50 protein-coding genes and 2 pseudogenes (2 of these 52 running past the window's edge) are annotated in these 55804 nt (G+C 72.8%); 23 read left to right on the forward strand and 29 right to left on the reverse strand.

Annotated elements, in window-relative coordinates; genetic code table 11:
- The 6 genes from Cba03nite_RS05885 to Cba03nite_RS05910 all read right to left on the reverse strand — a co-directional run.
- A protein-coding gene (locus Cba03nite_RS05885; RefSeq protein WP_203742813.1) for a hypothetical protein crosses the window boundary here: on the reverse strand, positions 1–24 show its 5' end (the start). The gene continues 627 nt to the left of window position 1, outside the view; only the first 24 of its 651 coding nucleotides appear in the window; the start codon lies at positions 22–24; its stop codon lies off the left edge, out of view.
- Between the two features lie 213 nt (positions 25–237).
- On the reverse strand, positions 238–1800 hold the full coding sequence (locus Cba03nite_RS05890; protein ID WP_203742815.1) for a S1C family serine protease: 1563 nt from the start codon (positions 1798–1800) through the stop codon (positions 238–240).
- A gap of 92 nt (positions 1801–1892) precedes the next feature.
- Complete coding sequence (locus tag Cba03nite_RS05895) at positions 1893–3428, reverse strand: sensor histidine kinase (RefSeq protein WP_203743277.1); 1536 nt, start codon at positions 3426–3428, stop codon at positions 1893–1895.
- Between the two features lie 56 nt (positions 3429–3484).
- Positions 3485–4171 (reverse strand): response regulator transcription factor, encoded by a 687-nt coding sequence (locus Cba03nite_RS05900; RefSeq protein ID WP_346112187.1) that lies wholly within the window; start codon positions 4169–4171, stop codon positions 3485–3487.
- Positions 4172–4496: 325 nt separating this feature from the next.
- Complete coding sequence (locus Cba03nite_RS05905) at positions 4497–5381, reverse strand: lysophospholipid acyltransferase family protein (protein WP_203742819.1); 885 nt, start codon at positions 5379–5381, stop codon at positions 4497–4499.
- 19 nt (positions 5382–5400) lie between these two features.
- Positions 5401–6141, reverse strand: a complete 741-nt coding sequence (locus Cba03nite_RS05910; RefSeq protein ID WP_203742821.1) for a GNAT family N-acetyltransferase — start codon at positions 6139–6141, stop codon at positions 5401–5403.
- Positions 6142–6196: 55 nt separating this feature from the next.
- On the opposite strand from Cba03nite_RS05910, the gene Cba03nite_RS05915 reads away from it, so the two are divergent.
- The 5 genes from Cba03nite_RS05915 to Cba03nite_RS05935 all read left to right on the forward strand — a co-directional run bounded on the left by Cba03nite_RS05915 (position 6197) and on the right by Cba03nite_RS05935 (position 14263).
- Entirely contained in the window at positions 6197–6898 is a 702-nt protein-coding gene (locus Cba03nite_RS05915; RefSeq protein WP_308442744.1) for a hotdog fold domain-containing protein, read from the forward strand.
- A gap of 176 nt (positions 6899–7074) precedes the next feature.
- Positions 7075–10782: a multifunctional oxoglutarate decarboxylase/oxoglutarate dehydrogenase thiamine pyrophosphate-binding subunit/dihydrolipoyllysine-residue succinyltransferase subunit gene (locus Cba03nite_RS05920; protein WP_203742823.1), complete on the forward strand. Its 3708-nt coding sequence runs from the start codon at positions 7075–7077 to the stop codon at positions 10780–10782.
- A 71-nt stretch (positions 10783–10853) separates the two neighbouring features.
- Positions 10854–11030, forward strand: a complete 177-nt coding sequence (locus Cba03nite_RS05925; protein ID WP_203742825.1) for a DUF6104 family protein — start codon at positions 10854–10856, stop codon at positions 11028–11030.
- A gap of 66 nt (positions 11031–11096) precedes the next feature.
- On the forward strand, positions 11097–13172 hold the full coding sequence (gene pta / locus Cba03nite_RS05930) for a phosphate acetyltransferase (protein ID WP_203742827.1): 2076 nt from the start codon (positions 11097–11099) through the stop codon (positions 13170–13172).
- Positions 13169–14263: an acetate kinase gene (locus Cba03nite_RS05935; RefSeq protein WP_203742829.1), complete on the forward strand. Its 1095-nt coding sequence runs from the start codon at positions 13169–13171 to the stop codon at positions 14261–14263. The genes pta and Cba03nite_RS05935 overlap by 4 nt, the downstream gene beginning before the upstream one ends.
- Before the next feature lie 79 nt (positions 14264–14342).
- On the opposite strand, the gene Cba03nite_RS05940 is transcribed toward Cba03nite_RS05935, so the two are convergent.
- A complete protein-coding gene (locus Cba03nite_RS05940) occupies positions 14343–14858 on the reverse strand; it encodes a LysM peptidoglycan-binding domain-containing protein (RefSeq protein WP_203742831.1) in 516 nt (171 codons plus the stop codon).
- A gap of 142 nt (positions 14859–15000) precedes the next feature.
- Between Cba03nite_RS05940 and Cba03nite_RS05945 the strand changes: the two genes are divergently transcribed.
- Positions 15001–15546 carry a GNAT family N-acetyltransferase gene (locus Cba03nite_RS05945; protein ID WP_203742833.1) on the forward strand — a complete coding sequence of 182 codons (546 nt, stop codon included), beginning with the start codon at positions 15001–15003 and terminating at the stop codon, positions 15544–15546.
- A 100-nt stretch (positions 15547–15646) separates the two neighbouring features.
- Here Cba03nite_RS05945 and Cba03nite_RS05950 read toward each other — a convergent pair whose 3' ends face one another.
- The 3 genes from Cba03nite_RS05950 to Cba03nite_RS05960 all read right to left on the reverse strand — a co-directional run bounded on the left by Cba03nite_RS05950 (position 15647) and on the right by Cba03nite_RS05960 (position 18642).
- Positions 15647–16618, reverse strand: coding sequence for a zinc-binding dehydrogenase (locus tag Cba03nite_RS05950; RefSeq protein ID WP_203742835.1), 972 nt, complete (start codon positions 16616–16618; stop codon positions 15647–15649).
- 350 nt (positions 16619–16968) lie between these two features.
- Positions 16969–18093 (reverse strand): NAD(P)-dependent malic enzyme, encoded by a 1125-nt coding sequence (locus Cba03nite_RS05955; RefSeq protein ID WP_203742837.1) that lies wholly within the window; start codon positions 18091–18093, stop codon positions 16969–16971.
- 222 nt (positions 18094–18315) lie between these two features.
- Positions 18316–18642 (reverse strand): S26 family signal peptidase, encoded by a 327-nt coding sequence (locus Cba03nite_RS05960; RefSeq protein ID WP_308442745.1) that lies wholly within the window; start codon positions 18640–18642, stop codon positions 18316–18318.
- Positions 18643–18721: 79 nt separating this feature from the next.
- Here Cba03nite_RS05960 and sodN point away from each other — a divergent pair, with 79 nt between their 5' ends.
- Positions 18722–19132 carry a superoxide dismutase, Ni gene (gene sodN / locus Cba03nite_RS05965; RefSeq protein ID WP_203742839.1) on the forward strand — a complete coding sequence of 137 codons (411 nt, stop codon included), beginning with the start codon at positions 18722–18724 and terminating at the stop codon, positions 19130–19132.
- Positions 19133–19249: 117 nt separating this feature from the next.
- Positions 19250–19663 carry an ATP-binding protein gene (locus tag Cba03nite_RS05970; RefSeq protein WP_373315732.1) on the forward strand — a complete coding sequence of 138 codons (414 nt, stop codon included), beginning with the start codon at positions 19250–19252 and terminating at the stop codon, positions 19661–19663.
- A 33-nt stretch (positions 19664–19696) separates the two neighbouring features.
- On the opposite strand, the gene Cba03nite_RS05975 is transcribed toward Cba03nite_RS05970, so the two are convergent.
- Positions 19697–20101 (reverse strand): hypothetical protein, encoded by a 405-nt coding sequence (locus tag Cba03nite_RS05975; protein ID WP_203742841.1) that lies wholly within the window; start codon positions 20099–20101, stop codon positions 19697–19699.
- Between the two features lie 163 nt (positions 20102–20264).
- On the opposite strand from Cba03nite_RS05975, the gene Cba03nite_RS05980 reads away from it, so the two are divergent.
- A complete protein-coding gene (locus Cba03nite_RS05980; RefSeq protein WP_203742843.1) occupies positions 20265–21206 on the forward strand; it encodes a diacylglycerol/lipid kinase family protein in 942 nt (313 codons plus the stop codon).
- Positions 21207–21614: 408 nt separating this feature from the next.
- The gene (locus Cba03nite_RS05985) at positions 21615–21869 is read left to right on the forward strand and encodes a WhiB family transcriptional regulator (protein WP_203742849.1); all 255 of its coding nucleotides are present in this window, start codon (positions 21615–21617) and stop codon (positions 21867–21869) included.
- A 413-nt stretch (positions 21870–22282) separates the two neighbouring features.
- Here Cba03nite_RS05985 and Cba03nite_RS05990 read toward each other — a convergent pair whose 3' ends face one another.
- The 6 genes from Cba03nite_RS05990 to Cba03nite_RS06015 form a co-directional block, all read right to left on the reverse strand.
- Complete coding sequence (locus Cba03nite_RS05990) at positions 22283–23062, reverse strand: sirohydrochlorin chelatase (RefSeq protein WP_203743285.1); 780 nt, start codon at positions 23060–23062, stop codon at positions 22283–22285.
- 10 nt (positions 23063–23072) lie between these two features.
- Positions 23073–23783: a phosphoadenylyl-sulfate reductase gene (locus Cba03nite_RS05995; protein WP_203742851.1), complete on the reverse strand. Its 711-nt coding sequence runs from the start codon at positions 23781–23783 to the stop codon at positions 23073–23075.
- The gene (locus Cba03nite_RS06000; protein WP_203742853.1) at positions 23780–23977 is read right to left on the reverse strand and encodes an eL43 family ribosomal protein; all 198 of its coding nucleotides are present in this window, start codon (positions 23975–23977) and stop codon (positions 23780–23782) included. Before Cba03nite_RS06000 ends, Cba03nite_RS05995 begins: the two co-directional genes overlap by 4 nt.
- Positions 23978–24038: 61 nt before the next feature.
- A complete protein-coding gene (locus Cba03nite_RS06005; protein ID WP_203742855.1) occupies positions 24039–25745 on the reverse strand; it encodes a nitrite/sulfite reductase in 1707 nt (568 codons plus the stop codon).
- A 338-nt stretch (positions 25746–26083) separates the two neighbouring features.
- Entirely contained in the window at positions 26084–27613 is a 1530-nt protein-coding gene (locus Cba03nite_RS06010; RefSeq protein ID WP_203742857.1) for a sensor histidine kinase, read from the reverse strand.
- 143 nt (positions 27614–27756) lie between these two features.
- Positions 27757–28791: an SIS domain-containing protein gene (locus Cba03nite_RS06015; protein ID WP_203743287.1), complete on the reverse strand. Its 1035-nt coding sequence runs from the start codon at positions 28789–28791 to the stop codon at positions 27757–27759.
- A 183-nt stretch (positions 28792–28974) separates the two neighbouring features.
- Here Cba03nite_RS06015 and Cba03nite_RS06020 point away from each other — a divergent pair, with 183 nt between their 5' ends.
- A complete protein-coding gene (locus Cba03nite_RS06020) occupies positions 28975–30585 on the forward strand; it encodes a tetratricopeptide repeat protein (RefSeq protein WP_203742859.1) in 1611 nt (536 codons plus the stop codon).
- Positions 30586–31127: 542 nt separating this feature from the next.
- Here Cba03nite_RS06020 and Cba03nite_RS06025 read toward each other — a convergent pair.
- The gene (locus Cba03nite_RS06025) at positions 31128–32717 is read right to left on the reverse strand and encodes an MDR family MFS transporter (protein ID WP_239125495.1); all 1590 of its coding nucleotides are present in this window, start codon (positions 32715–32717) and stop codon (positions 31128–31130) included.
- Between the two features lie 143 nt (positions 32718–32860).
- Here Cba03nite_RS06025 and Cba03nite_RS06030 point away from each other — a divergent pair, with 143 nt between their 5' ends.
- Positions 32861–33445: a TetR/AcrR family transcriptional regulator gene (locus Cba03nite_RS06030; RefSeq protein ID WP_203742861.1), complete on the forward strand. Its 585-nt coding sequence runs from the start codon at positions 32861–32863 to the stop codon at positions 33443–33445.
- 16 nt (positions 33446–33461) lie between these two features.
- On the opposite strand, the gene Cba03nite_RS06035 is transcribed toward Cba03nite_RS06030, so the two are convergent.
- On the reverse strand, positions 33462–33962 hold the full coding sequence (locus Cba03nite_RS06035; protein WP_203742863.1) for a GNAT family N-acetyltransferase: 501 nt from the start codon (positions 33960–33962) through the stop codon (positions 33462–33464).
- A 14-nt stretch (positions 33963–33976) separates the two neighbouring features.
- Positions 33977–34192, reverse strand: a complete 216-nt coding sequence (locus tag Cba03nite_RS06040; protein WP_203742865.1) for a biotin/lipoyl-binding carrier protein — start codon at positions 34190–34192, stop codon at positions 33977–33979.
- Between the two features lie 129 nt (positions 34193–34321).
- On the opposite strand from Cba03nite_RS06040, the gene Cba03nite_RS40595 reads away from it, so the two are divergent.
- The 3 genes from Cba03nite_RS40595 (at position 34322) to Cba03nite_RS06050 (ending at position 37559) form a co-directional block, all read left to right on the forward strand.
- On the forward strand, positions 34322–34396 hold the full coding sequence (locus Cba03nite_RS40595; protein WP_371821566.1) for a 50S ribosomal protein bL37: 75 nt from the start codon (positions 34322–34324) through the stop codon (positions 34394–34396).
- A gap of 42 nt (positions 34397–34438) precedes the next feature.
- Entirely contained in the window at positions 34439–35500 is a 1062-nt protein-coding gene (locus Cba03nite_RS06045) for an ATP-binding protein (protein WP_203742867.1), read from the forward strand.
- A 217-nt stretch (positions 35501–35717) separates the two neighbouring features.
- On the forward strand, positions 35718–37559 hold the full coding sequence (locus Cba03nite_RS06050) for a vWA domain-containing protein (RefSeq protein WP_239125496.1): 1842 nt from the start codon (positions 35718–35720) through the stop codon (positions 37557–37559).
- Between the two features lie 128 nt (positions 37560–37687).
- Here the strand turns inward: Cba03nite_RS06050 and rsrA are convergent, their stop codons facing one another.
- From rsrA to Cba03nite_RS06075, 5 genes and pseudogenes are all read right to left on the reverse strand, one after another.
- The gene (rsrA, locus tag Cba03nite_RS06055; protein ID WP_203742869.1) at positions 37688–37963 is read right to left on the reverse strand and encodes a mycothiol system anti-sigma-R factor; all 276 of its coding nucleotides are present in this window, start codon (positions 37961–37963) and stop codon (positions 37688–37690) included.
- Positions 37963–38790 carry a sigma-70 family RNA polymerase sigma factor gene (locus Cba03nite_RS06060; protein WP_239125497.1) on the reverse strand — a complete coding sequence of 276 codons (828 nt, stop codon included), beginning with the start codon at positions 38788–38790 and terminating at the stop codon, positions 37963–37965. Before Cba03nite_RS06060 ends, rsrA begins: the two co-directional genes overlap by 1 nt.
- Before the next feature lie 105 nt (positions 38791–38895).
- Positions 38896–39576 carry an alpha/beta hydrolase family protein gene (locus Cba03nite_RS06065; protein ID WP_203742873.1) on the reverse strand — a complete coding sequence of 227 codons (681 nt, stop codon included), beginning with the start codon at positions 39574–39576 and terminating at the stop codon, positions 38896–38898.
- A gap of 199 nt (positions 39577–39775) precedes the next feature.
- Positions 39776–40123 (reverse strand): annotated as a pseudogene (locus Cba03nite_RS06070) (WhiB family transcriptional regulator); the annotation flags it as partial.
- 178 nt (positions 40124–40301) lie between these two features.
- Positions 40302–40988, reverse strand: a complete 687-nt coding sequence (locus Cba03nite_RS06075; protein WP_203742875.1) for an SOS response-associated peptidase — start codon at positions 40986–40988, stop codon at positions 40302–40304.
- Positions 40989–41095: 107 nt separating this feature from the next.
- Here Cba03nite_RS06075 and aroA point away from each other — a divergent pair, with 107 nt between their 5' ends.
- Both aroA and rsgA read left to right on the forward strand, forming a co-directional pair.
- Positions 41096–42382, forward strand: coding sequence for a 3-phosphoshikimate 1-carboxyvinyltransferase (gene aroA / locus Cba03nite_RS06080; protein WP_239125498.1), 1287 nt, complete (start codon positions 41096–41098; stop codon positions 42380–42382).
- Between the two features lie 49 nt (positions 42383–42431).
- Complete coding sequence (gene rsgA / locus Cba03nite_RS06085) at positions 42432–43451, forward strand: ribosome small subunit-dependent GTPase A (protein ID WP_203743293.1); 1020 nt, start codon at positions 42432–42434, stop codon at positions 43449–43451.
- Positions 43452–43464: 13 nt separating this feature from the next.
- Here the strand turns inward: rsgA and Cba03nite_RS06090 are convergent, their stop codons facing one another.
- Positions 43465–43743, reverse strand: coding sequence for a DUF2087 domain-containing protein (locus tag Cba03nite_RS06090; protein WP_203742877.1), 279 nt, complete (start codon positions 43741–43743; stop codon positions 43465–43467).
- A 102-nt stretch (positions 43744–43845) separates the two neighbouring features.
- Between Cba03nite_RS06090 and hisN the strand changes: the two genes are divergently transcribed.
- The 3 genes and pseudogenes from hisN to Cba03nite_RS06105 all read left to right on the forward strand — a co-directional run bounded on the left by hisN (position 43846) and on the right by Cba03nite_RS06105 (position 47475).
- Complete coding sequence (gene hisN / locus Cba03nite_RS06095; protein ID WP_203742879.1) at positions 43846–44649, forward strand: histidinol-phosphatase; 804 nt, start codon at positions 43846–43848, stop codon at positions 44647–44649.
- A gap of 72 nt (positions 44650–44721) precedes the next feature.
- A pseudogene (locus Cba03nite_RS06100) lies at positions 44722–45549 on the forward strand (hypothetical protein); the annotation flags it as partial.
- A gap of 516 nt (positions 45550–46065) precedes the next feature.
- Positions 46066–47475 carry a DUF1254 domain-containing protein gene (locus tag Cba03nite_RS06105; RefSeq protein ID WP_203742883.1) on the forward strand — a complete coding sequence of 470 codons (1410 nt, stop codon included), beginning with the start codon at positions 46066–46068 and terminating at the stop codon, positions 47473–47475.
- Positions 47476–47581: 106 nt separating this feature from the next.
- Here Cba03nite_RS06105 and Cba03nite_RS06110 read toward each other — a convergent pair whose 3' ends face one another.
- On the reverse strand, positions 47582–49540 hold the full coding sequence (locus tag Cba03nite_RS06110) for a beta-galactosidase (RefSeq protein WP_239125499.1): 1959 nt from the start codon (positions 49538–49540) through the stop codon (positions 47582–47584).
- A 112-nt stretch (positions 49541–49652) separates the two neighbouring features.
- Between Cba03nite_RS06110 and Cba03nite_RS06115 the strand changes: the two genes are divergently transcribed.
- The 3 genes from Cba03nite_RS06115 to Cba03nite_RS06125 all read left to right on the forward strand — a co-directional run bounded on the left by Cba03nite_RS06115 (position 49653) and on the right by Cba03nite_RS06125 (position 54367).
- Entirely contained in the window at positions 49653–52013 is a 2361-nt protein-coding gene (locus Cba03nite_RS06115; protein ID WP_203742885.1) for a TIM-barrel domain-containing protein, read from the forward strand.
- A gap of 4 nt (positions 52014–52017) precedes the next feature.
- Positions 52018–53412, forward strand: a complete 1395-nt coding sequence (gene xylB / locus Cba03nite_RS06120) for a xylulokinase (protein ID WP_203742887.1) — start codon at positions 52018–52020, stop codon at positions 53410–53412.
- A gap of 190 nt (positions 53413–53602) precedes the next feature.
- A complete protein-coding gene (locus Cba03nite_RS06125) occupies positions 53603–54367 on the forward strand; it encodes an alpha/beta fold hydrolase (RefSeq protein WP_203742889.1) in 765 nt (254 codons plus the stop codon).
- Positions 54368–54730: 363 nt separating this feature from the next.
- Here Cba03nite_RS06125 and Cba03nite_RS06130 read toward each other — a convergent pair whose 3' ends face one another.
- On the reverse strand, positions 54731–55663 hold the full coding sequence (locus Cba03nite_RS06130; protein WP_203742891.1) for a carbohydrate ABC transporter permease: 933 nt from the start codon (positions 55661–55663) through the stop codon (positions 54731–54733).
- Positions 55660–55804, reverse strand: the end of a protein-coding gene (locus tag Cba03nite_RS06135) for an ABC transporter permease (protein WP_203742893.1). It continues 884 nt past the right edge of the window; the window shows 145 of its 1029 coding nt (coding positions 885–1029); the start codon falls outside the window, past its right edge — the gene reads right to left on this strand; it ends in the stop codon at positions 55660–55662. The genes Cba03nite_RS06130 and Cba03nite_RS06135 overlap by 4 nt, the downstream gene beginning before the upstream one ends.

Consider the following 55804-nt stretch of genomic DNA (forward strand, 5'->3'; position numbering starts at 1 on the left):
CATGGGCACCTCGGAAACGCGCATCCGCGCTTTCTACGGGCTCCGCGCGTGCCTAGTCAAGGCAGCCGCAGTGGATCTAGATGAGCTGTGGTTGCCGGGACGACAACAACTCATCTTGATCCGCGCCGCAGCGGGGTGGGCGGAGACGAAGATGGCGGCGGGTGACGGTGACCAACCCCGATGGTCACCGTCACCCGCCGCCGGGTGGGGAGGAGGCACAGATCCTGTGCGCTGCTATTAGGACGCTTCGCCGAGCGTCACCGTTGCCGTCTTGGCCTCGCCGTTTCGGGTGAACTCCACCGTCACCTGCTGGCCGACGGTGCCCGATTGGACGGCAGACACCAGGTCGTCCGAGTCGTTGATGATCTTCCCGTTGAACTTGCTGATGATGTCGCCCTTCTGCAGGCCCGCCTTGTTAGCCGGGCTGCCCTCGGTGACCGCGCTGATGGAGGCGCCGCCCTCGTTCGCCGCGGTGACCGAGACGCCCAGGTACGGGTGGCTCACCGGCTTGCCGTTCATGATCTGCTCGGCGATGCCCTTGGCCTTGTTGCTCGGGATGGCGAACCCGACGCCGATGTTGCCCTCGCTGCTGCCGTTGGTCGCGATCGCGGTGTTGATGCCGATGACCTCGCCCTTGGTGTTGACCAGCGCGCCGCCGGAGTTGCCCGGGTTGATCGGGGCGTCGGTCTGCAGCAGGCCGGACAGCGAGGTGGAGCGGCCCTCGCCCACCGAGATGGTGCGGTCGCGGGCGCTGATGATGCCCGCGGTGACCGAGCCGCGCAGGCCCAGCGGGCTGCCCACGGCGAGCACGGTGTCGCCGACGGCGACCTTGTCGCTGTCGCCGAACGCGGCCAGCTTCAGGCCGTTGGTGTTCGCCTTGACCACGGCGAGGTCGGTCCGCGGGTCGGTGCCGACCACGGTGGCCGGGACCTTCTTGCCGGTGGACAGGGTGACCGTCACGTCCTTGCCGGCGTTGGCGACCACGTGGTTGTTGGTGACGATGTAGCCGTCCTCGGTGAGCACGATGCCGGAGCCCTCGCCGGAGCCGGTGGCGATGTTCACCACGCTGGGCTGGATCGCGGCCGCGACGCCGGACAGCGACGCGCGGTCGATCACCGGCGCGGCCGCGGTGGTGCCGGACGACACCGTGATCTTGCCGTCCTCAGCGAACCGGGTCGCGATCACCGCGCCCGCCACGCCGGAGCCCAGCGCCAGCAGCACCGCGGCGGTGGTGCCGAGCACCACCTTGGCGATGGTGCCGCCGACGCTCTTGCGGGGCGTGCCCGGCGGCGTCCAGGCGGGCTGGCCGTACGCGGGCTGCCCGGTGACCGGGTAGCCACTGGTCGGGTAGCCGCTGCCGGGGTAACCGCTCGCCGGGTAACCGCTGGTCGGGTAACCGGACACGGGCTGGCTGCTGACCGGCTGGCCGTGCGTGGGCTGGTAGCCCCCGGCCGGCTGGTAACCGCCGGCCTGCGGGTAGCCCGCCGGCTGCGCGTGACTCGCGGGTGCGGGCGGCTGCGGACCGGCCGGCGCCGGCTGGCCGGTGGTCTGCGGCAGCTGCGCGGTGGCGGCCTCGGCCGGGGTCTGCGGCAGCTGCGCGGTGGCCGGCTCCGCCGGGGTATGCGGCTGCGGCCAGGTCGCCGCGGTCGCGTCCGGCTCCACCGGCAGGCTCGGTTCGGCCGCCGCGTGAGCAGGGGTGGCCGGTGCGGTCTCGGCCGTCGCCTCCGGCCGCGGGGGTACGGCGCCGTACCCGGGCTCGCCGGGCTGCGCTGCGGTCTGGGGCTTGTCGAACTCGCTCATGTCCTCAGTCTTCCGTGCGACGCTGCGTCTGTTCTGGGTTGGCTCTGGAACTTGTCTGTGAGTCGGACCCGGTTACGAGTCGCGCGCGTGGATCATGCGTCCACCTGCCTGGGCATACCCGCATCGACGGGCTCGTCCACCTCGTCGGCGACCTCGGCGAGCGGCAGCCGGACGCGGAACACCGCGCCCTTGCCGGGCTCGCTGTCCACCTCGATCGAGCCGTGGTGCGCGTCCACCAGCGCCGCCACGATGGCCAGGCCGAGGCCCGTGCTGACCTGCCCGTCGGCGCGCCGGGTGCGGGCCGGGTCGGCGCGGTAGAAGCGCTCGAACACCCGCTCCTGCTGCGCCGCGTCCAGGCCGGGGCCCTCGTCGGCCACCTCCACCACAGCCTGCTCCGCCTCGCGGCGCAGCCGCAACTCCACCGGCGTGCCGGGCGGCGTATGGGCCATGGCGTTGCTCATCAGGTTGCCGATGACCTGCCGCAGCCGGGCGTCGTCCCCGGCCGCCACCAGGTGCCCGGCGTCGGGCGCGACGGTCAGCTCGATGGGGCGGGCCGGGTCGACGGCCCGCGCGCCCTGGACCGCCTCGACGGCCAGCACGCGCAGCTCCACCGGGGCCGGGCGCAGCGGGCGCTCGCGGTCCATCCGGGCCAGCAGCAGCAGGTCCTCGACGAGCAGGCCCATCCGGCGGGCCTCGTCCTCGATCCGCTTGACCAGCGACGCGGTCTGCTCGGGCTCGCGCGCCGCACCCTGCCGGTACAGCTCGGCGAAGCCCCGGATGGTGGTCAGCGGGGTGCGCAGCTCGTGCGAGGCGTCGGCGACGAAGCGCCGCATCTTCTCCTCGGAGCGCCGGGCCCGGCCCTCGGACACCCGGGCGGCCTCGGCCGCGTCGCGTGCCGCCGACTCCGCCGCACGGGCCGAGGTCTCGGAGGCCGCCCGCGCGGTGAACGCGCTCTCGATCTGGGCCAGCATCGAGTTGAACGCCCTGGCCAGCGAGCCGACCTCGGTGCGGGGCCGGGCGTGGCCCTCCTCGGGGTCGGGCACGCGCTGGGTGAGGTCGCCGCCGGCGATCGCCACCGCGGTCTTCTCGATCGCGGCGAGCGGCCGCAGGCTGCGGCGCACCAGCTCGGTGCCGATCATCGCGGCCAGGATGAGCACCGCCGCGCCGCCGTAGATGTTGATCCACAGCAGCCGGTGCAGGGCCGCGTCGATGGTGGTGGTCCGCTCGGCGACCACGGTGAGCTGGCTGACGCCGTTGACCTTCGACTCGCCGACCAGCATGCGCCAGTGCGGCGCGCCGTCGCGTGCCTTGACGGTGAAGAACTCGCCGACGCGGGAGCGCAGGTCCTTGGGCGTGGCCGCCTCCGGCAGGTCCCGCTCCGTCACGGTGTACGGGAAGCTCCACTTCCAGGCCGAACCACCCGGCCGCGGCACCTCGCGGGCCACCACGAAGTCGCTGGGCAGGAACAGCTGGGTGTCGCCGGGGTTCGTGGCCGCGGTCTCGGTCCCGTTCTGCAGCGCGCTGGTGGCCTCGGTCAGGTCGTTGTCCAGCTTCTCGGACAGGTAGCGGCGCATCGCCATGTGGCTGGCCACGCCGATCAGCACGATGGCGAGCACCAGCAGCAGCATGGTGTACGCCACCAGCTTGATCCGCAGCGGCTGCTCCCGGGTCAGCTGCGGCAGCTTCACGACGCCGGCTTGCGCAGGACGTACCCGACGCCGCGCAGGGTCTGGATGAGCCGCGGCGACACGTTGTCCACCTTGCGCCGCAGGTAGGAGATGTACGACTCGACGATGTTGTCGTCGCCCCGGAAGTCGTAGTTCCACACGTGGTCGAGGATCTGCGCCTTGGACAGCACCCGGTTCGGGTTGAGCATCAGGTAGCGCAGCAGCTTGAACTCGGTCGGCGAGAGCTGCACCAGGTTGCCCGCCCGGCGCACCTCGTGCGTCTCCTCGTCCAGCTCCAGGTCGGCGAAGGTGAGCCGGGGCGAGCCGGAATCGCCGTTGGTGCGCCGCAGCACCGCGCGGATGCGGGCGGTCAGCTCCTCCAGGCTGAACGGCTTGGTGACGTAGTCGTCGCCGCCCAGGGTGAGCCCGCGGATCTTGTCGTCGGTGGCGTCGCGCGCGGTCAGAAAGACCACCGGCACCCGGCCGCGATCCTGGCGCAGCTGCTTGATCACCTCGAAGCCGTCCAGGTCGGGCAGCATGACGTCGAGGACGACCAGGTCCGGCCGCACCTTGGCGGCGGCGTCGAGCGCGGTCGCGCCGTCGCCCACCGCCTTGACCTCGAATCCCGCGAAGCGCAGGCTGGCAGACAGCAGTTCGAGGATGTTGGGGTCATCCTCGACCACGAGCAGGTTCGCCTCAGGCATGTCATCCATCCTGCGCCCGGATCTTTCCCGAGCGCTGTGGATATCCTGAACGCTTCCTGTGAATCCGACGACATGTTCCGGCGAATCACCTGAATTCGGCCGACCTCCGCTTCGCAAAACCGGCCATGATCGCCGTTTCGTGTCAATTTCTCGGGCCAGACTCAACTTTTCGACACGAACCAGCGATCTTGGCGCGGCGCGGCGCGGCGCGGCACGGCACGGCGCGGCACGGCGCGCCACGGCGCGCCACGGCGCGGCACGGCACGGCACGGCGCGGCGCGGCGCGGCGCGGCGCGGCGCGGTGGGCGGGGCGGGGCGGGGCCGGTCAGGCGACCGCTTCGGTGTGGGACAGCCGGGCTGCCAGGTCGCGGCGGGGGGCGTCGGCGGGCCGGGGTGCGCCGAGCAGGACCGCCACCGACAGTCCCCGCGCGGCCAGCACCCGGCGCAGCGACTCCACCAGGGTGTCGTCGCCCACGAACCCGGCCGCCGGATGGGTGTACCGCAGCGTGATCGACTGCACCGGCGCCCCGGCGTCGATCGCCGCCTGCAGGAACGCCGCCCGCCACGGCGCGGGATGCGGACCGCAGGTGGTGGTGCCCTCGGGGAACACCTGCACCGTGTACCCCTCCCGCAACGCCGCCGCGACCTGCGCGACGGTGCCGGGCAGGGCCCGGGGCCGGGTCCGGTCCAGGAATATCGTCCGCTGCCTGCGGCCGATCCGCCCGATCACCGGCCAGTCGGCGACCTCGGTCTTGGCGACCATGCGCAGCCGGGCGCGCGGCCCGCTCAGCGCCGTCATCACCACGATGTCCAGCCAGGAGACGTGGTTGCCGACCAGCAGCGCACCGGGGGCGAGGTCCGCCCCGGCCACCCGCAGCCGGATGCCCAGCGCCCGCAGCAGCGTCCGGGCGAGCAGGTCCGCCCGCCACGGCACCAGCATCCCGGCCAGCAGCACGAGCGCACCCGCGACGGTACGCAGCACGCGCCGGGCACGGCCGACCCGCGGCCCGCCGTCGCAGCCGCACTGCCTGCCGCAGTCCGCGACGGGCCGCCACAGCAGGTCCGCCGGGATCCGCCGCCCCGGCATCCGGGCGGTGGACGGTGAGTCCGCCGGGCGGACAGGGGCGGGCAGCGCGGTCGCCGCCGGAGCGACCCCGGCCGGGGGCACGGTGGCCGCCGGGGCCCCGGCCGGGAACGGAACGGTCGTCATCGGTGCGCCTGCCCGCCGGTCACGCCGAGAAGTGCTTCAGGTAGCGCGGGTCGATGCGGTCGACGCCGAGCAGCACGTAGAAGTCGGCCACGCCGAACGCCGGGTCGTAGGCCGGGGAGCCCGCGACCCACGCGCCGAGCCGCAGATAGCCGCGCAGCAGCGGCGGGGCGGCCGCGATGGTGGCGGGCTTGGCCACCTCCCGCGGCACGTACGGCAGGCGCGGGTGCACCCGCAGCTGCGGCGGCGACAGGTGCTTGCGGGAGACCAGGTCCCATACCTGCGAGGCCTGCGTGCCGCCGTCGGCCAGCGGCACCGAGGCGCAGCCGGACAGCCAGCGGTGGCCCATCCGCTCCAGGTACTTGGCGATGCCCGCCCACATCAGGTTGATCACGGCGCCGGTGCGGTGGTCCGGGTGCACGCAGCTGCGCCCGGCCTCGACGAGCTGGTCGCGCAGCACGGTGAGCGCGGACAGGTCGAACTCGCCGTCGCCGTAGCGGCGGCCGAGCCAGATGGCCCGCTGCGGGGGCAGCAGGCGGTACGTGCCGACCACCTCGCCGGTGCGGTCCTCCCGCACCACCAGGTGGTCGCAGTACGCGTCGAACTCGTCGACGTCCAGGCCGCCGTCCCCGGCGAGCTGGGCGCCCATCTCGTCGGCGAACACGCGGTAGCGCAGCCGCTGCGCCGCCTCGACCGTGGCCGCGTCTCCCGCGATCAGCGCGGAGTAGCCGGTGGGGGCGGCGGTCAACAACATCGTCGTCATGTGACCTGTGTAGAAGCCCTGCTTGACACCTGGCCCCGTGCCGGGTGGCCGGGACGTGAAGAGTGAGAGGCTGGAGGGCATGACCTCGCTGGTGATCGACGCACGGCACAACGGACCGCCCGGCTCCGGCAACGGCGGCTGGACGAGCGGCCTGGTCGCGGCCGCGATCGGGCCCGGCGAAGGGCTGGTCGAGGTGACGCTGCGCAAGCCGCCGCCGCTGGAGACGCCGCTGGCCGTGGTGCCCACCGACGCCGGGTGGGCCGTGCGGGATCCGGAGGGCGGGCTCGTGGCGGGCGCGGTGCGGCGTACCGGCGACATCCCGGCGGTGCCCGCGGTGAGCCGCACCGAGGCGCTGGCCGCCACCGGCCGCTATGCCGGGCACACCGATCACCCGTTCCCCACCTGCTTCGTGTGCGGACCGCAGCGGGCCGACGGGCTGCGCATCTTCCCGGGACGGCTGCCCGACGGCCGCACCGCCGCGACCTTCGTGGCGCCCCCGGACGTGTCCGAGACGGTGGTCTGGGCGGCGCTGGACTGCCCCGGCGGCTGGGCGGTGATCGACCGGGACCAGGCGTTCGTGCTCGGCCGCTACGCGGTCGCGGTGGACGCGCTGCCGGAACCGGACGACGAGTGCGTGGTGATGGGGCAGCCGGTGCACCGGGAGGGCCGCAAGGCGCTGGTCCGCTCCAGCCTCTACGCCCCGGACGGCACCCTGCTGGCGCGCGCCGAGGCGACCTGGATCGCGGTCGCCGCCTGACCCGGCCGCCGGCGCGCGGCCTGCGGTTTCGCGCTCGGCGTAGTGTCGCGCAAAGGACCGCGTGTGGTATGCGACACGGAGCCGTGCCGCGAGTGCCGCCCCCCAGCGCACCGCGTAGCCTGGGACCCGGTTTTCTGAGTTCTCGTTAAACACGTGCGGAAGAGGCGAAAACACCCGTGTCGACCCAGCACACCTCGGGCACCGGCCCGACCGGCCGCTCAGTTCAGGACAACCCACTGGCGAGCTTCGGTCCCAACGAGTGGATCGTGGAGGAGATGTACCAGCGGTACCTCGCCGACCCGACCAGCGTCGACCCGGCGTGGCACGACTTCTTCGCCGACTACAAGCCGGCCGACAGCGCCAAGCCCGCCGCCCCGGCCAAGGCCGCGGCACCGGCGAAGGCCGCGCCCGCCCAGCCCGCCGCCGCACCGGCCGCGACCGCCGCCGCCCCCGCGGCCGCCGCGCCCGCCGCCGCGAAGCCGGCTCCCGCACAGGCCAAGCCCGCCGAGAAGCCCGCCGCCGCAGGGGCGCCGGCCGGCACCACGGCCGTGCCGCTGCGCGGCATCGCCGCCAAGATCGTCGAGAACATGGACGCTTCGCTGGAGGTGCCGACCGCGACCAGCGTGCGCGCCGTCCCGGCGAAGCTGCTGTCCGACCAGCGCATCGTGATCAACAACCACCTCACCCGCGGGCGGGGCGGCAAGGTCAGCTTCACCCACCTGATCGGGTACGCCCTGGTCCGGGCGATCGCCATGCACCCGGAGATGAACAACCACTTCGGGCAGGTCAACGGCAAGCCCGCGATGATCGTGCCGGAGCACGTGAACCTCGGCATCGCGATCGACCTGGCCAAGCCGGACGGCTCCCGCACCCTCGTGGTGCCCTCCATCAAGGGCACCGAGCAGATGGACTTCCGGCAGTTCTGGCAGGCGTACGAGGACGTGGTGCGCCGGGCTCGCAAGAACGAGCTGACCATGGACGACTACAGCGGCACCACGGTCTCGCTGACCAACCCCGGCGGCATCGGCACCGTGCACTCGATCCCGCGCCTGATGCAGGGCCAGAGCGCCATCATCGGCGTGGGCGCGATGGAGTACCCGGCACCGTTCGCCGGCATGAGCGAGACGCAGCTGTCCGAGATGGCCGTCAGCAAGGTCATCTCACTGACCAGCACCTACGACCACCGGGTCATCCAGGGCGCGCAGTCCGGCGAGTTCCTCAAGGTCATGCACGAGCTGCTGCTCGGCGAGCACGGCTTCTACGACGAGATCTTCACCGCGCTGCGCATCCCGTACGAGCCGGTGCGCTGGATCCGCGACATCTCGCACACCTCCGAGGGCCAGATCGACAAGGCCGCGCGGGTCATCGAGCTGATCCACTCCTACCGGGTCCGGGGCCACCTGATGGCCGACACCGACCCGCTGGAGTTCACCATCCGCAAGCACCCGGACCTGGACGTGCGCGAGCACGACCTGACCCTGTGGGACCTGGACCGCACCTTCCCGGTCGGCGGCTTCGCCGGCAAGGACAAGATGAAGCTGCGCGACATCCTCGGCGTGCTGCGCGACTCGTACTGCCGCCGCGTCGGCGTCGAGTACATGCACATCACCGACCCGGAGGAGCGCCGCTGGATCCAGCAGCGGGTGGAGCGCAAGTACGAGAAGCCCTCCCCGGAGGAGCAGAAGCACGTCCTGGGCCGGCTCAACGCCGCCGAGGCGTTCGAGACCTTCCTGCAGACGAAGTACGTCGGCCAGAAGCGCTTCTCGCTGGAGGGCGGCGAGTCGCTGATCCCGCTGCTCGACGAGGTGCTCCAGGCGTCCGCCGAGGGCGGCCTGGACGAGGTCGTCATCGGCATGGCGCACCGCGGCCGGCTCAACGTGCTCGCCAACATCGTCGGCAAGCCGTACGAGAAGATCTTCGGCGAGTTCGAGGGCCACCTCGACCCGAAGACCGCGCAGGGCTCCGGCGACGTCAAGTACCACCTCGGCATGACCGGCAAGTTCACCTCGCCGGACGGGCAGTTCTCCACCACCGTGTCGCTGGCGGCCAACCCGTCGCACCTGGAGGCCGTGGACCCGGTGCTGGAGGGAATCGTCCGGGCCAAGCAGGACCGGCTCGACCTGGGCCTGCACGGCTACACCGTGCTGCCGCTGCTGGTGCACGGCGACGCCGCGTTCGCGGGCCAGGGCGTGGTCGCCGAGACGCTGAACCTGTCCCAGCTGCGCGGCTACCGCACCGGCGGCACCGTGCACGTGGTCGTCAACAACCAGGTCGGCTTCACCACCGCCCCGGAGTACAGCCGCTCCTCGCTGTACAGCACCGACGTGGCCCGCATGATCCAGGCGCCGATCTTCCACGTGAACGGCGACGACCCCGAGTCGGTCGTGCGGGTGGCCCGGCTGGCGTTCGAGTACCGGCAGGAGTTCAACAAGGACGTGGTCATCGACCTCGTCTGCTACCGCCGCCGGGGCCACAACGAGGGCGACGACCCGTCGATGACCAACCCGCTGATGTACCAGATCATCGACGCCAAGCGCTCGGTGCGGAAGCTCTACACCGAGGAGCTGATCGGCCGCGGCGACATCACGGTCGAGGGCGCCGAGGAGGCGCTGCGCGACTACCAGACGCAGCTGGAGACGGTGTTCAAGGCGACCCGCGACGCGGTCGCCGGGGTGTCCAGCCGGCTCACCCGGGCCCGCGAGGTGGTCCCCGAGCCGGTCGTCGCCACCGCGATCCCGGCCGACCTGGTCCGCCGCATCGGCGAGGCGCACACCGCGCTGCCCGAGGGCTTCACCCCGCACAAGCGCATCCAGCAGCTGCTGGAGAAGCGCGCGAAGATGGCGGTCGAGGGCGACATCGACTGGGGCTTCGGCGAGATCATCGCGTTCGCCTCGCTGCTCGCGCAGGGTGTGACCGTGCGCCTGTCCGGCCAGGACTCGCGGCGCGGCACGTTCGTGCAGCGGCACGCGGCGATCGTGGACGCGCAGACCGGCGGCGACTTCCTGCCGGCCACTGCGGTGGCCAGCGACGACGCCCGCTTCCACGTGCAGGACTCGCTGCTGAGCGAGTACGCCGCGCTCGGCTTCGAGTACGGCTACTCGGTCGAGGACCCGAGCGCGCTGGTGCTGTGGGAGGCGCAGTTCGGCGACTTCGTCAACGGCGCCCAGTCGGTGATCGACGAGTTCATCAGCTCCGGCGAGGTCAAGTGGGGCCAGCAGTCCAGCCTGGTGCTGCTGCTGCCGCACGGCCACGAGGGCCAGGGCCCGGACCACACCTCCGGCCGTCCCGAACGCTGGCTGCAGCTGGCCGCCGAGGACAACATGCGCATCGCCATCCCGTCCACCCCGGCCAGCCACTTCCACCTGCTGCGCCGCCAGGCGCTGTCGGGCAAGCGCAAGCCGCTGGTGGTCTTCACGCCGAAGTCGCTGCTGCGCCACCGCCTCGCGGTGTCGCCGGTGGCCGACTTCACCAACGGCACCTTCCAGCCGGTCATCGGCGAGACCGCGCAGCTCGACCCGGCGCGGGTCAAGCGCGTGCTGCTGTGCTCGGGCAAGGTCTACTACGACCTGGTCCAGGCGCGGCAGGAGCGGGGCGTCGAGGACACCGCGATCATCCGCCTGGAGCAGCTCTACCCGCTGCCGGTCGAGGAGCTCAAGGCCGAGCTGGCCAAGTACGCCGCGGCCGAGGACTTCTGCTGGGTGCAGGAGGAGCCGGCCAACCAGGGCGCCTGGTCGTTCGTCGCGCTGAACCTGCTGGAGCACCTGGACGGGGTGCGGATGCGCCGCATCTCCCGCCCCGCCGCCGCGGCCCCGGCCGTCGGCTCCACCAAGCTGCACGACGTCGAGCAGGCCGCGCTGCTGGAGGCGGCGCTCCCCCGCTCCTGAACACGCTGACGACCGCCGTCCCCGTCTCCGCCGCGCGGGGGCGGGGACGGCGGTCTTTCCAAGGAGAGAACATGTACTTCACCGATCGCGGGATCGAGGAACTGGTCGAGCGGCGGGGCGGCGAGGAGGTCACCCTGGAGTGGCTCGGCGAGCGCCTGCGCGACTTCCTGGACCTGAACCCGGAGTTCGAGACGCCGATCGAGCGCTTCGCGACCTGGCTCGCCCGCCTGGACGAGGACGACGAGTAGTCCCCCGTCCCGTCCCGTCTCAAGGCCCGGGTACACACACGTCGGGCCGCGGGCACGCCGTACGGTATGACTGTGGCTCTTGGCGTATATGTGACCGGCGTCGAGGCGGGCGGCGGCAAGTCCGCCGTCGCGCTCGGCCTCGCGGAACTGCTCAGCCGCCGGGTGCGCAGGCTGGGCGTGTTCCGCCCGCTCTCGCGCGACGGCGACGACGACCCGGTGCTGGCGCTGCTGGGCAGCCGCTACGGCACGCTGGGCGCGGCCGGGCCGAGCTACCAGCACGCCTCGGAGCTGCTGGGCGCGCACCGCATCGACGACCTGGTCGGCGAGATGCTGGAGCACTACCACACGCTGGAGCGCGGCTGCGACGCCGTGATCATCGTGGGCACCGACTTCGGCCGCACCCTCGGCGAGGGCCACGACGAGCCCGCGCTGCCCGAGGAGCTGCAGCTCAACCTGCGCCTGGCCGGTGAGCTGGGCGCCTCCGTGCTGCCCGTGGTGAACGGGCACCGCCGCGACGCCGGGGACATCGCCGACGCGGTGCGCGCCGCGTACTACTCCTGCGACGACCTGCCCGTGCTGGCCGTCATCGCCAACCGGGTGGCGCCCGGGGCGGACACCCGGCTGCCCGCGCTGCCGGTGCCGGTGTACGCCATCCCGCAGCTGCCCGCGATCGCCGCCCCGACGGTGGCCGAGGTGTCCCACGCGCTGCACGCGACGCCGGTGCACGGCGCGACGCCGGGCGCGCTGGCCCGCGACGTGGTCAGCGCGGTGGTGGGCGCGGCCTCGGTGCCCACCTTCCTGGAGCACCTGCGCGACAACTGCCTGGTGGTGACGCCGGGCGACCGGGCGGACCTGATCGTGGCCACGTTCGCCGCGCACCTGGGCGGCCAGGCGGCGGTGTCCGGGCTGCTGCTGACGCTCGGCGTGGAGCCGGACCCCCGGGTGGTGGCGCTGGTCAGCCGCTTCCGGGTGGAGCTGCCGATCTTCACGGTGCCCTCGGACAGCTACGACACGGTGGCCGCGCTGACCGGCCTGGAGGGCCGCCTGCGCGGCGACAACCAGCGCAAGGTGGACGCGGCCCTGGGCCTGTTCGAGTCGCACGTGGACTCCGTCGAGCTGGCCGGGCGGCTGGACCTGACCCGGCCGGACCGGGTCACCCCGCTCATGTTCGAGTACGAGCTGATCGAGCGGGCCCGCGCCGACCGCCGCCACGTGGTGCTGCCGGAGGGCGCCGAGGAGCGCATCCTGCGCGCCGCCGAGGCGCTCAGCCGCCGCGGCGTGTGCGACCTGACCCTGCTCGGCCCGGTCGACGAGCTGGAGCAGCGGGCCCGCGAGCTGGGCCTGGACCTGGGCGACGCGCGGCTGGTCAACCCCGCCGACTCGCGCTGGCGGTCGGAGTTCGCCGGGGAGTACGCCCGCATGCGCGCGCACAAGGGCATGACCCGCGACATCGCGTACGACCTGATGACCAACGTCAACTACTTCGGCACCATGATGGTGCACACCGGGCGCGCCGACGCGATGGTGTCCGGCGCGGTGCACCCGACCGCCGACACGATCCGGCCCGCCTTCGAGATCATCAAGACCCGGCCGGGCGTCTCCGTCGCGTCCAGCGTGTTCTTCATGTGCCTGGCCGACCACGTGCTGGTGTACGGCGACTGCGCGATCAACCCGGATCCGACCCCGGAGCAGCTCGCCGACATCGCGGTGTCCTCGGCCGAGACGGCGGCCCGGTTCGGCGTCGAGCCCCGGGTGGCGATGCTGTCCTACTCGACCGGCGGCTCGGGGCAGGGCGCCGAGGTCGACAAGGTCGCGCTGGCCACCAAGCTGGTCCGGGAACGGCGACCGGACCTGCCCGTCGAGGGCCCGATCCAGTACGACGCCGCCGTCGACCCGAGCGTGGCCGCGACCAAGCTACCGGGCAGCGACGTGGCGGGCCGGGCCACCGTGCTGATCTTCCCGGACCTGAACACCGGCAACAACACCTACAAGGCGGTGCAGCGCTCGGCGGGCGCGGTCGCGGTGGGCCCGGTGATGCAGGGCCTGCGCAAGCCGGTCAACGACCTGTCCCGCGGCGCGACGGTGCGCGACATCATCTCCACCGTCGCCATCACGGCCATCCAGTCGCAGGTGACCTCATGAAGATCCTGGTGCTCAACGTCGGCTCGGCCTCGGTGAAGTGGGGCCTCTACCTCGACGGCAGGTCCGTGGACGGCGGCCTGGTGGACCGGGTCACCGACCCGGCGCAGGCGGTGCGCGAGGTGCTGTTCTCCGCCGACGTGTCCGGCCTGGACGCGGTGGGCCACCGGGTGGTGCACGGCGGCCTGCGCTTCTCCACCCCGACGCTGATCGACGACGAGGTGCTGGAGGCGGTCACCCGGCTCATCCCGCTCGCCCCGCTGCACAACCCGGTGAACCTGGCCGGCATCCGGATAGCCCGGGAGATGCTGCCCGGGGTGCCGCAGGCGGCCGTGTTCGACACCGCGTTCCACCGCACCATCCCGCCCGCGCAGGCGATGTACGCCATCGACGTCGAGGTGGCGCAGGAGAACGGCATCGCGCGCTACGGCTTCCACGGCACGTCGCACGCGTACGTCTCGCACCGCACCGCGAAGCTGCTGGGCCGGGATCCCGCCGAGCTGAACGTGATCACCCTGCACCTGGGCAACGGCGCCAGCGCGTGCGCCGTGCGCGGCGGGCGCAGCACGACCACCAGCATGGGCCTCAGCCCGCTGGAGGGGCTGGTCATGGGCAGCCGCAGCGGCAACATCGATCCGGCGGTGGTGTTCCATCTGCACCGGGTCGCCGGCATGTCCTTCGACGCGATCGACGACCTGCTCAACAAGCGCAGCGGCCTGCGCGGCCTGTGCGGCGACGGCGACATGCGGGAGGTGCTGCGCCGCCGCGCGGACGGCGACGCGGCCGCCACCCTGGCCTTCGACGTGTACTGCGAGCGGGTCAAGGGCTACGTGGGCGCCTACTACGCGCTGCTCGGGCGGGTGGACGCGATCACGTTCACGGCCGGGGTGGGCGAGAACGCCGCGCCGGTCCGCGAGGCCTCGCTGTCCGGGCTGGGCGCGCTCGGCATCTCCGTGGACCCCGCGCGCAACGACGCCGCCTCCCGCGAGGAGCGGCTCATCTCGCCGGACGGCGCGCCGGTGGCGGTGTGCGTCGTACCCACCGACGAGGAGCTGGAGATCGCCACCCAGACCGCGGAGCTGCTCGCCCGCTGAAGCTCGCTGTTCTCCGCAGAAGCTCCCGCCGTGCGGGTTCACCGCAACGGCGGGAGCTTCGCCGATCAGCGGGCCGGGGTCAGTCGGGGATCCTCAGGACCACGCCGACGTTGATGAGGTTGGGGTCGGCGATGTGGTTCGCCTTCGCGATCTTCATGTACTGGCGGCCGTCGCCGTAGAAGTGCGTCGCGATGTCCCAGAGCGTGTCGCCCGCCTTCACCTTGTACGTACGCTCCGTCTTCGGCGGCGGGGCCTGCGGTTTGGCCGCCGCGGGCGCGGCCGGCCGCGCGGCGGCCGCGGGCATGTCGGACGGCTTGGGCGCGGACGGTTTGGGCGCGGCGGGCGGTGCCGGTGCGGCCGCCGGTGGAGGTGCCGCTGCCGGCGGTGCGGCCGCCGCGGGTTCGGTGACGGGCGGCGCGGCGGGCGGCGGCGCGGTCTGCGCCTGAGCCTGGGACTGCGCCTTGGCCTTGGCCTCCGCCTTCTGCTGCTCCTCTTCCTCCTTCTTCTTCTTGCCCCACTTGAACGGGTTCATGAAGCCCGCGGCCTCATGCTCCAGGTTGTCCAGGCGGCCTTCCCTGTCCTGCGGCTCGCTCATCAGTCCCCCCGTGGCTCTGTGGATCACGACACCCGAACGCCAGACTAGTCCCGTTTGAACCCGTTTCGGATTGGTTCGGCGCTAACCGCACATGGGGCAGAATGGCTGCGTCGTGATCATCAGTACGAAGACGAGGCGCCGCATGTTCGCACATCTGCTCGGCGACGGAGCCGAGCTCCGCCCCATCGAACCCTGGCAGGCCGAGGAGTTCCTGACCCACATGGACCGGGCCCGCGCCGATGTGGACGAGTGGATCCCGTTCGCCACCCGCTCCACCGACCTGGACTCGGCCCGCGCGACGCTGCAGCGCTACGCCGACATGCAGGCCGCCGACACCGGGCGCATCCTGGGCATCTGGCTGGACGGCACGCTCGTCGGCGGCTGCATGCTGTTCCGCTTCGACGCGGAGGCGGGCAACTGCGAGGTGGGCGTCTGGCTCGAACCGGCCGGGCAGGGCCGGGGCCTGATCACCCGCGCGGTGCGCCACGTGCTCGACTGGGTGTTCCAGGTCCGCGGCATGAGCCGCGCCGAGTGGCACACCAGCCCGAAGAACGAGCGCAGCCTGGCCGTGGCGGCCCGCCTCGGCTTCACCCGCGAGGGCGTGCTGCGCGAGGCGTACCCGTACCGCGGCGTACGCCACGACACCGTGATCCTGTCCATGCTGGCCCGCGAGTGGCCCCGGGGCTGACCCCGCCCCCACCCGCCTGCCGCCGACGCCGGCCTGTGACATCGGGAATCCGGCACCCGGATCCGACGTCACAGGCCGGCGTCCACGAGGAGCGGGACGGTCAGCGGCCGTGGTCCAGGACGATCTTGCCGAAGCCGGCCCCGGTGGCGAGGCGCTCGAACGCGGCGCGGGCGTCGGCGAAGTCGAGGACGGTGTCCACCACCGGCGCGATCTTGCGGGCCGCCATCAGCTCCAGCAGCGCGGCCAGCTCGTCCCGGGTGCCCATGGTCGAGCCGACGATCTCCTGCTGCAGGAAGAACACCCGGCGCAGGTCCACCGTGGCCAGGTGGCCGGAGGTCGAGCCGGAGACCACGATGCGCCCGCCCGGCTTCGTGCTCTTCACCGAGTGGTCGAAGGTGGCCTCGCCGACGGTCTCGATGACCACGTCGACCCGCTCCGGCAGCCGCTCGCCCGGCGCCAGCGCGGTCGCGCCGAGCCCGGTGGCGTTCTCCCGCTTGGCCTCGTCGCGGCTGGTCGCGTAGACCCGCGCGCCCAGGGCCCCGGCCAGCACGATCGCCGCGGTGGCGACCCCGCCGCCCGCGCCCTGCACCAGTACGCTGCCGCCCTCGGGCAGCCGCCCCCGCGTGGTCAGCATGCGGTACGCCGTGAGCCAGGCGGTCGGCAGGCACGCGGCGTCGGTGAAGGTCATGCCCGCGGGCTTGGGCACCAGGTTGCGCCGCGGCACGGTGACCAGGTCGGCGAGCGTCCCCTGGTGGCGCTCGGACAGCAGCGAGCGCTTCGGGTCGAGCGTCTCGTCGCCGCCCCCGGCGGCCGGGTCGCCGACGACGGCGTGCACGACCACCTCGTTGCCGTCCTCGTCGACGCCGGCGGCGTCGCAGCCCAGGATCATCGGGAGCTGGTCGGCGGACAAGCCCACCCCGCGCAGCGACCACAGGTCGTGGTGGTTGAGGGCGCTGGCCATCACGCGGACCGTGGCCCAGCCCTCGGGTGCCTGCGGTTCGGGCCGCTCGCCCACGGCGAGACCGGCCAGCGGGTTGTCCGGATTGATGGAATCGGCATAGACGGCACGCATGGCCCGACGCTAACAGCAGCGACGCCGCCCCACCGGGCCACCCTGAGGGTTCGTTCAGCGACACAGGTCACCACGGGTGATCCGAGCGTCCGCAAGGGAGACCGCCACGGAAGGCCGGCACAGGCCCGGAACGCGGGTCAGCACGGTGATCCGAGCGTCCGGAGAGAAACAGCCGCAAGAGGCCGACGCAGATCCGGTGGCGGACTCGGGCTCGCCGCGGAGGGCCGGCGAGCACCGTCGGCGGCGGGAAAGCCCACCGGGCGGCGGCAGGAGGGCGGCGGGGAGGGGTGCCCGGAGATCGGGCCCCGGCGCGGGCGGCGCGGCGGGGCCCGACGGCCCCGCGGGGCCGGTTAGGCGCGTACCACGCCGTCGTGGCGGGCGGCGTCGGCGACGGCGGCGGCCACCGCGGGCGCGACGCGCGGGTCGAGCGCGCTGGGCACGATCGCGTCGGCGCTCAGCTCGGCGGCGACCACGTCGGCGATGGCGGTCGCGGCGGCCAGCTTCATGCCCTCGGTGATCCGGGTGGCGCCGGCGTCGAGCGCGCCGCGGAAGATGCCCGGGAAGGCGAGCACGTTGTTGATCTGGTTCGGGAAGTCGCTTCGGCCCGTGGCCACCACCGCGGCGTACCGGGCGGCGACGTCCGGGTGCACCTCGGGCGTCGGGTTGGCCAGCGCGAAGATCATGCCGCCGGGCGCCATCCGGGCCACCGCCCCCTCGGCGATCTGCCCACCGGAGACGCCGATGAGCACGTCCGCGCCGTCCAGCGCCGCGGCGATGCCACCGGAGACGCCGCGCGCGTTGGTCTGCTCCGCCAGCTCCGCCTTGGCCGAGCCGGGCACCAGGTCGGGCCGTCCGGCGTGGATCGCGCCGCGCGAGTCGCACACGATCACGGCGGCCGGGTCCACCCCGCCCGCGATCAGCATCTTCGTGACGGCGACCCCGGCCGCGCCGGCGCCCGAGACCACCACCCGCAGGTCGCACAGCTTGCGGTCGAGCAGCGTCGCCGCGTTGCGCAGCGCCGCGAACACGACCACGGCCGTGCCGTGCTGGTCGTCGTGGAACACCGGGATGTCGAGGGCCTCGACCAGCCGCCGTTCGATCTCGAAGCAGCGCGGCGCGGCGATGTCCTCCAGGTTGATGCCGCCGAAGCTCGGCGCGAGCGCCTTCACGACGGCCACGATCTCGTCGGTGTCCTGCGTGTCCAGGCAGACCGGCACCGCGTCGACGCCGCCGAACTGCTTGAACAGGACCGCCTTGCCCTCCATCACGGGCATCGCGGCGCGCGGGCCGATGTTGCCCAGGCCGAGCACGGCCGAGCCGTCGGTCACCACGGCCACCGTGCGGCCGACCCAGGTGTAGTCGTACACCAGGGCGGGGTCGGCGGCGATCGCCTCGCACACCAGCGCGACGCCGGGCGTGTAGGCCAGGGAGAGATCTTCTCGGGTGGTCAGCGGCACCGTGCTCGTGACGGCCATCTTGCCGCCCCGGTGCCTCTCGAAAGCTGGATGATCCACTGTGGACTCCCACTATGACAACGCACACGAGCCGAGTCGGTTCAACGACGGGTCAGCGTTGACACGGCGCGGCGAGGTCACGGGGTTCTCCCGAAGCCCGGAGTGTAGACCCGGCACTACAGATGATCAATGACCAGGGTCACGCGTTGTGGCATTTCACACCTGGTGAGGGCCGTGTCGGATTCACTCATGACCCGTCTCCCGGGCCCTCAGCAGCGCCGGGCGGGGCCAGTAGCGGCAGACCACCCGGCCCAGCACGTCGGCCACGCCGTACGCCCGCGAGTCGTCGGTGACCAGGCCGTTGTCGCCGAGCAGCCAGACGCCGCCGCCCTGGAGCCTGGCCACCCGCTTGACCACCAGCAGCTCCGGCCGCACCCGGAAGCGCGCGACGACCACGTCACCGGGCCGGACCGGCCGCCCGCCGCGGCGTACCAGCAGCATGTCGCCGTGGCGCAGGGTCGGCGCCATGGACGGGCCGTGCACGAGGACGGGAAACAGCGGCCAGCGCAACAAAGCCTCCGCGGCGGAGTAGGGTCGGCAAGGGGATCATTGTCCCGTTCAGACCTCAGTCAGCTCATGGAGGACTCCGATGCAGTTCTTGAAAGGACGCAGCCTGAAGCCGCGCACGGTGGTCAGCGCTCACTGCGACCTGCCGTGTGGCGTCTACGACCCGGCGCAGGCCCGGATCGAGGCCGAGTCGATCAAGGCGATCTGCGAGAAGTACCAGGCCAACACCGACCCGGAGTTCCGGACCCGGGCGCTGGTCATCAAGGAGCAGCGGGCCGAGCTGGTCAAGCACCACCTGTGGGTGCTGTGGACCGACTACTTCAAGGCCCCGCACTTCGAGAAGTACCCGAACCTGCACCAGCTGTTCAACGAGGCCACCAAGCTCGCCGGCGCGGGCGGCGCCAAGGGCCAGGCCGACCCGGCCGTCGCCGAGCAGCTGCTGGTGAAGATCGACGAGATCGCGAAGATCTTCTGGGAGACCAAGCAGGCCTGATACCGCCTGCCCGGCCGGGTGACCGTTCCGGTCACCCGGCTGCACCGCACGACGAGTGCGCGCGGACGGCCGGTCATGAGCTAGGCTCCGCCCGGGGGGTTGGGCCAGGTGAGTCAGATTCTGCAACCGACGGCGATGTCGCTGACCGACAACGTCGTTGCCGTCACCGTGCCCGCCGACGGCGGCTGGCTGGGCGTGCTGCGTACGGCGACGGCCGGGCTGGCCGCGCGCCTGCGTTTCGCTGGTGACAAGATCGAGGACCTGCGCATCGCCGTGGACGAGGCGTGCGCGATGCTGCTCGGGATCGCGCCCCCCGGCGCGCAGCTGCACTGCCGTTTCGAGATCGGCGCCACCGAGCTGACCGTGGCCATCTCCGCGCCGGTCAACGGCAAGAAGAAGCTCCCGGGCGACTCGGCGTTCGCGTGGAAGGTGCTCAGCGGCCTCACCTCGCGCGTCGACGCCGAGCAGGCCGACGGCGTGGCCACCATCCGCCTGGTCACCGAGCTGCCGCAGCAGCCCGCCGCGGCCTGACCGCCGCGGCACCGGGCCGCCGGTCGCGCCCGGTCAGGCGCGCTCGCGCCAGCCCAGCCAGCGGGTCGTCGCCGGGGCCAGCACCAGGCCGATGACGGCCAGCGCGCTGCCCATGACGGCCCAGCCCGCAGCGGGCATCCCGCCATTGATCATGAAGAACGCGGGCGCCGTGATCATCAGCTCCAGCGCCAAGCCCGGACCCCGCACGCCGGGCCGGCGGCGCAGCAGCCCCCACGCCACCGCGCCCAGCCAGGCGGCGATGGCCAGCGCGAACACGGTCACCCCGGCGGCCAGCCGAAGATCCGTGGCGCTCGCGGTGAAGTCGGCGTACACCAGCGCCGCGGCCAGCACGGTCACGGCCACGGCCTGCAGCACGACCAGCGCGACCGCGCCGTACAGCGTCGCGGGCGGCCGGGTGGCGGTGGTCTCGGCGGACATCGGGGACCCCTCTCACGGCTCTGCCTGGCCGCCCACCGTGCCGCGCGGGCGGCCCGCCGGGGGTCTCAGGTTCGCCAGGAACCCTAACCGAAGCACGGTGAACGCCGTCTCCCAGCGTGCGGCCCGCGTAACAGGAGGTCACCGCGCCGGGTACATTCCCGTCATGCGAGGTCTGCTCGTCGTCAACCCCAAGGCGACCACCACGTCCGCCCGCACCCGCGACGTGCTGGCCGGTGCGCTGCGCAGCGAGATGGAGCTGGCCATCGGCTTCACCCGGCGCCGCGGGCACGGCTTCGACCTGGCCCGGGACGCCGCCGCGGACGGGGTCGACGTGGTCGTCGCGCTGGGCGGCGACGGCACCGTGAACGAGGTCGTCAACGGCCTGATGGCGGCCGGGCGCGGCGCGCAGGGTCCCGCGCTGGCCGTGGTGCCGGGCGGCTCCACCAACGTGTTCGTGCGCGCGCTGGGCCTGCCCCGCTACACGGTGGACGCCACCTCGGTCATCCTGCGCGCGTTGCGCCGGGGCAGCACCCGGACCGTCAGCCTGGGCCTGGCCGACGACCGCTACTTCACCTTCTGCGCGGGCCTGGGCCTGGACGCCGCGGTGGTGCGCCGGGTCGAGCAGGCGCGGCGCAAGGGCCGCCGCTCGACCCCGGGCCTCTACCTGCGCTCCACCCTGGGGCAGTACTTCGTCGAGGGCCGCCGCGAGCCCGGCATCACCGTGGAGGAGCCCGGCGCGGAGATCGAGGGCGGTCTGGCCAACGTGATCGTGCAGAACACCGCCCCGTGGACGTACCTCGGGGAGCGGGAGGTGCACGCGAGCCCCCGCGCGTCCTTCGACGCCGGGCTCGACGTGCTGGCATTGAGGGCCCTCCACCTGCCCTCCACCCTCCACACGGTCACCCAGATGCTGACCCATCAGCCAGACGATCCGGACGAACGGGGAGAGATGTCCGGAAAAAAGATCATGGTGCGCCACGATCTGGCGGAGTTCGTCGTCCGTTGCGCCACCCCCCAGGCGTTCCAACTAGACGGCGACTATCTAGGTGAACGCGAAAAGGTGAAATTCACCTCGGTGCCCGGGGCACTGCGCGTAATCTGCTAAGAGTCGCTGTCGAAAGGCAGCGAAATGGCGATCTGTGTCAATGGGCACACGTGACACACGCTGGAAATCCTGGCGACGCATTACGGCTCGTACTACATTGATCACTGACTGTCGCATGTCGGGGTCCGGGGTCACGCCCGGTGATCCGGACAAAACGGTCGTGAGCTTGCTCACCCGTCCGTCCTAATTTCGGGCACCCCCCTTGACATCGCGGGAGTTCGTGAAAGCATTCACAAGCGTACCGAGCGCTGAACCTGTTGCGCCGACACGCGCTGCTGATTTCGGTAGCGGTCCGTAACAACTGGATCGCATCCAAATCGCTTCACGCGCGTTCGCATACAGAGAAGCCCGAACGTACCAAACGCATCGTTAGCAATCTCCACTGCCATCACAAGGAGTGTTTCCGCCATGGACTGGCGCCACCATTCAGTCTGCCGCGACGAAGACCCGGAGCTGTTCTTCCCGATCGGGACGTCCGGCCCCGCATTGCTTCAGGTCGAGCAGGCGAAGAAGGTGTGCGGGCGGTGCCCCGTCTCCAACGAGTGCCTCAAGTGGGCGCTGGAGACCGGTCAGGACGCGGGAGTCTGGGGTGGGATGAGCGAAGAGGAGCGGCGCGCCGTCAAGCGCCGTGGCGGCCTCCGGGTCCGCGCGCACTCCCTCTGAGCACCCAGCGACACCTGCACCACAACGCCTCGCCGCACAAAACGTAGAAAGCCCCGAGCGCCGTAGCTCCGGGGCTTTTACGTTGTCCGGGCTCCGCCGGTCGCGCCGAGCCCGCCGTCCCAGGCCGGCGCGGCCTCCCCGGTGGGCAGGGCGGGACTTGATCGCTGGTTCGTGTCGAAACGTGTGGCCAGCAAGATCGCGGGTTCGTGTCGAAAGGTGCGGCTGGACCGCAGGTTTGGACACGAAGCCGCGATCTTCGCCGGAGGGCAGCCGTCGCGAGGGCGCGGTGTGGGCCGGGGCGCCCGACGGCGGCGCGGAAGGTGCCCGGCGGACGCCGCCCGGAGACAGACAAGATCACGAATCTCGGCCCGTGACCAGGGAAATACGGTGCGTGAAACCGTGCGGAAACCCGCTCAGGCGGCCACGAGAGCGCGTTGCGGAGCGGCCGCATCCACGCGGTGCAGAACGAGCCGAACGAGCTCTCTCGACGCTCCCAGAGGTGCCGCCGCGCCGATCGCGCCCGTGTCCCGGGCATCGGCGACGATCGCCTCGTACAGCCGGCCGGGCGCGAGGAAGTACGACGCCACCGCCACCCGCTGCGCCCCGGCCTCCCGCAGCGCCGTCACAGCCTGCCCGCCGGTGGGCGCCGCCGCGCTGGCATACGCCGCCTGGCAGGGCACGCCCAGCCGCCGTCCCAGCTCGGCCGCGACCTCGTCGACCATGGCCCGCCCGGACGCCACGCTGGTGCCCGCCGCAGCCAGCACGACCGCGTCGTAGCCGGCACCGGCGCGCCCGGCGACGGAGGCTGCGGGCACCGCCTCGTGCAGGCGGCGCACCAGCCCCGCCAGCAGCGGCTCGGAGACCGCGCCGAGGGTGTCCGCGATCGCGCAGTCGAACCCGGCGACCTGGGCGGGCAGGTCCACCCGCCCGTGGTACGCGCGGGTCAGCAGCAGCGGCACCACCACCGGCGCGGGTGCCCCTGCGGCCCGTAGCGCGGCCAGCACGTCGGCCGGGCGCGGCTCGGCCAGCTCCAGGAACGCCACCCGGACGTCCAGGCCCGGCCGGGCGCAGGCGACCGCGCGGGCCAGCGCTCGCGTTTCCGCCTGCGCCCGCGGATCGCGCGAGCCGTGCGCGACCAGCACCACGGGCGCGAGCGCACCCGTGGGGCCGGTCGTCAGCCCGTCCCGCGGCATCGTCCGCGCGTCACGCGGCATGCAGACCGCACTCGGTCTTGTCGAACATCGCCCAGCGCCCCGAGCGCGGGTCCTCGCCCGGCTGGGTGCGCCGGGTGCACGGCCAGCAGCCGACGGAGCCGTAGCCCTGGTTCAGCAGCTGGTTGACCGGGATGTCGTGGCGGGCGATGTACGCGTCCACATCGGCCTGGGTCCAGGTCGCCAGCGGGTTGACCTTGACCTTGCCGCGGTTCTGCTCGAAGTGCACCACGGGGGTGTTGGCGCGGGTCGGCGCCTCGTCGCGGCGCAGGCCCGCGGCCCACGCCTCGTATCCGGCGAGCGCCTCCTCCAGCGGCTTCACCTTGCGCAGGTAGCAGCAGGAGTCGGGGTCGCGGGCGTAGAGCCGGGGTCCGTAGCGCTCGTCCTGCTCGGCGACGGTCAGCTCGGGGCGCACGGTCCGCACGGTCACCGGGATGGTGCGGGTGACCCGGTCTCGCACCCGCAGCGTCTCCGGGAAGTGCAGGCCGGTGTCGAGGAAGACCACCTCGATGCCGGGCACCACCCGGGCCGCCACGTGCGCCAGCACGGCGTCGGCCATCGAGCTGGTGACGCAGAAGCGCGACCCGAACGTGGCCGCCGCCCAGCCGACGATCTCCTCGGCGGGCGCGCCCTCCAGCTCGGCCCCGGCCCGGCTCGCCAGATCCATCAGTTCCGCGGTGGAACGCCGCACGTCCACGGTCATTGCGTCACCCTCCCCAGCAGTCCGATCATCTTCAGCGCGAAAACCCGTCGGCACGCTCGGCACTCCCACTGCCCGTGGGTGCCGGCGGCCGGCTCCCCTGCCTCGTTCTCCGGACCCGCGTGCGGGCGCAGGTACGCCTCCTCGCCACAGAACGGGCAGTAGTACGGCACCGCCCGTTGATTGCCGTCGCTCATGCCGCCGCCTCCGGCGTCGCCATGAGCCGAGCAGCGTTCATGATTCGCTCGCTGCGCTCGCTCATCGGAGTTCTTCCTCGTCCACGCGCAGCACCCACTCGGCGAAGGGCTCCATGGCGTCCTTGCGGCCTTCGAGGTAGCGGCGGGTCAGGCGCTCGGCGTACTCCGGCAGCTCCTCGACCGTGGTCTTGAGGCCGCGCAGCTTGCGCCCGAAGTTCGGGTTCTGGCCCTGGGCCATGCTCAGCCCGCCGCCCAGGTGCACCTGGAAGCCCTCGACCAGCTCGCCGTTCGGGCCGGGCACCAGCTGGCCCTTGAGGCCGATGTCGGCGACCTGGGTGCGGGCGCAGGCGTTCGGGCAGCCGTTCACGTTGATCGAGATGGAGCCGTCGATCCGGCCGATGGTGCGCTCCAGGTGCGCCACGGTCCGTTCCGCGGTGGCCTTGGTCTCGACGATGGCCAGCTTGCAGTACTCGATGCCGGTGCAGGCCATCGTGTCGCGCCGCCAGGTGGACGGCCGGGCCTGCAGCCCGATCGCGTCCAGCGCGGCGATCAGCGACTCGACCTGCTCCTCGGCCACGTCGAGCACCAGCAGCTTCTGGTACGGCGTGAGCCGCACCCGGCCCGACCCGTGCGCCTCGGCGATGTCGGCGACCTGCGCCAGCACCGTGCCGCTGACCCGGCCCGCGACGGCCGCCGCGCCGACGTAGAACCTCCCGTCGCGCTGGCGGTGCACGCCGATGTGGTCGATCGGGTGCTCGGGCAGCTTCGGCGCGGGGCCGTCGACCAGCTTGCGGCCGACGAACTCGTCCTCCAGGATCTGCCGGAACTTCGCCACGCCCCAGTCGGCGACCAGGAACTTGATGCGCGCCCGGTTGCGCAGGCGGCGGTAGCCGTAGTCACGGAACAGCCGGCACACGCCCAGCCACACCTCGGCCACCTCGGCCAGCGGCACCCAGACGCCCAGGCGCTGGGCCAGCATCGGGTTGGTGGACAGGCCGCCGCCGACCCACAGGTCGAAGCCGGGCCCGTGCTCCGGGTGCTCGACCCCGATGAACGAGATGTCGTTGGCCTCGTACGGCACGTCGGGCAGCCACGAGATCACGGACTTGAACTTGCGGGGCAGGTTGGACAGCGACGGGTCGCCGATGTACTTCTCGACGATCTCGGTGATCGCCGGGGTGCCGTCCAGCACCTCGTCCTCGCTGATCCCGGCGACCGGGCTGCCGAGCACCACGCGCGGGGTATCGCCGCAGGCCTCGGTGGTGGACAGGCCCACCGCCTCGACCTCGCGCCAGATCGCCGGCACGTCCTCGATGCGCACCCAGTGCAGCTGGATGTTCTGCCGGTCGGTGATGTCGGCGGTGTCGCGGCCGTACTTCGTCGACACGTCCGCGATCGCGCGCAGCTGGGCCAGGTCGAGCTGGCCGCCGTCGACGCGGATGCGGAGCATGAAGTACTCGTCGTCGAGCTCGTGCGGCTCCAGCACCGCGGTGCGGCCGCCGTCGATCCCGGGCTTGCGCTGCGTGTAGAGGCCCCACCAGCGCAGCCGGCCGCGCAGATCGGCCGGGTCGATGGAGGCGAAGCCCCGGTGGGCGTAGATGTTCTCGACCCGGGCGCGGACGTTGAGCCCGTTGTCGTCCTTCTTGGTGCGCTCGTTCGGGTTCAGCGGCTCGCGGTGCCCGAGCGCCCACTGACCCTCGCCGCGGGGCTTGCGCGCGGCCCGGCCGGGGGTGCCTGCCGATGATGACGGTGCTGCCGATGCTGCCATCGCAGCGTCCTCCTGTAGTCAGTGGAGCGAGGACGCGCCTATGCGCCAGCACCGCGGTCGAGCGCGGATTCAAGCAGATGAATGCTCCGGCGCGTATGCGCGCCCGGGTTCAAAAAAACGGACGGGCGCGGTCAGCCAGCCGGACAGATGGCGCTGCGCACGCGGCCGAAATCGATGTGGCGGCGGGCGGTCAGCCCGAGCCCCATCAGGCGGCGGTTCACAGCGGCGGTCATGCAGTCACTTTCTCACGGCGGGCAGACCCGTGCCAATCACCGATCGCGTCACGTCCCACATTCTGACGCGGACGTGACGCAGATCGCTCTTTGTTAAAACAGGGACTAACGCTCGCGTTTGGCGAGCGGCACGAACAGCAGCGCCTCGGTGCCGCCCTCGGCCCGGTTGCGCAGCTCGATGCTGCCCCGCAGCTCGCCCGTGGTCAGCGTACGGATGATCTGCAGGCCCAGCCGCTTGTTCGTGGTCGGGTCGAAGTCCTCGGGCAGCCCGCGCCCGTTGTCGGCGACCGTCACGTGCAGCTCCCGCTTGGCCCGCTCCACGTGCACCACCACCTCGGCGCCGTCCACGACCTCGCCGCCCATCGAGTCGAACCCGTGCTCGACCGCGTTGAGCAGCAGCTCGTTGAGCACCATGACCAGCGGGGTGGCGATCTCGGCGGGCAGCACGCCGAAGCTGCCCTCGCGCCGGGTGCGCACCGGCGACTCGGGCGCGGCCACCTCGGCGGCCGCGTTGGCCACCCGGTCCACGATGCCGTCGAACTCGACCGCCTCGTCGGCGGACATCGCCAGCGTCTCGTGCACCAGCGCGATCGAGGCGACCCGCCGCACCGACTCCTCCAGCGCGGCCCGCGCCTCGGGCAGGGTGACCCGGCGCGCCTGCAGGCGCAGCAGCGCCGCGACCGTCTGCAGGTTGTTCTTCACCCGGTGGTGGATCTCCCGGATGGTCGCGTCCTTCGTGATCAGCGCGCGGTCCCGGCGCTTGACCTCGGTGATGTCGCGGACCAGCACCAGCGCGCCGATCGGCACGCCCGCCGGCATCAGCGGCAGCGCCCGGCTGAGCACGGTCGCCGTACGCGCCTCGATCTCCTTGCGGGCCGGAGCGTCGCCGCGCAGCGCGGACAGGATGCGGTTGCTGGCCTCGGAGCCCTCCAGCGGGTCCTCGGCGAGCCGGTTGAACAGCGCGGCCAGGTCCTCGCCGACCAGGTGCGCGGAGAAGCCGAGGCGGCGGATCGCGGACTGCGCGTTGGGCGAGGCGTAGGTGACCTTGCCGCTGCCGTCCAGCCGGATCAGGCCGTCCCCGACGCGCGGCGCGGAGGTGGTCTCCCCCGGGTGACGCACCGCCGGGAACGTGCCGTCGGCGATCATCTGCGCCAGGTCGTCGGCCGTGGTCAGGTAGTTCAGCTCCAGCTGGCTGGGCGTGCGCGCGGTGGACAGGTTGGTGTCCCGGCCCACCACCGCGATCACCGCGCCCGCCTCGCCGTCGTCGGCGCGCCGCCGCACCGGGATGGCCTCGTGCCGCGCCGGGGTGTCGCCGTACCAGACCGGGTCGCCCTCCCGCCAGATGCGGCCCTGCTCGCGCGCCACCCCCAGGTGGGCCACCTCGGCCCCGCTGGAGGTACGCCCCACCTGGTCGTCCTGATACGCGGTGGGCGCGGTGGTCGGCCGCACCTGCGCCACGCAGAGGAACGACGGTGTGCCGCCACCCGGCTCGCTCTCCACCGGCACCCACAGCAGCAGGTCGGCGAAGGAGAGGTCGGAGATCAGCTGCCAGTCGCCGGCGAGCCGGTGCAGGTGGTCGATGTCGGCCGGGCCGAGCGAGGTGTGCTCCTCGACCAGTTCACGCAGCGTTGACACGCGATCAGCGTCTCACGCCCGGGTGCCCGCGCGGTCACCGCCCGCACACCCGCCCGGAGATCAACCGACTTGCCAGGCAGGTGTGCGTATCTTGGCGCGCGATACGCCCGTGTGCCTGGCAAGTCGATCGATCTTGCGGGGGGTCAGAGGGTGGCGGTGACCTTCTTGAGGCCGCGGGGGGCGTCGGGGTCTTCGCCGCGGGCCAGGGCCAGGGAGAGGGCGAGCTGCTGGAGGGGGAGGATCTCCAGGAGGGGGGCGTAGCGCTCGTCGACGGCGGGCACGTCGAGGCGGGCCGAGGCGCCCGGGACGGACTCGGGGCCGACCACGACGACGTCCGCGCGGCGCTCGTCGAGGCGGGTGAGCACCTCGCGCATGGCCTGGCCGCCCAGCCCGGCGCCGACCATGGCCAGCACCGGCACGTCCGGGTCGGTCATCGCCAGCGGGCCGTGCAGCAGATCCGCACCGGAGAACGCCAGCGCCGGCAGGTACGACGTCTCCATCAGCTTCAGCGCCGCCTCGCGGGCCGTCGGGTAGGCGTAGCCGCGGCCGGTGGTCACCATCCGGGCCGCGAACCGGTAGCGCGCGGCCAGCTCGGCGGCGGTCGGATCGGCCAGGGTCTGCCGGGCCAGCTCGGGCAGCCGCTCCAGCGCGGCCCGCTCGTCGGCGGGCAGCGCACCGTCGCCGGCGCGTACCCCCTCGATGAGCATCAGCAGCGCGAACAGCTCGGCGGTGTAGGTCTTGGTGGCGGCGACCGCCCGCTCGTGCCCGGCCGCGACGTCCACCGACAACTCGGCGGTCTGCGCGAGCACGGACTCGGGGTTGTTGGTCACCGCGAGGGTGAGCGCGCCGGAGCCGCGCGCCACCCGCAGCACCTCGGCCAGGTCGGGCGAGCCGCCGCTCTGCGAGACGCCGATCACCAGCGCGTGCGACAGGTCGGGGCGGGCGCCGAAGACGGTGATCGCGCTCGGCGAGGCGAGCCCGGCGGGCAGTCCCAGCCGGATCTCTGTGAGGTACGCCGCGTACAGGGCGGCGTGGTCGGACGTGCCGCGCGCGGTGAACACCACGTGCTTCGGCCTCCGCTCGGCGATCACCTTGGCGACCTGTGCGATGGCGTCGGCGTGTGCCGGCTCCAGCAGCCCGGCGTACACCTCCGGCTGCTCGGCGATGTCCGCTGCCATCCCGCTGCCGCGCTGGCCCATCTCTTCTCCCTACCACTTCGCCCTGCGATGCTGCGCGATACCGCGCGTTCGGTGCGCAGTCTTGCACGATAATGACCGGCAGAGCAACACTGCGCGCAGAAATGAGCAGGGGCACACAATGCCCGCGCGCGCCTCTACCCTGTGCGACCGAGGGGAGGTCACATGTCCGACGGCGTCAACGATCCACAGCAGGAGGCGCTGGGCGAACTCGCCCTCGCCACCCTCGCCCTCGACGAGCACGACGCCGAACACGCGGTGCGCCACCTCGCCGCCGCGCTCGGCCACGACCCGCGCCTGCCCGAGGCGCACGAGCTGCTCGCGAAGATCGCCGCCCGCGCCGACGACGGCGGGCTGGGCCTGTTCCACCCCGGCGAGCGCGCCACCGCGGGCCGCGTGGTCGCCTTCGCGCACGTGCTCGCCCGGCACGGCCGCCACGCCGACGCGCTCACGCTGCTCGCCCAGGCCACCGTGCACGACCCGGCCCGCCCCTGGGCCGACGTCAGCTGGGTGCAGGCCCTCGACGCCGCCGAGATCGCCCCGGAGCACCTGCTCCGCGTGCTGCTGTCCGTGCTGGGCGCACTGCCCGACCCCGCCCCCGCGCACATCGCGCGGGCCACCCGGCCATACCTCGACCTGGCCCGCCGGGCCCTGCTCGCCCACCCCCGCGAGGCCCTGCTGCACGGCGCGGCCTCCGGGGTGGCGCGGCGGCTGCGCGAGCTGCCCCTCGCGCTGGCCTGGGCCGAGCGGGGGGTACGCCTGCAGTCCGGCAAGCTCACCGAGATGTGGTGGGGCAACGCCCTGCGCGCCGACGGGCGGCTCGACGAAGCGGTGCGAGCCATGCGAGCCGCCCAGCGGCACGACCCCGACGACCTGTCCGTCGCCTCCGACCTCGCGCTCTGGCTCACCGAGCTCGGTCACACCGCCGAAGCCCTAGCCCTCATCGAGGAGGCCACCGCCAAGGACCCGTCGTACGACTGCGCCGTGCACACCGCGCACCGGCTGCGCTTCCTCGCCGACGGCGACCCCGGCCACCTGGTCGCCCTCGCCGACTTCATGCGCGCCACCACCGACGCCAGCCACGAGCACTACGACCTGCAGCAGTGCTGCGAACGGCTGCCCTGGCTCGGCTTCGTACCCGAGGAGGGCGACCCGGTCCCGCCCGCCGGACCCCGGCCCGACCCGCCGCAACCCGCCGCCGCCCGCGCGATCGCCGCCATGCTCCCGCTCGGCTGGGCACCCCCGCCGATGGTGTACGACGCGGCGGTGCGGCTGGCCGGCGTACCCGCCGAAGATCTGATCGCGGCGCTGTCCCACCCGCCCGTCCCGCCCGGTGTCGACCCCGACCGGGTCCCCGCCGCGCGCCGCGTCCTGCGGCTCTGGTGCTGCCTCGGCCTGCTGCACCATCGCGCGGGCGAACCCTGGTTCGGCTCCACCCGGCGGCGGTTGCTGCTGGACGTCGCCCTCGGTGCCGGGGACGGTGCCGTCGAGGCGCTGTACGCGCTGGTCGCCGCGGGCTGGGTGGACCCTGCCTGCCGCGCCGACGTCGCCGCCCTGCTGGAGGCCCGGCTGCGCGCGGTGCCGGAGGCGCGCCGGGTCCACCCGTTCACCGCGGACGTGGCCGTGGCACAGCTCGCCTACGTCACCCCGGGCATGCCCGCCGAGGCCCGCGCCCTGGCCGGCCACATCACCGGCGACGCCCTGCCCGGCCCGGCCGCCGCCGTCCCGCGTCCCCGCCGCCCGTGGCTCTCCCGCCTCCTTCGGCGGCGACCCTGACCTGCGCCCGAAGTCCGGTCCGCCGCCGCCGTCTTGTGTCACAACCTGTGGCTGAGTCCGGCCTGTGACGGGAGCCCGCACTCAACGCCCTTCCCTGAAACCCGCGCCGAGCGGAGCGGGGGTGGAGATCGCGGTCTCGTGTCCGAAAGTGTGGCTGGAGCCCAGCTTCCGACACGAGACGGCGATCTTCGCGAACGCGGCTCCACCCCAGCCCAGTCCCCGGAGGGCTTGATCGCGACTTCGTGTCACAACCTGCGGCCCAGCCCCACTTTTCGACACCAACTCGCGATCTTCACCGCCGCCACCCGGACCGGACCGAGCACAGCCGGCCTTGATCGCGGTCGATCTCCACCCCCCACTCCCTTCGGCGCGGGTTTTAGGGGGGTGTTGATCGCGGGCTCGTGTCACGAGCCGGGCTCCAGCCACACTTTCTGACACGAGACGGCGATCTTCGCGGGGCAGGGCGGGGCCGGACATGGCGAGGCCCCGACGACGCAGCCGGGGAACGGCGGCGGGGCGGGGCCTCGACGGTGGTGCGGTGGTTACTCGACGGCGACCAGGGGCCGGGCCTCGGCGCCTTCGGCGGTGGGCTCACCGCCGCGCAGCGGGACCTCCTTGATGAACCAGGCCGCGATCGGAACCAGAATCGCGAAGCCCAGCGCCCACCAGAACAGACCCGAGGTGGCGTACGCGATGCCGTGCAGCACCGCCTCCTTCATCGGCGCGGGCAGCAGGTCGAGCTTGTCCGGCTGCAGCCCGCCGACGTTGAACTCCATGTTGCCGCCAGGCGCACCCGCGGGCATCACGCTGCCGAGGTCGTCCTTGAGCCGGTCGACGAACACCGCACCGAAGATCGACACACCGAACGAACCGCCGATGGACCGCACGAACGTCGCGGTCGAGCTGGACACGCCCAGGTCCTTCTGCTCCACGCTGTTCTGCGCGATGAGCATCGTGGTCTGCATGAGGAAGCCCATGCCGACGCCGAGCACCACCATGTAGATCGAGGACTCGGTGATGCTGGTGTCCACGTCGAGGCGGGTGAGCAGCACCATCGCCAGGGCGAGGGTGACACCGCCGAGGATCGGGAAGATCCGGTAGCGGCCGGTCTTGGTGATGGTCCGGCCCGCGACGATCGAGGTGACCATCATGCCGAGCATCATCGGCAGCAGCAGCAGGCCGCTGTTGGTGGCCGAGGCGCCCTGCACGGTCTGGATGTAGAGCGGCAGGAACGAGATCGCGCCGAACATCGCGAAACCGACCATGAACCCGATGACCGAGACCAGGCTGAAGTTGCGGTTGCGGAAGATGCCCAGCGGCAGGATCGGCTCGGCGACCCGGGTCTGCGTCCACAGGAAGATGCCCAGCAGCACCACACCGGCCACGCCCATGCCAAGGATCTCCGGCGAGTCCCACGCGTACTTGTTGCCGCCCCAGGTGGTGATGAGGACGAGCGCGGTGACGCCGAGGCTGAGCAGGGCGGCGCCGATCCAGTCGATGCGGTGCTCGGTGCGGTACTTCGGCAGGTGCAGGGTGGTGGCCAGCACGAACAGGGCGATGCCGCCGATCGGCAGGTTCACGTAGAAGGCCCAGCGCCAGTCGGCGTGGTCGGTGATCAGGCCGCCGACGAGCGGGCCGGCGATCATCGCGACGGCCATGATGGCGGCCATCATGCCCTGGTACTTGCCGCGCTCGCGGGGCGGGACGAGGTCGCCGATGATGGCCATCGCGCCGACCATCAGACCGCCCGCGCCGAGGCCCTGCAGCGCCCGGAAGGCGATCAGCTGGTTCATGCCCGAGGCGGGGTCGATCTCACCGGCCGCGCCGGACAGCGCCGAGCCGACGAGGAAGATGATGATCGATACCAGGAAGATGGTCTTGCGTCCGTAGAGGTCGCCCAGCTTGCCCCAGATGGGGGTCGAGATCGTGGTGCCGAGCACGTACGCCGTGACCACCCAGGACAGCTTGTCGAGTCCGCCCAGCTCGCCGACGATGCGCGGCATGGCCGTACCGATGATCATGTTGTCGAGCATGGCCAGCAGGATGGCGAGCATCAGGCCGGGCAGCACAACGCGGAGGTTCGGTTTGGGGATTTCGGGGGACGACGTCGTCCGGTCCAGGACTTCAGTCATGGGGGCTCCGCTCGTTCACCGGCGACCTTACTTGCCGCCCGGCTAGAATATTTACTAGCCGTACGGTAAGTTCCCTACTTGCCGGCCGTCAAGTTGGTTACCCCGCCCGGCTGACAGTGTGATCCAGGGAACACGGAGCAGCGATGAACGACGACCTCGCCGGTGGCCGGGCCGACGCCCGGCCCGACACGCGCGCCCGCATCCAGGCCGTCGCCCTCGACCTCTTCACCGAGCAGGGCTACGAGGGCACGTCGCTGCGGGAGATCGCCGAACGGCTCGGCGTCACCAAGGCGGCCCTCTACTACCACTTCAAGAGCAAAGAGGAGATCGTCGACAGCTTCAGCGCCGACCGCCTCGCGCGGATGGACATGCTGATCGAGTGGGGCCGCAGCCAGCCGGAGCCGCACTCGGCCGGGTTCCGGCGCGAGCTGCTCGCCCGCTACGCCGACGAGCTGCACAGCGGCCCGTTCCTCAAGGTGATGCGCTTCTTCCACCAGAACCAGCTGGCGTTCAAGAACCAGCCGGCCGGGGCGAAGATGCGCGACGCCATCATCGACATCATCGGCCTGCTCGCCGAGCCCGGTTCGGCGCCGACCGCACGGCTGCGCGCGGGTATGGCGGTGTTCGCGCTCAACACGAGCTGGCTGCTGCTGCAGGGTGAGGACATCAGCGACGAGCAGCGGCGGGAGGCGGCGATGGAGGTCGCCCTCGACCTCATCCGCGACTGAGCGGCCGCGGTGGCGCTCAGGCCAGCGGGTAGCGCAGGGCGAGCAGGGTGACCCCGGGCAGCGGCGACCAGTCGCGCTCGGGCAGCCGCTCGAAGCCCATCCGGGCGTAGAGGCGGCGCGCGTCGGCGGCGAAGTCGCGTACGCAGATCACGACGCTGCGGCAGCCGTGGGCGGCGGCGCGCTCCAGGCACGCGCGGGCCAGCGCCTCGCCCGCGCCCCGGCCCTGGGCCTGCGGCGACACGGCGAGCATGCGGAACTCGGCCTCACCCTCGCGGGCCAGGTCGGCCAGCGGGCTGCCGGGCAGCACGAACGTCACCGAGCCGAGCACGGCCCCGGTGGTCTCGTCCACGGCGACCAGCACCTCGGCGGCGCGGGCGCGGGCGGCGGCGTCGGACAGGTGCGCCTCGTACGGGTGGCCGTCCGCGGTCTGCCCGTCGCCCCGGTAGGCGGCGACGGACAGCGCACCGATCGCGTCGTAGTCGGCCGGCAGCGCCGGCCGGACGAGGATCTCGGTCATGCGGGGTGCCGCTACTACTCGATGACGGCGATGAGGTCGCCCTCCTGGACGACGTCACCCTCGTTCACGGCGATCTTGGAGACCACGCCGTCCGACTCGGCGATCACGGGGATCTCCATCTTCATCGATTCCAGGATGACCAGGGTGTCACCCTCGGCGACCTCGTCCCCCGCCGCCGCCACGACCTTCCACACGTTCGCCACCATCTCGGCCTTGATCTCCTCGGCCATCAGCCGGCCCCTTCCCCTGACTCGCGTGCAAGACGACCGTATCCAATCACGGAGCGCCGGTCCGGTGACGCTCAACCGGCGCATAGGATTTGTCCCTGACTGAGCGCCGTTACCGGAAGGGGTGTGTCCATGGGCAAGCGTGCTCGCAAGAAGAAGTCCCGCAAGGGCTCGAAGGCCAACCACGGCAAGCGACCCAACAGCTAATCCCGTTGCCGGGGTGCACCTCGGGGCGGATCATTTCCCGGCGTGCACTCCGCGCTCACCCTCACCCCGGCCCAGCTGCCCGACCTGCTGCTGCACGTCGCGGTGGTCCGGCCCGTGTTCGTGTGGGGCGCGCCGGGCATCGGCAAGAGCTCGCTGGTCCGCGCGTTCGCCGACTCGCTCGGCCTGCCCTGCGTCACCCTCGTGGGCACCCAGCTCGCCGCCGAGGACCTGATCGGCGTGCCCGAGCTGCGCGACGGCCGCAGCCGCTTCGCGCCGCCCGAGATGATCGCCCGCAGCGAGCCCTACTGCCTGTTCCTCGACGAGCTGAACGCGTCCTCGCCCGAGGTGCAGAAGGCCTTCTACTCCCTCATCCTGGACCGCCGCATCGGCGCGTACGAGCTGCCGGCCGGTTCGATCGTGATCGGTGCGGGCAACCGCGCCACCGACAACGCGCTCGCCCGCCCGATGGCGTCCGCGCTGGTCAACCGCCTGCTGCACCTGCATCTGCGGGCGTCGGCAGTGGACTGGCTGGGCTGGGCGGGCGGCGCGGGCGTGCACCCGTGGGTGCTGGACTACCTCACCCAGCGCCCGGACCACCTGTGGGTGCAGCCGCCCAAGACCGAGGAGCCGTTCTCCACCCCGCGCGCCTGGCACATGCTGTCCGACGCGCTGCACTCCTACGGCGAGGACATCGTCGAGGAGACGCTGCGGCTGCTGGCGTACGGAACGCTCACCCCGGCGCATGCGTCGGGTTTCTGCGCGTACGTCAAGACGGTCCGGCATCGGTACGGCCTGGACGCGATCATCCGCGGCGACGCCTCGTGGCCGCGCGCCGCGACCGACCGCGACCTGCTCTACTTCTTCGCCGAGACGTTCCGGGCCCGGCTGGTCAAGGACCTGCCGGACAGCCGCGAGCACGCGAGCCGTGCCGTGCGCGAGTTCGCTCTGCGCGCCAAGGGCCTGCTGGTCGAGCTGGCCGAGATCTCGCTGGAGTGCGCGCAGCTCGTGGTCGCCGCCGACGCCGAGGGCAAGCCGGTGCTGCCCGCCTGGTTCCTCGTCGAGGTCACCCGCGACCTGCCGCGCCTGGTCGCGGCCCGCACATGACCACCCACCCGCCACGAACCCGCGCCCCACGGTCCGCCACCACACAGCCCGCCACCACGCGGACCGCCACCACGCGGACCGAGGCGGGCGTGGCCGTTGATCGTCCGATTTGCCTGGCACCTGGGCGAAAGCGAGCTCAAGATACGCCCATGTGCCAGGCAAGTCGGACGATCAGGGTGGCGCGAGGCGCATCGGCACGGGATGTGGGAGGGCGGCGGTGAGCCGGCGCGGCGGGGAGAAGCGTAAGGACCCGCGCAAGGAGGCGTTCGACGCGGCGGTGCAGGCGGTGTTCGGGGAGCGCATCTTCAGCGCGATGCGCGACTCGCCGCACGGCGACCGCTGGCTGTCCACCGACTGGGCCGAGCACCCGGAGCTGGGCCGCGCCCGCGGCTGGGCGCGGGTGCGCCGGGACGGCCGGATCACCGTCAACCGCAACGCGCCCGCCGAGCCGGCCGAGTGGATCTGGGTGCTCACCCACTGCGCGCTGCACCTCGGCTTCGGCCACCTGGAGCCCGGCCGGCGCGCCGACCACGCCGCGCAGGCGGCGGCGTGCCTGGTGGTGGCCCGCTTCCAGCAGCAGCTGCGGCTGGGCACGCCGCCGTTCCAGGTGCCCGCCGACCTGCCCGGCACCGACGAGGACCGGCTGGCCGACCTGTGGCGCGACACCGGCGTGCCGCCCGAGTACGCCGCGCTCGGCTGCGGCGGCGCGCTCGGCGACCTGGACGTCGCCGAGCCCGACGAGACGCGCCCGCCCCGGCACCTGCGCCAGGCGACCAGCGTGCCGACGCTGACCTGGCCGGAGCTGTTCGCGATCGGGCTGGCCGCCGCCGCGACCGCCGCGGTCGAGGACGCGGGCCAGGCCCGCCGCCCCGACGGCGAGATCGACCCGGACAGCCCGTGGGAGAAGGCGCGGCGCTGGTTCGTGTCGTCGTACCCGCTGCTCGGAGCGCTGGCCGCGGGCTTCCGCATCGTCGCCGACGCGGAGCTGGCCCGCGCCTGGCAGATCTCGATCGCGGCGGTGGACGCCGCGGCGGGCGAGATCTACGTGAACCCGCTGCGGCGGATGCCGGAGCCGCACTGCCGCTTCGTGCTGGCGCACGAGATGCTGCATGCCGCGCTGCGGCACGGGCAGCGGGTCGGCCCGCGCGACCCGTACCTGTGGAACATCGCCACCGACTACGTGATCAACGGCTGGCTGGTGCAGATGGGCGTCGGCGAGCTGCCCGAGGACGTGCTCTACGACCCGGCGCTCAAGGACCACTCCAGCGAGGAGGTGTACGACCTCATCACCGCGAACCTGCGCCGCTACCGCAAGCTGGCCACGCTGCGCGGGCGCGGCCTGGGCGACATGCTGGACCGGCCGGTGGGCGGCGCGGACGAGGCGCGGCGCGCGGGCGACGTCGACGACTTCTGCCGCCGCGCGCTGGCCGGCGGCCTGGCGTACCACGAGCAGCACGGCCGGGGTTACCTGCCGGCGGGCCTGGTCGCCGAGATCCGGGTGCTGGACAACCCGCCGCCGCCGTGGGACGTGCAGCTGGCCCGCTGGTTCGACCGCTACTTCACGCCGCTGGAGCCGACCCGGTCGTACGCGCGCGCCTCGCGCCGCCAGGCGGCCACCCCGGACATCCCGCGGCCCGGCCGGGTGCGGCCGGAGCTGGTCGAGAAGCAGCGCACGTTCGGCGTCGTGCTGGACACCTCGGGCTCGATGAACCACGAGCTGATGGGCCGGGCGCTGGGCGCGATCGCCGCGTACGCGCTGGCCCGCGACGTGCCCGCGGCCCGCGTGGTGTTCTGCGACGCGGCCGCGTACGACGCGGGTTACCTGCCGGTCGAGGAGATCGCCGGCCGGGTGAAGGTGCGCGGCCGCGGCGGCACCGAGCTGCAGCCCGGCATCCGCCTGCTGGAGCGGGCCGAGGACTTCCCCGCCGACGGCCCGATCCTGATCATCACGGACGGCGACTGCGACGTGCTGCGTGTCCGCCGCGAGCACGCATACCTGATGCCCGAGCGTGGCAGGCTGCCCTTCACCCCGCGCGGCGAGGTCTTCCGGCTCCGCTGAGCCGCGCGCGGCGGTGACAAACGAAGATCGCCGTCTCGTGTCACATCCTGCGGTGTGGCCGCAGATCATGACACGAGACGGCGATCTTCACGCGAAGCGAGCAGCCGACGCGATCAGCCCGAAGGCGATCAGCCCAGCTCCCGCGTGGCCTCGACCTCGACCACCAGCTCGGAGAGCTTCGCGCGGAGCCGGTCCTTGAGCTCGGCCGGGGCCTGCTCCTGGCCGCAGCAGCGGTTGACCAGGGCCTTGACCTCCTGCTCGATGCCGTACTCGCGCAGGCACGGCGAGCACTCGTCGAGATGCTGCTTGATCAGCGTCCGCCGGTCGTCGGAGCACTCGAGGTCCAGGTAGAGGTAGACCTCGGTGAGCACCTCGCGGCAGTCGTTGTCCTCGTGTTCGCTCATCACGCCTCCCGAGCGCTGGTCTGGCCCGAGAATCCGCGCTCCGCGGCATAGCCCTCCAGGAGCTTGCGCAGGTTGCGTCGGCCACGGTGCAGCCTGGACATCACGGTGCCGATGGGCGTGTTCATGATGTCCGCGATCTCCTTGTAGGAGAAGCCTTCCACGTCGGCGAGGTAGACCGCCAGCCGGAACTCCTCCGGCAGCGACTGGAGCGCGTCCTTGACGTCGCTGTCGGGCAGCCGGTCCAGCGCCTCGGTCTCGGCCGAGCGCAGACCGGTGGAGGTGTGCGACTCCGCCTCGGCCAGCTGCCAGTCGGTGATCTCGTCCGTCGGCGCCTGGATGGGCTGCCGTTGCCTCTTGCGGTACGAGTTGATGAAGGTGTTCGTGAGGATGCGGTAGAGCCACGCCTTCAGGTTCGTGCCGTCCTCGAACTGGTGGAACGCGGCGTACGCCTTCAGGAAGGTCTCCTGCAGCAGGTCCTCGGCGTCGGCCGGGTTGCGCGTCATCCGCAGTGCGGCCGCGTAGAGCTGGTCGAGGAAGGGCATCGCGTCCCGCTCGAAGCGGGAACGACGCTCTTCGACGCTGTCGGTGCTGGTCAAGCGCGAGACCACCCTCGAAGATCGGCCGGTCCGCGACTCCCTCTGCGCGGTTCGCGGCACTGAGGCTGACTCTACCGATGCCAGGTGCACCCGCGGGGCGGGCACCGCGGTAATGCCGGACACGGCTTCGCCGTCCAGCGCCGCGGGCCACTCGGGCGCCGCCAGCAGCCGCTCCACCGCCTGCACCGCAGGGTCCTCGCCCGACCGCGTCAGGTAACGCGTCCGCACCATGAGACCACCTCTCGCCGAGGGCCGAGGTCGATCGGCCCATCCGCGGGGAACAACGCCGTCCGGCGGCCGTCGCATTCCGTGGGACGCCCCGGACGGTGACCACCGTCACTCCGGGCGGGCCCAGCCTCGGGCGGCCAGCCAGGTAACGACCGCCCGGCCCGCATCCTCCCGGCCGCCGCGCAGGTCGTGCCGCTGGCCGGGCAGCACGACGACCTCCACCCCGGCGGTGGCCTCGGGCACGCCGAAGGGATCGCGGTCGCCGTTGACGACCAGCGTGGGCAGGCCGGTGAGCAGCTCACCGGCCCGGCTGCGGTCCGGCTTGCCCGGCGGGTGCAGCGGGAAGGCCAGCGCGACGATGCCTGACGCGCCGACGTCGCCGGCCGTACGGCAGGCCACCCGCGCGCCGCTGGAGCGCCCGCCGACGATCAGCGGCAGCCCCGCGAACTCGGCGGTGAGCACGGCAAGCACGTCGCGCCATGCCTCGTCGAGGTGACCCGCCGGAGCTGGCGCACGCCGCCCGGCCACCCGGTACGGCTGGGTGACCAGCGCGACCGCGACCCCGGCCGCGAGCGCGGCGTCGCGGGTGGCGACCAGATCGGGTGCGTCGACGTCACCGCCCGCGCCGTGCCCGAGCACGAGCAGCGCGGCCGGGGCGGGACGCCGTGCGCCCGCCCCGGACCGCCGCTGTGCTCGATCGTCGGCTGCCCCGGCGCCGTCGCCGGGAAGGGTGACTTCGATACGGGCCGGGCCACGCCCGGTCTCCACCGATCGGGGACCGCCTCGCATCAGGCGATCATCCGGCGTGGACGGGCTCCCTGGCCAGTAACGGCACGCCGTGCAGCACGGAGTCGCGCTCCGTGTCGCCCAGCGCGCGCAGGGCCAGCCCGGTGCGCTGCATCGGGATCCGCGGCACCTGGCGGGTCGCCCCGGCCGCCGGACGCTGCGGCGCGCGCAGCTCCCCGGCCGAGACCACCAGGTCCGCCTGTGGCCCGTAGGCCGCGTACGGCAGCTCCTCCTGTTGCTCCTCGGTGCGCCAGGCGACCAGCATGGCCCGCCTCTCGCGGGCGGTCGTGCCGCCCCATACGCCATGACAGTCGCCGACGCTCAGCGCCCAGGCCAGACAGGCCCCCGACACCGGACACCGCCCGCACAGCTGGACGGCCGCGTCGGCGGGCTCCAGCGGTGCCGGAAAGAACGTCTCCGGATCGACGGCCTGGCAGGCACCTCTGGTGCGCCAGGCGTTGTCGTGACGCTCCCGCACGGCCCGCACCAAGCGCGGGTCCCTGCGAGCAGCGGCGACTTCATGCGGGCGTGGAATCCGCGCCCGGGTCATCCACCCACCTCCCCCGTGGGTCGGTCCCCCCGGCCAGCGGGGGGATCCGGCTCAGACAGACGGTGACGCGCGGGCGAACCGCTTACCACCGACGCTGTGTCTTACCGCACCTTACGAGGTTCAGACAAGTGTTTACCCGCAAACTGGTGGCACAAATTGCCACGTTCCAGCGCAAAAATCAGAAGAGGCCGGGCTGGGCAGCCGGGTCGGCCAGGCGCGCGGTCAATTCAGGGCCATCGTTGTATACGTTACCGACCGCGGCGCCCACCGGACGGATCTCCAGAGTGGACAGGTACGCCTCGGCGGGCGGCGCGAGCAGCGCCGGGTCGGCGGGCGCGTGCAGCCACTCCGCCCAGCGCGCCGGCTCCAGCAGCAGCGGCATGCGGTCGTGCACCCGGGCCAGCTCGCCGAGCGCGGCCGTGGTGACGATGGTGCAGGTCAGACCGTGCTTCGAGGCGGCCCACAGGCCCGCGAAGGCCAGCCCGGCGCCCTCGGCCGGGTCGGTCATGTAGTACGCCTGGCGGCCCTTGTCGGTGCGCAGCCACTCGTACCAGCCGTCGGCCGGCACGATGCAGCGCTTGCCCGCGAACGACGGGCCGAAGGCGCGCGAGGTGGCCAGCGTCTCCGACCGCGCGTTGATCATCCTGAGGCCGGTGCGGGCGTCGGCGGCCCACGGCGGCACCAGGCCCCAGCGCGCCACGCTCAGCACCCGGCCCCCGCCGGACGCGGAGACCCGCACGATCGGGGCGGGGTCGGTGGGCGCCAGGTTGTAGTCGGGGGCCAGCGACTCGGCGGTCTCGTCCGCCGCGGCGAAGATCTGGGACAGATCAGCCGCCGTACGAGTCGTCGCGTACCGCCCACACATGGCGGTCACCATACGCCACCGCACGCTGACGGCTCGTCCCGGCGGTCCATCCGGGCGGCGGACCACCGGCGCTCCCCCACCGGGGTCCATCAGGCAGACTGTGAGGCGTGAGCAGACCACTCGTGCCGTGGACCGCGCCTACCGCCGTCGATGCCGTGGACGCCGTCGTCCGCCTGCCGGGTTCGAAGTCCATGACCGCGCGGGCGCTCGTGCTGTCCGCACTCGGACTGGGGCCGTCGACGCTGCTGGCCCCGCTGCGCGCCCGCGACACCGAGCTGATGGCAGCCGGGTTGCGCGCGCTCGGCTCGCACGTGTCCACCTCGGACGACGAGCGCTGGGAGGTGCGGCCCCGGCCGCTGGCCGGCCCCGCGCACATCGACGTCGGCCTGGCCGGCACCGTGATGCGCTTCCTCCCCCCGGTCGCCGCGCTGGCCAACGGCCCGGTCACCTTCGACGGCGACCCGCGCGCCCGGCAGCGCCCGCTCGGCCCGCTGCTCAAGGCGCTGCGTGAGCTGGGCGCGCAGATCGAGGCGTCGGCCATCGACGGCCTGCCGCTGACCGTGCACGGCAAGGGCGCGTTGCGCGGCGGCGAGGTCGCCGTCGACGCGTCGCTGTCCAGCCAGCTCATCTCCGGCCTGCTGCTGGCCGCGGCCGACTTCGACGAGGGCATCACCGTCCGCCACGTCGGCGACAACCCGGTGCCCAGCGCCCCGCACCTGCGGATGACCGTGCAGATGCTGCGCGCCGCCGGCGCGGCCGTGGACGACGGCCAGCGCGACGTGTGGCACGTGGCCCCCGGGCGGCTGTCCGGCCGGGCCTGGCAGATCGAGCCCGACCTGTCCGGCGCGGCGCCGTTCTTCGCGGCGGCGCTGGTCACCGGCGGCAGCGTCACCCTCACCGGCTGGCCGCGCAGCAGCGTGCAGCCGGTGGGCCGGGTACGCGAGCTGCTCGGCGCGCTGGGCGGCGGGGTGACCCTGTCCGAGCACGGGCTGACCGTGACCGGCACCGGCGCGGTCAAGGGCATCGACGCGGACCTGTCCGAGGTGGGCGAGCTGACCCCGGTCATCGCGGCGCTGGCCGCGCTCGCCGACGGCCCGTCCACGCTGCGCGGCGTCGGCCACATCCGCACCCACGAGACCGACCGGCTCGCCGCGCTGGCCCGGGAGCTGACCGCGCTCGGCGCGCGGGTCGAGGAGACCCCGGACGGCCTGTCCATCACGCCCGGCCCGCTGACCGGCACGGTCTTCGAGACGTACGACGACCACCGGATGGCGCACGCCGCGGCGGTCATCGGCCTGCGGGTGCCCGGCGTGCAGCTCAGCGACGTGGCGTGTACCGCCAAGACGCTGCCCGAGTTCCCGGCACTATGGAGCGCGGTGGTCGCCGGACGATGAGGGTGCAGCCGTGAAGCGCAAGCGGGAGTACGACGAGGACGACGTGAAGGTGCGGGCCACCAAGTCGTCCCGCTCGCGTCCGCGCACCCGCACCCGCCCGAAGCACGACGACGCGGTGACCGGCTTCGTGGTGGCCGTCGACCGCGGCCGCTACACCTGCGTGGTGACCGAGGGGCGCAAGACGTTCGAGGTCACCGCGATGCGCGCCCGCGAGCTGGGCCGCAAGTCGGTGGTCGTCGGTGACGACGTCGGCCTGGTCGGCGATGTCACCGGCGACCCGGGCAGCCTGGCCCGGATCGTGCGGATCGAGGAGCGCCGGTCGGTGCTGCGGCGCACCGCCGACGACGACGACACCACGGCCGAGGGGCGCATCGAGCGGGTGGTGGTGGCCAACGCCGACCAGCTGGTCATCGTGAGCGCGCTGGCCGACCCGCCCCCGCGCGCGGGCTTCATCGACCGCTGCCTGGTCGCCGCGTACGCTGCCGACATCGAGCCGCTGCTGTGCCTGACCAAGGCGGACCTGGCCGGGCCGGAGCAGCTGCTGAGCTACTACACCGAGCTGGACCTGGACTACGTGCTGACCCGCCCCGACGGCGACCTGGACGAGCTGCGCGAGAAGCTGTCCGGCCGGGTGTCGGTGCTGGTCGGGCACTCCGGGGTGGGCAAGTCGACGCTGGTCAACCGGCTGATCCCGGACGCGGGCCGGGCGGTGGGCGTGGTCAGCGCGATCGGCAAGGGCAGGCACACCTCGACCAGCGCGGTCGCGCTGCGCCTGCCGGACAGGCGCGAGTCCTGGATCATCGACACGCCGGGCGTACGCAGCTTCGGCCTGGCCCTGGTCTCCTCCGACGACCTGCTGCACGGCTTCCCCGACCTGGTCGAGGGCACGGTCGACTGCCCGCCGAACTGCGAGCACGGCGGCGGCGAGTGCGCGCTGGACGCCTGGGTGGCGCAGGGCAAGGCGGACCCGCGGCGGCTGGCGTCGTTCCGCCGGCTGCTCGCGTCCCGTTCCGGCGACGCCGAGCCCGGCCCGGCCGACGATCGCGGCTCGTCCGCTCCGCGCCCGTGACCGGGGCGGCCGGTCAGACCTCGACGTAGCCGCCGGTGCGCCAGTAGACGCCGTCGGCGCGGGCCATCAGGCCGGTGTCGATCAGGTAGCGCCGCAGCGACACCCAGTCCGGCTCGTAGAACGCCCGCAGCACCGCGTCGACCTCGCGCTCGGTCATCTTCACGCCGGGCTCGAACGCCGCCACGATGTGCTCCAGCAGCACCCGCCGCTTGCCCGCCTTCGCGGGGAGCGCCGAGATCCGCCCGTGCTCGTCGAGGAACGTCCGCAGCACCTTCTCCGCATCCGCGCCCATGGGGTGGAAGGTACCCCGTACGCGCTGATCCACGCGTTCTCATTTCGGGCGGGTCGGCCAACCCGGTACCGGGGACGTGCGGAGATCCGATAAGTTCTCGCCATGGCCCGCTACTCCGATGACCTTGGGCTTGCCCATGTGCTGGCGGACACCGCCGACAGCATCTCCATGTCCCGGTTCAAGGCGCTCGACCTGTACGTCGAGAGCAAGCCGGACCTGACCCCGGTCTCGGACGCGGACACGGCGGTGGAGAAGGCGCTGCGCTCGACGCTGGCCCGCACCCGATCGCGGGACGGGGTGCTGGGCGAGGAGTTCGGGGTGACCGGGGCCAGCGGCAGCCGGCAGTGGGTCATCGACCCGATCGACGGCACCAAGAACTTCATCCGCGGGGTGCCGATCTGGGGCACGCTGATCGCGCTGATGGAGGGCGACGAGCCGGTCGTCGGCATGGTGTCGGCGCCCGCGCTGGGCCGCCGCTGGTGGGCCGCGCGCGGGCTGGGCGCGTTCGCGGGCCGCCACCAGGCCGCCGCGCAGCCGATCCGGGTCTCCGGCGTGCGCCGCCTGGCCGACGCGAGCTTCTGCTACTCCTCCCTGGACGGCTGGGAGCAGACCGGCCGCCTGGCCTCGGTGCTCGACCTGATGCGCAAGACCTGGCGCAGCCGCGCGTACGGCGACTTCTACGGCTACATGCTGCTGGCCGAGGGCGCGCTGGACATCATGATCGAGCCCGAGCTGATGCTGTGGGACACCGCCGCGCTGGTGCCGATCGTGACCGAGGCGGGCGGCACCTTCACCGACCTCTCCGGCCGTCCGGGCGCCGCCGGAGGCTCCGCGGTGGCCACCAACGGTCTGCTGCACGACGACGTGCTGGAGCGGCTGAGCCCGGCCGGTCTTCGCGCTCTGTAGTCAGCATCATTCACTCGGTTAAGTCGGCTCCGGGTAGGGCGCTGCCGACCCCTAAGGGTCTAAGCTGCGTGGGTGGTGTCCTCTGGCTGGTGGTTCCTGGCGGCGATGATCGCCGCGTACGGCATCGCCAACCTGCTGCAGTCCGTCGCGGCGACACGCACAGCGACGACCGAGAACCTTGATCCGGGTCTGCTGCTGCGGCTGTTCGGCAACCGTACGTACCTGCTCGGTCTCGGCTGCCAGATCCTCGGCTTCATCCTCGCCCTGGGCGCGCGGCGCGACCTGCCGCTGTTCCTGGTGCAGTCGGCGGTGACCGCGGGCCTGTGCGTCACCGCGTTCGCCGGGGTGCTGGTGCTCAAGTGGAAGCTGCCACCCGCGGAGATCCTGCTGCTCACGGCGGTGGTGGCGGGCATCGGCATGCTGGCCGCGTCGGCCAAGCCGGGCCACGCCGAGCCGCTGGACGCCAAGGGCATCATCTCGCTGGTCGTGGCGCTGGCCGTGATCGCGGGGGTGAGCACCTTCGCGGGCAAGGTGAAGGGCGTGCTCGGCTCGGTGGTGCTGGGCTCGCTCGCGGGCCTCTGCTTCGCCTCCGCCGCGATCGCCGCCCGGCCGCTCGCCTCGGCGCAGAGCATCGTCGAATTCGGCCTGAATCCGCTGCTCTATCTAGTCATCGCACATTCACTCACGGGCCAGCTGCTGCTGGGTCTCGCCATGCAGCGCGGCTCCACCAACGCCGCGGTCGCCGCGATGGACGCCGCCGGTGCGGCGCCCGCCGCCGCGATCGGCATGCTGCTGCTCGGCGACCAGATCCGGCCCGGCATGGCCTGGGTCGCCGCGCTGGGCTTCGTGGTCACCCTGGGCGCTGTCATCGCGCTCACCAGGTACGCCGAGCCGCAGCACGACCTGGTGGCCGAGCCGGTGCCGCTGCCGGTGCGGTTCACCTCCGTCTCGGTGCCCGGCCTGCCCGACCACCCGGCCCGCGGCGTGTTCCAGGTGCCCGGCGCGTCCCAGCCCGGCCCGCGCACCGGCGCGATCCCCACCACCGCCATCCCGGTGCCCGCCGCGGCCGCCGAGCCGGAGCCCGCGACCGGCGGATACTTGCCGGTCATGGTCCCGATCGCCACCACCCAGCCGCCCGCGGCCACCGGCCCCGCCGCATCGAACGGGCACCCCGCCGCCAACGGGCACCCGATCGCCAACGGCCACCCCGTGGCCAACGGGCACCACGGCTACCTGCCGGCGACCGCCTCGGGCCAGGTGCCGCTGCCGCCCGGCCAGGCGTCCGCCAACGGGCACGTGCCCGCGCCGGCCCGCCGCCCGCTGCGCGCGGTCGCCGAATAACGCGATCGCCGGACGGGCCTCTCCTTCTGCGCATACCGTGCGATAAGGCGCGGACGTGGGGACAGGAGGCCGGAGTTGTCCATCCCGAAGGAGATCCTGGCGTCGCTCGGCGTGCCGGATCAGCTGAACACGCCGCTCGGCCGGTTCGCGTTCGCCGACGGCCTGCCCGCGCCCGACAGCGTCGCCGGACTGTACGACGCGCTCGACCTGATGCGCGCGGTCGAGGCGTTCCTGGTGGCCATGCCCGCCGCGTCGCTGGCCGCGATGCGGGCCGGGCTGCGCAACATCGGCGTCACCTCGGCCCGCCAGATCGCGATCACCGGCCCGCGCCCCGAGTCGGCCAGCCTGTATCTGACACCCGACACCGACACCGCGTTCGCCCACACGTTCCTCGACCTGAACCGGGACGGCCCGACCGTGGTCGAGGCCCCGCCGAACTCGCGCTGCGTGGTGGACGACTTCTGGTTCCGGCACGTCACCGACCTGGGCCTGGCCGGTCCCGACGAGGGCCGGGGCGGCAAGTACCTGTTCCTGCCGCCCGATCACGAGGGCGAGTTCCCGGACGGCTACTACGTGTTCCGCTGCCCGACGTACACCAACTGGGCGGTGTTCCGCGCCCTCGACGGCGCCGACACCATCCGGCAGGTCCGCGTCCACCCCCTCGACCAGGCCGCCTACCCGCCGCCCAACGAGTTCGTCGACGTCGCCGGGCGGCCGCACGACACCGTGTTCGCCAGCGACGCGACCTTCTACGAGCAGGTCGACACCGTGGTGCAGGAGGAGCCGCTCGACTCGCTCGATCCCGAGCGGCGCGGCGTGCTGGCCGCCGTCGGCATCGTCAAGGACGACCTGTTCGCCCCCGACGACCGGATGCGGGCGATCCTCGGCCGGGCGGCGCCGCTGGCCGCGGGCATGGCGCGGGCGCTGGCGTTCCGGCCGCGCGCCGCCGAGGCGTACTACCTTCCCGGTTCCTCCTGGAAGCGGCTGTTCTACGGCGGCAGCCACGAGTTCCTGCACGCCGGTGCCCGGCTGCTCGACGCCCGCGCGGCCTTCCACTACCTGGCCACCGTGATCACGCCGGCCATGGCCGATCCGCCGGCCGGGACCGGTTCGGTGTACGCGTACACCGCCGAGGACGGCACCGGCGAGTGGCTCGACGGCGGGCGCTCCTACGTGCTGCGGCTGCCCCGGCGGGTGCCCGCGAAGGCGTTCTGGTCGGTCACCGCGTACGACACGCAGACCCGCTCGCTGCTGGTCACCGACCAGCCGCAGCCGAGCGTGAGCAGCCTGTCCGGCACCGTCGCCGCGAACGAGGACGGCAGCACCGACGTCTGCTTCGGCCCGGAGCCGTCGCCCGGAGGCGGGTCGAACTGGATCCAGACCGTGCCCGGCGGGCACTGGTTCGCCATGCTCCGCCTCCACGACCCGACGCAGCCCTGGTACGACCAGACCTGGCGCCCCGGCGAGATCGAGCCCCGCGGCTGACCTACCCCGCCGGGCCGCACACCCGGCCGTTCCCGTCCAGCCGTGCGCCACGCCCACCAGATCTTGTGCGGTTCGTGCTGCCGGGACGACACGAACTGCACAAGTTTCAGTCCGGCGACGGTGCGCCGGGCGAGGCGGCGAGCGCGGCCTCCCCCGGTGCGACGTCACGGCCTCCGATCACATGGACCAGGTCGGTGTGGTTGAACAGCCACAGCCCCTGCGGTGTGGCCACCGCCTCCACACCCTCCGGCAGGTCCGGCACCAGGGGCTCGGCTCCGGCCGCCGCGCACACCGCGGCGAGCAGCCGTGCCGTCGCGGCGTCGTCCAGGCCGCACGAGACGTAGTACGCGACCCCCGCGCCGTGCTCGCGCCTGGTCACGGCCGGTCTGCCGTCCGGATACGCGGCGAGCACCGCGGCGTCCGGCGCGGTGAGGTGTTCCGTCCACGCCGCCGCGACGTCGCCCGAGTCCAGGACCAGTGACTCCCCCGCGGACAGCGGGTCGAACTCCTCCACCCGCACGCCGAGCAGGTCACGCAGCGCGCCCGGGTGGCCGCCGGTGCGGACCCGTGCGTGCTCGTCCACGATCCCCGACAGGTACGTCACCACCAGGTGCCCGCCGTCGCGTACGTATTCGGCGAGCCGCCGCGCCGAGGTGTCCGTGAGCAGGTACGCAGCCGGGACGACGAGCACCCGGTAACCGCCCAGCCGCGCGGCGGGCGGCACCACGTCGACGGCGTGGCCCCGCCGCCACAGCGCCCGGTGCCACCCTTCGACGATGCCCTGATAGTCCACCGGCGCGGGCAGGTGCGATGCCCCGATCGCCCACCCGCACACCTCGTCGAACCACACCGCGACCTGCGAGGGGTTAAGAGGGGCACCTTCCTCTACCGATGGCGTTAAGAAGGTGCCCTTCCTTTCGAGGTCGGCGAGGCGGGTGCCGAGGGCGGTGGCTTCGCGGAAGAGGCGGGTGCCGGGGCCGGGGTGGTCGACCAGGGCGGAGTGCCACTGTTCGGCGCCGCCGCGGCCGGCACGCCACTGGAAGTACATGGCGCCGCGGGAGCCGCGGGCGATGTGGGCCAGCGCGATGCGGGCGAGCATGCCGGGTGGTTTGCGGCGCTGTACGCCGTTTTCGGTGACGTGCGCCGGGGCGTGCTCCATGAGCAGCCACTCCCCGCCGTGGCCGGCCGCGGCGGACCAGCCGCGCGCGGCGTCGGCGGCGAACGCGCTCTGCGCCGGGGCGCCGTCCAGCGAGGACGGGTAGTGGTCGATGGCGACCATGTCCACCTGCCCCGACCAGCGGGCGTGGTCGACCGGCACCCACCCGCCGAGCACGAAGTTCGTGGTGACCTGCGCCTCCGGCGCGACCGCCTTGATCACGTCCCGCTGCTCGGCGTACGCGGCCAGCAGGCTGTCGGACAGGAAGCGCCGGTAGTCCAGCTCGTGCGCGGGGTTGGTCAGGTACTGCGTGGCGCGGGGCGGCAGCACCTGCGCCCAGTCGCCGTAGCGCTGGCTCCAGAAGTCGGTGCACCACGCCTCGTTGAGCGCGGCGAGATCACCGTGGCGGGCGCGCAGCCAGCCCCGGAACGCCGCCGCACAGTGATCGCAGAAACACCAGGTGCCGTACTCGTTGTGCACGTGCCAGAGCACCACGGCCGGGTGGTGGGCGTAGCGGGAGGCCAGCGCGGCGGCGACGCCGCGGCTCGCGGCCCGGTACGCGGGCGCGTTCACGCAGTACGTGTCGCGTGAGCCGTGCACCAGGCGTACGCCGTCGCGCCGCTGGGCCAGCGCGTCCGGGTGGGCGAGGGTGAACCAGGGCGGCGGCGAGGCGGTCGGGGTGGCGAGCACCGCCCCGATCCCGGCCGCGTGCAGCCCGTCGAGGACGCGGTCGAGCCAGCTGAAGTCGTACGCCCCGGGCGCGGGCTCCAGCCGCGACCAGCTGAACACGCCGACGGTGGCGGCGGTGACCCCGGCCTGGCGCATCAGGTCGAGGTCGGCGGCGCGGACGGATTCGGGCCACTGCTCCGGATTCCAGTCGGCACCGTAGAAGTACGGGTGGTTCGGCACGGCGGCCAAATTAGAGGCCCCTCTCGCGAGCGTCAACCGTTGACGTTTGTTTGGCTACACGGAAAACTAAAACAGGTTATATCTGCAGTAGACGCCGTACAGGGAGCCGATGATGCCGTTCCGCCCGCCGCTGGTGGCTCACGAGTATTTCTCCGCCGACCCACCCGAGCTGCCGCGCCGCGCCTACGGCGAACCCGGCCCGGAGTGCGTGGTCCGGGCCGAGCTGACCGGCAAGGACTCGGCCGGCGCGACGTTCCAGGCCCGCACCGACGCGGGCAACACGCTGCACATCCAGGTCGGCGCCGCGGGCGACGGCGTGCTGCGGGTGCGCCTGTCCGAGGACCCGTCCGCGCGCAGCCGCTCGGCCCGCCTGCTGCCGCTCACCCAGCCCGACCCGGGTGCCGTGGCCACCGTATCCGCGGGCGAGAACACGGTCACCATCACCAGCGGCCCGCTCACCGCCGAGATCACGCTGAGCCCGTGGCGGCTGTCGTTCCACGACGCGGACGGCAGGCTGCTGCTGCGCAGCGACCCGGGCCTGACCGACATCTCCGGCCGGATGCGCAACCTGCCGCTGGGCTGCTCGCGGGTGGACGGCCGCATCGTGGCGTTCCATGAAAGTTTCAGCCTGCCCGCCGACGAGGTCCTGTCGGGCACGGGAGAGCGCTTCACCGCGCTGAACCTGCGCGGCCAGCGCCCGGTGATGTGGAACTTCGACGCGTTCGGCAGCGAGTCCGACCGGGCGTACAAGAACATCCCGTTCTACCAGTCCAGCCGCGGCTACGGCCTCGTGGTCGACTCGGGCATGCCGGTCGAGTTCGACTTCGGCGCGTCCACCGGCAGCGTCACCCAGCTGCTCGTCCCCGACGACCTGGTCGAGTACTACGTGCTGGCCGGCCCCGGCCCCGCCGACGTGATCGACCGCTACCACGCCCTCACCGGGCGGCCCGTCTGCCCGCCGAAGTGGGCGTTCGGCTCCTGGATCTCGTCCGGCTTCTTCCGCGACAGCCAGCGGGCGGTGCTGGAGCGGGCGGCGACCATCCGCGCCCACGGCATCCCCTGCGACGTGCTGCACCTGGACTGCTACTGGCAGGCCGAGGGCACCTGGTCCGGGATGAGCTGGGACGCCAAGGCCTTCCCCGACCCGGACGCGATGCTGGCCGAGCTGCGCGAGCAGGGCTTCCGGGTGTGCCTGTGGATGAACCCCTACCTGTCGGCGAAGTCGGCGCGCTTCGCCGAGGCCGCCGAGCTGGGCTACCTGCTGCGCCGTGCGGACGGCGGCGTGTACGTCGCCGACTCCTGGCACGGCTCGTTCCCGGCGGGCGGCATCGTCGACTTCACCAACCCCGAGGCGACCGCCTGGTTCCAGGGGCTGCTGCGGCCGCTACTGGAGCAGGGCGTGGCGGTGTTCAAGACCGACTTCGCCGAGGGGGTGCCCGCCGACGCCGTCGCGCACAACGGCATGACCGGCACCGAGCTGCACAACGTCTACACGCTGCTGTTCAACGACGCGGTCGTCGCGGTCACCCGCGAGGTGCACGGGCGCGACCTGGTCTGGGCGCGCTCCTCCTACCTCGGCGGGCAGCGCCACGCGGCCCAGTGGGGCGGCGACACCATGTGCACGTACGAGGCGCTGGCCTCCTCGATGAACGGCGGGCTCGCGCACGGGCTGTCGGGCGTGCCGTACTGGTCGCACGACACCGGCGGCTTCTGCGGCGTCCCCAGCGACGACCTGTTCCTGCGCTGGGCCCAGTTCGGGGCGCTGTCGCCGCTGCTGCGCTTCCACGGCACCACCACCCGCGAGCCGTGGCGCTTCCCCGAGGTCGAGCCGGCCGTCATCGAGACGCTGCGGCTGCGCTACCGGATCATGCCGTACCTGTACTCGCTCGCGCTGCGCGCCGCCGAGACCGGCGAGCCGATGATGCGGGCGCTGGCCGTCGACTCCCCCGCCGACCCGGGCTCCTGGCGCGCCGAGCACGTCTACCGCCTCGGGACGGATCTGCTGGTCGCCCCCATGATCAGCGAGACCCAGCAGCGCGACGTGTACCTGCCGCCGGGCGAGTGGGTCGACTGGTGGACCGGCGACGCGGTGACCGGCGGCCGCACGCTGCGGGTGTCCCCGCCGCTGGAGCAGCTCCCGCTGTGGGTGCGCCGCGACGCTCTGCTGCCCGTGACCGCGCCCGCCGACCGCCTGGCCGACGGGCCGTGGGAGCGGCTCACCCTGCTCAGCTTCGGCGGCGGCGACGGGCACTGCGAGATCCGCGACGACGGTTACGCAAGCACTGTCGCGGCACGCCGGGACGGGGATACGCTCTCGGTGACCATCGCCGGGCCTGCCCGGGTCACGGCGATCGCTTTCCCCACCGTCGCCGGCGGCACCCCTCCGGCCACCGTGCTGGTCAACGGCGACGAGGCCACGCTCAGCATGGTGGACGGCCTGCTCACGGCGACCTGGCAGGCACCGGGAGACTGAACCCATGGCACTCGTCGCCGGCATCGACTCCTCCACCCAGTCGTGCAAGGTGGTGGTACGCGACGCCGGCACCGGCGCGCTCGTCCGCCAGGGCCGCGCCGCCCACCCCGACGGCACGTCCTGCCCGCCCGAGGCCTGGTGGCAGGCCCTCCAGACGGCGATCGCCGAGGCGGGCGGGCTGGACGACGTCGCGGCGGTCTCGGTCGGCGCGCAGCAGCACGGCATGGTCTGCCTGGACGCGAACGGCGCGGTCGTGCGCGACGCCCTGCTGTGGAACGACACCCGCTCGGCCCCGGACGCCGCCGACCTGGTCGCGGAGCTGGGGCCGGGCGAGGCGGGCCCGCGCGCCTGGGCCGAGGGCATCGGCAGCGTGCCGGTCGCCTCGTTCACCGTGACGAAGCTGCGCTGGCTGGCCCGTAACGAGCCGGCCAACGCGGCCCGCACTGAGGCCGTGTGCCTGCCGCACGACTGGCTGACCTGGCGCCTGGGCGGCAGCGGCGACCTCGCCGCGCTGGCCACCGACCGCAGCGACGCCTCCGGCACCGGCTACTGGTCCCCCGCCACCGGTGAATACCGCCGCGACCTGCTCAAGCTCGCCTTCGGCAAGGACGTGCTGCTGCCCGTCGTGCTCGGCCCCGCCGACTCGGCCGGCCGCACCGCCTCGGGCGCGCTGCTCGGCCCCGGCGCCGGGGACAACGCCGCCGCCGCGCTCGGCGTCGGCGCCCGCCCCGGCGACGTGGTCGTCTCCATCGGCACCTCCGGCACCGTGTTCAGCGTGGCCACCGTGCCCGCCGCCGACCCCACCGGCACGGTCGCCGGGTTCGCCGACGCCAGCGGCCACTTCCTGCCGCTGGTCTGCACCCTCAACGCGGCCCGCGTGCTGGACGCCGCCGCCACCATGCTCGGCGTCGACCACGCCCGCCTCGCCGAGCTGGCCCTGTCCGCCCCCGCCGGAGCGGGCGGCCTGGTCCTCGTCCCCTACCTGGAGGGCGAGCGCACCCCGAACAAGCCCGACGCCACCGGCTCCCTGCACGGCCTGACCCTGGGCACGTCCACCCCCGCCCACCTGGCCCGCGCCGCGGTCGAGGGCATGCTCTGCGCCCTGGCCGACGGCCTCGACGCCCTGCGCGGCCAGGGCGCCACCGTCAACCGCGTGGTGCTGGTCGGCGGCGGCGCCCGCTCCGAGGCGGTCCGCCGCATCGCCCCCTCGGTCTTCGGCTGCCCCGTCCTGGTCCCGCCGCCCGGCGAGTACGTCGCCGACGGCGCCGCCCGCCAGGCCGCCTGGCTCACCACCGGCCAGGCCCCCGACTGGACCCTCACCGGCGCCGAACTCTTCGAGTCCGACCCCGCCCCCACGGTCCGCGCCCGCTACGCCGAAGCCCGCGACCTCACCCTCTGAAAGAAGGGCACCTTCTTATCGTTTTCCGATGTAGAAGGTGCCCTTCCTAACGCCGTCTCGGCAGACCGGTGAAATCGCCGATGCCCAGGCCGGTGGGGGTACGGAGACTGATCACGGAGCGCCGCGCGCGCGGCGGCGTGCCGATCGAGTGCAGCGGACCCGCAGTCCCTGACCTGATCGGAGAGCCGCCATGCACACCTTCACCTCGTACGACGGCACCACCCTGGCCTACTACACCTGGGGCGAGACCACCGGCGACCTGCCCACCGTCGTGCTGCACCACGGCTTCAGCTCGTCCGCCCTCGGCAACTGGCACCTGCCCGGCGTGGTGGACGCGCTGGTCGCGGCGGGCCGCCACGTCGTCGCGATCGACGCCCGCGGTCACGGCGCGTCAGAGAAGCACACCGACCCCGACCGGTACGGCGAGGACAAGATGGCCCGCGACCTCGGCGTCCTCGTCGACCTGCTCGGGCTGGCCCGGTACGACCTGGCCGGCTACTCGATGGGCGGCATCGTCGCGCTGCTCGCCACGGCGGGCGACCACCGGGTCCGGCGCCTGGTCACGGGCGGGATCGGCGCGAGCGTCGTCGAACAGGGCGGCCTGGACCGCGCGGCGCTGCCCGGCCGCGAGCTGATCGACGGCCTGCTCACCGACGACCCCGCGACCATCACCGACGAGCGGGTCATGGGCTTCCGCATGTTCGCCGAGGCGACGGGCGCCGACCGGCGGGCACTGGCGGCACAGGCGCAGGCGAGCCACCGCACGCCGATCCCGCTGGACCGGATCACCGTCCCCGCGCTGGTCCTCGCGGGCACGGACGACTGGCTCGCGCGGCGGCCAGAGGTGCTCGCGGCCGGGCTGCCCGACGCGCGCTGGAAGGTCCTGGCCGGTGATCACTTGACCGTCGTCCGCAACCCGGAGTTCGCCGCCGCGCTCACCGCCTTCCTGGCCTGACCCTCGCCGCCCGGCCGACAGCGGCTGGCGGCTGGCGGCTGGCGGCTGGCGGCTGGCGGCTGGCGGCTGGCGGCTGGGCCATGATCGCGAGTTCGTGTCGAAACCTCTGGTAGGACCGCAGATCTTGACACGAACCCGCGATCTTCACCCCGTGACGGCAGCGACCCCGGCCCTTGGGCGGGAAGAAAGATCGCCGTTTCGTGTCAGAACCTCGGCTAGGACCGCAGGTTTGGACACGAAACGGCGATCTTGGCGCTTGGCGTCGCGCGGCGGGGCGGCGCCGGCGGGCAGGACGGCTACCGCCCGGGGACGGTCGTGGGCCGGGGACGGCTGATCGCCGCGGCGAAGGGAGTGCCGCGGCGATCAGCCCTTGAGGGCGCCGGTGATGACGCCCTTGGTGAAGTGGCGCTGGATGAACGGGTACACGATGACGATCGGGATCAGCACCACGACCACGACCGCCATCTTGACGGCGAGGCTGGGCGGGGCGTTGAAGCCGAGCGCCGGCGGCGAGCCGATGCCCGCCGGGCTCTGTCCGGCCAGGATGTACGCCTGCAGCACCTGCTGCACGACGTGGTCCTCGGAGTTGTTGAGGTAGAGCACCGCGTTGAAGTACATGTTCCAGTAGCCGACCGCGTAGAACAGCCCGACGACGGCGACCACGGCCTTGGACAGCGGCAGCACGATCCGGGTCAGGATGCGCCACTCCCCCGCCCCGTCGATGCGCGCGCTGTCGATCAGCTCGCCGGGTATGCCCATGAAGAACTGCCGCACCACGATCAGGTTGAACGCGTTGACCGCGGCGGGCAGGATCAGCGACCAGTGCGAGTCCTTCAGCCCGAGACTGGTCACCACCACGTAGCTCGGGATCAGGCCGGGCCCGATCAGGAACGTGATCAGGAAGAACAGCAGCAGCGGCCGGTGGAACAGGCTGCCCGGCCGGGACAGCCCGTACGCGGCGAGCACGGTGCAGACCAGGGCGAGCAGGGTGCCCGTGACGGTGACGAACATGCTGTTCCAGACCGCGCGGGACACCTCGCCCCGCGTGAAGATCAGCACGTACGCCGAGAGGTCGAAGTCCCGCGGCCGGAACACCATGCCGCCCGCGTCGGCGATGGCCTGGCGGGACGAGAAGCTGGTCACGAGGATCGACCACACCGGGATCAGCACGGCCAGCACCACGCCGGTGAGCACGGCGCCCTTGACGAGCTGCCCGGCGACGGTGGGCGGCTCCTCCCACGCGGGCCGCCGGTTGCGCCGCCGGGCACGGGCGCTCGGGTTCAGCAGAGCGGTCATGAGCGGACGAACACCCCCTCCTCGCCGAAGCGCCGGGCCAGCCGGTTGGCGATCAGGATCAGGAACAGGCCGATGACCGCCTTGAACAGGCCGGCCGCCGTGCCGACGCCGTAGTCCTGGGTGGCCAGGCCGAGGTAGTAC

It is taken from the genome of Catellatospora bangladeshensis (genome assembly GCF_016862575.1).
Lineage (GTDB): Bacteria > Actinomycetota > Actinomycetes > Mycobacteriales > Micromonosporaceae > Catellatospora > Catellatospora bangladeshensis.

What these genes read in the sequence shown, in the direction of transcription:
- Cba03nite_RS05890 (WP_203742815.1), bottom strand. Translation starts at nt 1,800, where the DNA reads ATGAGCGAGTTCGACAAGCCCCAGACCGCAGCGCAGCCCGGCGAGCCC.
- Cba03nite_RS05895 (WP_203743277.1), bottom strand. Translation starts at nt 3,428, where the DNA reads ATGCTGCTGCTGGTGCTCGCCATCGTGCTGATCGGCGTGGCCAGCCAC.
- Cba03nite_RS05900 (WP_346112187.1), bottom strand. Translation starts at nt 4,171, where the DNA reads ATGCCTGAGGCGAACCTGCTCGTGGTCGAGGATGACCCCAACATCCTC.
- Cba03nite_RS05905 (WP_203742819.1), bottom strand. Translation starts at nt 5,381, where the DNA reads ATGACGACCGTTCCGTTCCCGGCCGGGGCCCCGGCGGCCACCGTGCCC.
- Cba03nite_RS05910 (WP_203742821.1), bottom strand. Translation starts at nt 6,141, where the DNA reads ATGACGACGATGTTGTTGACCGCCGCCCCCACCGGCTACTCCGCGCTG.
- Cba03nite_RS05925 (WP_203742825.1), top strand. Translation starts at nt 10,854, where the DNA reads ATGTACTTCACCGATCGCGGGATCGAGGAACTGGTCGAGCGGCGGGGC.
- pta (WP_203742827.1), top strand. Translation starts at nt 11,097, where the DNA reads ATGACTGTGGCTCTTGGCGTATATGTGACCGGCGTCGAGGCGGGCGGC.
- Cba03nite_RS05935 (WP_203742829.1), top strand. Translation starts at nt 13,169, where the DNA reads ATGAAGATCCTGGTGCTCAACGTCGGCTCGGCCTCGGTGAAGTGGGGC.
- Cba03nite_RS05940 (WP_203742831.1), bottom strand. Translation starts at nt 14,858, where the DNA reads ATGAGCGAGCCGCAGGACAGGGAAGGCCGCCTGGACAACCTGGAGCAT.
- Cba03nite_RS05945 (WP_203742833.1), top strand. Translation starts at nt 15,001, where the DNA reads ATGTTCGCACATCTGCTCGGCGACGGAGCCGAGCTCCGCCCCATCGAA.
- Cba03nite_RS05950 (WP_203742835.1), bottom strand. Translation starts at nt 16,618, where the DNA reads ATGCGTGCCGTCTATGCCGATTCCATCAATCCGGACAACCCGCTGGCC.
- Cba03nite_RS05955 (WP_203742837.1), bottom strand. Translation starts at nt 18,093, where the DNA reads ATGGCCGTCACGAGCACGGTGCCGCTGACCACCCGAGAAGATCTCTCC.
- sodN (WP_203742839.1), top strand. Translation starts at nt 18,722, where the DNA reads ATGCAGTTCTTGAAAGGACGCAGCCTGAAGCCGCGCACGGTGGTCAGC.
- Cba03nite_RS05975 (WP_203742841.1), bottom strand. Translation starts at nt 20,101, where the DNA reads ATGTCCGCCGAGACCACCGCCACCCGGCCGCCCGCGACGCTGTACGGC.
- Cba03nite_RS05980 (WP_203742843.1), top strand. Translation starts at nt 20,265, where the DNA reads ATGCGAGGTCTGCTCGTCGTCAACCCCAAGGCGACCACCACGTCCGCC.
- Cba03nite_RS05985 (WP_203742849.1), top strand. Translation starts at nt 21,615, where the DNA reads ATGGACTGGCGCCACCATTCAGTCTGCCGCGACGAAGACCCGGAGCTG.
- Cba03nite_RS05990 (WP_203743285.1), bottom strand. Translation starts at nt 23,062, where the DNA reads ATGCCGCGGGACGGGCTGACGACCGGCCCCACGGGTGCGCTCGCGCCC.
- Cba03nite_RS05995 (WP_203742851.1), bottom strand. Translation starts at nt 23,783, where the DNA reads ATGACCGTGGACGTGCGGCGTTCCACCGCGGAACTGATGGATCTGGCG.
- Cba03nite_RS06000 (WP_203742853.1), bottom strand. Translation starts at nt 23,977, where the DNA reads ATGAGCGACGGCAATCAACGGGCGGTGCCGTACTACTGCCCGTTCTGT.
- Cba03nite_RS06005 (WP_203742855.1), bottom strand. Translation starts at nt 25,745, where the DNA reads ATGGCAGCATCGGCAGCACCGTCATCATCGGCAGGCACCCCCGGCCGG.
- Cba03nite_RS06015 (WP_203743287.1), bottom strand. Translation starts at nt 28,791, where the DNA reads ATGGCAGCGGACATCGCCGAGCAGCCGGAGGTGTACGCCGGGCTGCTG.
- Cba03nite_RS06020 (WP_203742859.1), top strand. Translation starts at nt 28,975, where the DNA reads ATGTCCGACGGCGTCAACGATCCACAGCAGGAGGCGCTGGGCGAACTC.
- Cba03nite_RS06025 (WP_239125495.1), bottom strand. Translation starts at nt 32,717, where the DNA reads ATGACTGAAGTCCTGGACCGGACGACGTCGTCCCCCGAAATCCCCAAA.
- Cba03nite_RS06030 (WP_203742861.1), top strand. Translation starts at nt 32,861, where the DNA reads ATGAACGACGACCTCGCCGGTGGCCGGGCCGACGCCCGGCCCGACACG.
- Cba03nite_RS06035 (WP_203742863.1), bottom strand. Translation starts at nt 33,962, where the DNA reads ATGACCGAGATCCTCGTCCGGCCGGCGCTGCCGGCCGACTACGACGCG.
- Cba03nite_RS06040 (WP_203742865.1), bottom strand. Translation starts at nt 34,192, where the DNA reads ATGGCCGAGGAGATCAAGGCCGAGATGGTGGCGAACGTGTGGAAGGTC.
- rsrA (WP_203742869.1), bottom strand. Translation starts at nt 37,963, where the DNA reads ATGAGCGAACACGAGGACAACGACTGCCGCGAGGTGCTCACCGAGGTC.
- Cba03nite_RS06060 (WP_239125497.1), bottom strand. Translation starts at nt 38,790, where the DNA reads ATGGTGCGGACGCGTTACCTGACGCGGTCGGGCGAGGACCCTGCGGTG.
- Cba03nite_RS06065 (WP_203742873.1), bottom strand. Translation starts at nt 39,576, where the DNA reads ATGCGAGGCGGTCCCCGATCGGTGGAGACCGGGCGTGGCCCGGCCCGT.
- Cba03nite_RS06075 (WP_203742875.1), bottom strand. Translation starts at nt 40,988, where the DNA reads ATGTGTGGGCGGTACGCGACGACTCGTACGGCGGCTGATCTGTCCCAG.
- Cba03nite_RS06090 (WP_203742877.1), bottom strand. Translation starts at nt 43,743, where the DNA reads ATGGGCGCGGATGCGGAGAAGGTGCTGCGGACGTTCCTCGACGAGCAC.
- hisN (WP_203742879.1), top strand. Translation starts at nt 43,846, where the DNA reads ATGGCCCGCTACTCCGATGACCTTGGGCTTGCCCATGTGCTGGCGGAC.
- Cba03nite_RS06115 (WP_203742885.1), top strand. Translation starts at nt 49,653, where the DNA reads ATGCCGTTCCGCCCGCCGCTGGTGGCTCACGAGTATTTCTCCGCCGAC.
- xylB (WP_203742887.1), top strand. Translation starts at nt 52,018, where the DNA reads ATGGCACTCGTCGCCGGCATCGACTCCTCCACCCAGTCGTGCAAGGTG.
- Cba03nite_RS06125 (WP_203742889.1), top strand. Translation starts at nt 53,603, where the DNA reads ATGCACACCTTCACCTCGTACGACGGCACCACCCTGGCCTACTACACC.
- Cba03nite_RS06130 (WP_203742891.1), bottom strand. Translation starts at nt 55,663, where the DNA reads ATGACCGCTCTGCTGAACCCGAGCGCCCGTGCCCGGCGGCGCAACCGG.